Source organism: Pseudomonas sp. DWRC2-2, from assembly GCF_049897885.1.
Lineage (GTDB): Bacteria > Pseudomonadota > Gammaproteobacteria > Pseudomonadales > Pseudomonadaceae > Aquipseudomonas > Aquipseudomonas azotoformans_A.
The window spans coordinates 57,672-114,604 of record NZ_JAFCXD010000003.1; the positions used below are offsets into that span (position 1 = coordinate 57,672).

54 protein-coding genes and 1 pseudogene (2 of these 55 cut by a window edge) are annotated in these 56,933 nt (G+C 61.5%); 27 read left to right on the plus strand and 28 right to left on the minus strand.

What is annotated here, in order from left to right:
• The 8 genes from ACP7EW_RS15525 to pqqE form a co-directional block, all read left to right on the plus strand.
• Positions 1-331 carry the end of a flavin monoamine oxidase family protein gene (locus ACP7EW_RS15525; RefSeq protein WP_426218845.1) on the plus strand. The gene continues 1,352 nt to the left of window position 1, outside the view, so the window shows 331 of its 1,683 coding nt (coding positions 1,353-1,683); its start codon lies off the left edge, out of view; its stop codon occupies positions 329-331.
• A gap of 10 nt (positions 332-341) precedes the next feature.
• Complete coding sequence (locus tag ACP7EW_RS15530; protein ID WP_426218168.1) at positions 342-1,136, plus strand: carbon-nitrogen hydrolase family protein; 795 nt, start codon at positions 342-344, stop codon at positions 1,134-1,136.
• A 48-nt stretch (positions 1,137-1,184) separates the two neighbouring features.
• On the plus strand, positions 1,185-3,527 hold the full coding sequence (gene pqqF, locus ACP7EW_RS15535) for a pyrroloquinoline quinone biosynthesis protein PqqF (RefSeq protein WP_426218170.1): 2,343 nt from the start codon (positions 1,185-1,187) through the stop codon (positions 3,525-3,527).
• Positions 3,528-3,686: 159 nt separating this feature from the next.
• Positions 3,687-3,761, plus strand: coding sequence for a pyrroloquinoline quinone precursor peptide PqqA (gene pqqA / locus ACP7EW_RS15540; protein ID WP_003194766.1), 75 nt, complete (start codon positions 3,687-3,689; stop codon positions 3,759-3,761).
• Between the two features lie 66 nt (positions 3,762-3,827).
• Entirely contained in the window at positions 3,828-4,739 is a 912-nt protein-coding gene (gene pqqB, locus ACP7EW_RS15545) for a pyrroloquinoline quinone biosynthesis protein PqqB (RefSeq protein WP_426218173.1), read from the plus strand.
• Between the two features lie 11 nt (positions 4,740-4,750).
• The gene (gene pqqC / locus ACP7EW_RS15550) at positions 4,751-5,503 is read left to right on the plus strand and encodes a pyrroloquinoline-quinone synthase PqqC (RefSeq protein ID WP_038843048.1); all 753 of its coding nucleotides are present in this window, start codon (positions 4,751-4,753) and stop codon (positions 5,501-5,503) included.
• Positions 5,500-5,775 (plus strand): pyrroloquinoline quinone biosynthesis peptide chaperone PqqD, encoded by a 276-nt coding sequence (gene pqqD, locus ACP7EW_RS15555; protein WP_426218175.1) that lies wholly within the window; start codon positions 5,500-5,502, stop codon positions 5,773-5,775. The genes pqqC and pqqD overlap by 4 nt, the downstream gene beginning before the upstream one ends.
• Positions 5,768-6,898, plus strand: coding sequence for a pyrroloquinoline quinone biosynthesis protein PqqE (gene pqqE, locus ACP7EW_RS15560; protein ID WP_426218177.1), 1,131 nt, complete (start codon positions 5,768-5,770; stop codon positions 6,896-6,898). Before pqqD ends, pqqE begins: the two co-directional genes overlap by 8 nt.
• Positions 6,899-6,903: 5 nt before the next feature.
• Here the strand turns inward: pqqE and ACP7EW_RS15565 are convergent, their stop codons facing one another.
• The 3 genes from ACP7EW_RS15565 to ACP7EW_RS15575 all read right to left on the minus strand — a co-directional run bounded on the left by ACP7EW_RS15565 (position 6,904) and on the right by ACP7EW_RS15575 (position 8,985).
• Positions 6,904-7,062, minus strand: coding sequence for a YqaE/Pmp3 family membrane protein (locus ACP7EW_RS15565; protein ID WP_007904205.1), 159 nt, complete (start codon positions 7,060-7,062; stop codon positions 6,904-6,906).
• Between the two features lie 95 nt (positions 7,063-7,157).
• Entirely contained in the window at positions 7,158-7,478 is a 321-nt protein-coding gene (locus tag ACP7EW_RS15570; protein ID WP_426218179.1) for a helix-turn-helix domain-containing protein, read from the minus strand.
• 244 nt (positions 7,479-7,722) lie between these two features.
• Positions 7,723-8,985 (minus strand): aspartate aminotransferase family protein, encoded by a 1,263-nt coding sequence (locus ACP7EW_RS15575; RefSeq protein ID WP_426218181.1) that lies wholly within the window; start codon positions 8,983-8,985, stop codon positions 7,723-7,725.
• A 209-nt stretch (positions 8,986-9,194) separates the two neighbouring features.
• Between ACP7EW_RS15575 and ACP7EW_RS15580 the strand changes: the two genes are divergently transcribed.
• Positions 9,195-10,094 carry a LysR family transcriptional regulator gene (locus ACP7EW_RS15580; protein WP_016977852.1) on the plus strand — a complete coding sequence of 300 codons (900 nt, stop codon included), beginning with the start codon at positions 9,195-9,197 and terminating at the stop codon, positions 10,092-10,094.
• A gap of 240 nt (positions 10,095-10,334) precedes the next feature.
• Here ACP7EW_RS15580 and ACP7EW_RS15585 read toward each other — a convergent pair whose 3' ends face one another.
• From ACP7EW_RS15585 to bioB, 10 genes are all read right to left on the minus strand, one after another.
• Positions 10,335-12,113: an acyl-CoA dehydrogenase C-terminal domain-containing protein gene (locus tag ACP7EW_RS15585; RefSeq protein ID WP_426218183.1), complete on the minus strand. Its 1,779-nt coding sequence runs from the start codon at positions 12,111-12,113 to the stop codon at positions 10,335-10,337.
• Between the two features lie 123 nt (positions 12,114-12,236).
• Positions 12,237-14,006 carry an acyl-CoA dehydrogenase C-terminal domain-containing protein gene (locus ACP7EW_RS15590; RefSeq protein WP_426218185.1) on the minus strand — a complete coding sequence of 590 codons (1,770 nt, stop codon included), beginning with the start codon at positions 14,004-14,006 and terminating at the stop codon, positions 12,237-12,239.
• 90 nt (positions 14,007-14,096) lie between these two features.
• The gene (locus tag ACP7EW_RS15595) at positions 14,097-15,386 is read right to left on the minus strand and encodes a diguanylate cyclase (RefSeq protein ID WP_133075376.1); all 1,290 of its coding nucleotides are present in this window, start codon (positions 15,384-15,386) and stop codon (positions 14,097-14,099) included.
• A 208-nt stretch (positions 15,387-15,594) separates the two neighbouring features.
• Positions 15,595-17,400, minus strand: coding sequence for a phenylacyl-CoA dehydrogenase (locus ACP7EW_RS15600; protein WP_016977848.1), 1,806 nt, complete (start codon positions 17,398-17,400; stop codon positions 15,595-15,597).
• A 252-nt stretch (positions 17,401-17,652) separates the two neighbouring features.
• Positions 17,653-17,934, minus strand: coding sequence for a hypothetical protein (locus ACP7EW_RS15605; protein ID WP_016977847.1), 282 nt, complete (start codon positions 17,932-17,934; stop codon positions 17,653-17,655).
• Positions 17,935-18,040: 106 nt separating this feature from the next.
• Entirely contained in the window at positions 18,041-18,721 is a 681-nt protein-coding gene (bioD, locus tag ACP7EW_RS15610; RefSeq protein WP_016977846.1) for a dethiobiotin synthase, read from the minus strand.
• On the minus strand, positions 18,718-19,530 hold the full coding sequence (gene bioC / locus ACP7EW_RS15615; RefSeq protein WP_426218188.1) for a malonyl-ACP O-methyltransferase BioC: 813 nt from the start codon (positions 19,528-19,530) through the stop codon (positions 18,718-18,720). The genes bioD and bioC overlap by 4 nt, the downstream gene beginning before the upstream one ends.
• Positions 19,523-20,254: an alpha/beta fold hydrolase gene (locus ACP7EW_RS15620; protein ID WP_426218190.1), complete on the minus strand. Its 732-nt coding sequence runs from the start codon at positions 20,252-20,254 to the stop codon at positions 19,523-19,525. Before ACP7EW_RS15620 ends, bioC begins: the two co-directional genes overlap by 8 nt.
• Positions 20,247-21,428 carry an 8-amino-7-oxononanoate synthase gene (gene bioF / locus ACP7EW_RS15625; protein ID WP_426218192.1) on the minus strand — a complete coding sequence of 394 codons (1,182 nt, stop codon included), beginning with the start codon at positions 21,426-21,428 and terminating at the stop codon, positions 20,247-20,249. The genes ACP7EW_RS15620 and bioF overlap by 8 nt, the downstream gene beginning before the upstream one ends.
• A gap of 3 nt (positions 21,429-21,431) precedes the next feature.
• On the minus strand, positions 21,432-22,487 hold the full coding sequence (bioB, locus tag ACP7EW_RS15630; protein ID WP_426218193.1) for a biotin synthase BioB: 1,056 nt from the start codon (positions 22,485-22,487) through the stop codon (positions 21,432-21,434).
• Positions 22,488-22,579: 92 nt separating this feature from the next.
• Here bioB and ACP7EW_RS15635 point away from each other — a divergent pair, with 92 nt between their 5' ends.
• From ACP7EW_RS15635 to rarD, 5 genes are all read left to right on the plus strand, one after another.
• Entirely contained in the window at positions 22,580-23,317 is a 738-nt protein-coding gene (locus ACP7EW_RS15635; protein ID WP_061434385.1) for a ComF family protein, read from the plus strand.
• Between the two features lie 58 nt (positions 23,318-23,375).
• Positions 23,376-24,140: a TOBE domain-containing protein gene (locus ACP7EW_RS15640; protein WP_426218196.1), complete on the plus strand. Its 765-nt coding sequence runs from the start codon at positions 23,376-23,378 to the stop codon at positions 24,138-24,140.
• 78 nt (positions 24,141-24,218) lie between these two features.
• Positions 24,219-26,117: a PhoX family protein gene (locus ACP7EW_RS15645; RefSeq protein ID WP_426218198.1), complete on the plus strand. Its 1,899-nt coding sequence runs from the start codon at positions 24,219-24,221 to the stop codon at positions 26,115-26,117.
• Between the two features lie 168 nt (positions 26,118-26,285).
• Positions 26,286-27,260: a serine/threonine protein kinase gene (locus tag ACP7EW_RS15650; protein ID WP_016977838.1), complete on the plus strand. Its 975-nt coding sequence runs from the start codon at positions 26,286-26,288 to the stop codon at positions 27,258-27,260.
• Between the two features lie 55 nt (positions 27,261-27,315).
• On the plus strand, positions 27,316-28,200 hold the full coding sequence (gene rarD / locus ACP7EW_RS15655; RefSeq protein ID WP_010207032.1) for an EamA family transporter RarD: 885 nt from the start codon (positions 27,316-27,318) through the stop codon (positions 28,198-28,200).
• A 223-nt stretch (positions 28,201-28,423) separates the two neighbouring features.
• Here the strand turns inward: rarD and ACP7EW_RS15660 are convergent, their stop codons facing one another.
• Entirely contained in the window at positions 28,424-28,936 is a 513-nt protein-coding gene (locus ACP7EW_RS15660; RefSeq protein WP_426218200.1) for a glycine cleavage system protein R, read from the minus strand.
• A gap of 266 nt (positions 28,937-29,202) precedes the next feature.
• Between ACP7EW_RS15660 and ACP7EW_RS15665 the strand changes: the two genes are divergently transcribed.
• Positions 29,203-31,380 carry a malate synthase G gene (locus tag ACP7EW_RS15665; protein ID WP_426218202.1) on the plus strand — a complete coding sequence of 726 codons (2,178 nt, stop codon included), beginning with the start codon at positions 29,203-29,205 and terminating at the stop codon, positions 31,378-31,380.
• A 50-nt stretch (positions 31,381-31,430) separates the two neighbouring features.
• Here ACP7EW_RS15665 and ACP7EW_RS15670 read toward each other — a convergent pair whose 3' ends face one another.
• Complete coding sequence (locus tag ACP7EW_RS15670; protein WP_025857000.1) at positions 31,431-31,877, minus strand: response regulator; 447 nt, start codon at positions 31,875-31,877, stop codon at positions 31,431-31,433.
• A 246-nt stretch (positions 31,878-32,123) separates the two neighbouring features.
• Between ACP7EW_RS15670 and ACP7EW_RS15675 the strand changes: the two genes are divergently transcribed.
• The 8 genes from ACP7EW_RS15675 (at position 32,124) to ACP7EW_RS15710 (ending at position 40,866) form a co-directional block, all read left to right on the plus strand.
• A complete protein-coding gene (locus tag ACP7EW_RS15675) occupies positions 32,124-34,046 on the plus strand; it encodes a putative nucleotidyltransferase substrate binding domain-containing protein (RefSeq protein ID WP_426218204.1) in 1,923 nt (640 codons plus the stop codon).
• Positions 34,043-34,750 carry a 3'-5' exonuclease gene (locus tag ACP7EW_RS15680; RefSeq protein ID WP_426218206.1) on the plus strand — a complete coding sequence of 236 codons (708 nt, stop codon included), beginning with the start codon at positions 34,043-34,045 and terminating at the stop codon, positions 34,748-34,750. The genes ACP7EW_RS15675 and ACP7EW_RS15680 overlap by 4 nt, the downstream gene beginning before the upstream one ends.
• A gap of 100 nt (positions 34,751-34,850) precedes the next feature.
• Positions 34,851-35,369 carry an RNA polymerase sigma factor gene (locus tag ACP7EW_RS15685; RefSeq protein WP_426218208.1) on the plus strand — a complete coding sequence of 173 codons (519 nt, stop codon included), beginning with the start codon at positions 34,851-34,853 and terminating at the stop codon, positions 35,367-35,369.
• A complete protein-coding gene (locus tag ACP7EW_RS15690) occupies positions 35,366-36,346 on the plus strand; it encodes a FecR domain-containing protein (protein WP_426218209.1) in 981 nt (326 codons plus the stop codon). Before ACP7EW_RS15685 ends, ACP7EW_RS15690 begins: the two co-directional genes overlap by 4 nt.
• A gap of 86 nt (positions 36,347-36,432) precedes the next feature.
• On the plus strand, positions 36,433-38,862 hold the full coding sequence (locus ACP7EW_RS15695) for a TonB-dependent siderophore receptor (RefSeq protein ID WP_426218212.1): 2,430 nt from the start codon (positions 36,433-36,435) through the stop codon (positions 38,860-38,862).
• 62 nt (positions 38,863-38,924) lie between these two features.
• Entirely contained in the window at positions 38,925-40,028 is a 1,104-nt protein-coding gene (locus tag ACP7EW_RS15700) for a PepSY-associated TM helix domain-containing protein (RefSeq protein ID WP_426218214.1), read from the plus strand.
• Positions 40,025-40,201: a hypothetical protein gene (locus tag ACP7EW_RS15705; protein WP_426218216.1), complete on the plus strand. Its 177-nt coding sequence runs from the start codon at positions 40,025-40,027 to the stop codon at positions 40,199-40,201. The genes ACP7EW_RS15700 and ACP7EW_RS15705 overlap by 4 nt, the downstream gene beginning before the upstream one ends.
• A 35-nt stretch (positions 40,202-40,236) precedes the next feature.
• Positions 40,237-40,866 (plus strand): glutathione S-transferase, encoded by a 630-nt coding sequence (locus ACP7EW_RS15710; protein WP_426218218.1) that lies wholly within the window; start codon positions 40,237-40,239, stop codon positions 40,864-40,866.
• On the opposite strand, the pseudogene ACP7EW_RS15715 reads toward ACP7EW_RS15710, so the two are convergent.
• The 5 genes and pseudogenes from ACP7EW_RS15715 to ACP7EW_RS15735 form a co-directional block, all read right to left on the minus strand.
• Positions 40,861-40,968 (minus strand): annotated as a pseudogene (locus ACP7EW_RS15715) (N-acetyltransferase); the annotation flags it as partial. The gene ACP7EW_RS15710 and the pseudogene ACP7EW_RS15715 sit on opposite strands and share 6 nt — an antisense overlap.
• 63 nt (positions 40,969-41,031) lie before the next feature.
• Complete coding sequence (gene creD, locus ACP7EW_RS15720) at positions 41,032-42,405, minus strand: cell envelope integrity protein CreD (protein WP_426218220.1); 1,374 nt, start codon at positions 42,403-42,405, stop codon at positions 41,032-41,034.
• Positions 42,406-42,456: 51 nt separating this feature from the next.
• Positions 42,457-43,896 carry a two-component system sensor histidine kinase CreC gene (gene creC, locus ACP7EW_RS15725; protein ID WP_426218222.1) on the minus strand — a complete coding sequence of 480 codons (1,440 nt, stop codon included), beginning with the start codon at positions 43,894-43,896 and terminating at the stop codon, positions 42,457-42,459.
• A complete protein-coding gene (creB, locus tag ACP7EW_RS15730; protein WP_033898064.1) occupies positions 43,896-44,564 on the minus strand; it encodes a two-component system response regulator CreB in 669 nt (222 codons plus the stop codon). Before creB ends, creC begins: the two co-directional genes overlap by 1 nt.
• Before the next feature lie 9 nt (positions 44,565-44,573).
• Positions 44,574-45,074: an ATP-dependent zinc protease gene (locus ACP7EW_RS15735; protein WP_426218225.1), complete on the minus strand. Its 501-nt coding sequence runs from the start codon at positions 45,072-45,074 to the stop codon at positions 44,574-44,576.
• Between the two features lie 173 nt (positions 45,075-45,247).
• Here ACP7EW_RS15735 and ACP7EW_RS15740 point away from each other — a divergent pair, with 173 nt between their 5' ends.
• Positions 45,248-46,135: an acyltransferase gene (locus ACP7EW_RS15740; protein WP_426218227.1), complete on the plus strand. Its 888-nt coding sequence runs from the start codon at positions 45,248-45,250 to the stop codon at positions 46,133-46,135.
• Here the strand turns inward: ACP7EW_RS15740 and ACP7EW_RS15745 are convergent.
• Positions 46,132-46,704 (minus strand): DUF2780 domain-containing protein, encoded by a 573-nt coding sequence (locus ACP7EW_RS15745; RefSeq protein WP_426218229.1) that lies wholly within the window; start codon positions 46,702-46,704, stop codon positions 46,132-46,134. The genes ACP7EW_RS15740 and ACP7EW_RS15745 overlap by 4 nt on opposite strands.
• A 136-nt stretch (positions 46,705-46,840) precedes the next feature.
• Between ACP7EW_RS15745 and ACP7EW_RS15750 the strand changes: the two genes are divergently transcribed.
• The 3 genes from ACP7EW_RS15750 to ACP7EW_RS15760 all read left to right on the plus strand — a co-directional run bounded on the left by ACP7EW_RS15750 (position 46,841) and on the right by ACP7EW_RS15760 (position 48,383).
• Positions 46,841-47,299, plus strand: coding sequence for an anti-sigma factor domain-containing protein (locus ACP7EW_RS15750; RefSeq protein ID WP_426218231.1), 459 nt, complete (start codon positions 46,841-46,843; stop codon positions 47,297-47,299).
• A gap of 135 nt (positions 47,300-47,434) precedes the next feature.
• Positions 47,435-47,836: a hypothetical protein gene (locus tag ACP7EW_RS15755; RefSeq protein ID WP_426218233.1), complete on the plus strand. Its 402-nt coding sequence runs from the start codon at positions 47,435-47,437 to the stop codon at positions 47,834-47,836.
• Positions 47,837-47,996: 160 nt separating this feature from the next.
• On the plus strand, positions 47,997-48,383 hold the full coding sequence (locus ACP7EW_RS15760; protein WP_426218235.1) for a hypothetical protein: 387 nt from the start codon (positions 47,997-47,999) through the stop codon (positions 48,381-48,383).
• A 51-nt stretch (positions 48,384-48,434) separates the two neighbouring features.
• Here the strand turns inward: ACP7EW_RS15760 and fdhA are convergent, their stop codons facing one another.
• From fdhA to glyA, 7 genes are all read right to left on the minus strand, one after another.
• Positions 48,435-49,634, minus strand: a complete 1,200-nt coding sequence (gene fdhA, locus ACP7EW_RS15765; RefSeq protein WP_016977809.1) for a formaldehyde dehydrogenase, glutathione-independent — start codon at positions 49,632-49,634, stop codon at positions 48,435-48,437.
• A gap of 98 nt (positions 49,635-49,732) precedes the next feature.
• The gene (gene purU, locus ACP7EW_RS15770; protein WP_426218237.1) at positions 49,733-50,590 is read right to left on the minus strand and encodes a formyltetrahydrofolate deformylase; all 858 of its coding nucleotides are present in this window, start codon (positions 50,588-50,590) and stop codon (positions 49,733-49,735) included.
• 10 nt (positions 50,591-50,600) lie between these two features.
• Positions 50,601-51,233, minus strand: a complete 633-nt coding sequence (locus ACP7EW_RS15775) for a sarcosine oxidase subunit gamma (RefSeq protein WP_038848850.1) — start codon at positions 51,231-51,233, stop codon at positions 50,601-50,603.
• Positions 51,234-51,290: 57 nt separating this feature from the next.
• On the minus strand, positions 51,291-54,308 hold the full coding sequence (locus tag ACP7EW_RS15780; RefSeq protein ID WP_426218240.1) for a sarcosine oxidase subunit alpha: 3,018 nt from the start codon (positions 54,306-54,308) through the stop codon (positions 51,291-51,293).
• Positions 54,305-54,607: a sarcosine oxidase subunit delta gene (locus ACP7EW_RS15785; RefSeq protein ID WP_010207083.1), complete on the minus strand. Its 303-nt coding sequence runs from the start codon at positions 54,605-54,607 to the stop codon at positions 54,305-54,307. Before ACP7EW_RS15785 ends, ACP7EW_RS15780 begins: the two co-directional genes overlap by 4 nt.
• Before the next feature lie 15 nt (positions 54,608-54,622).
• The gene (locus tag ACP7EW_RS15790) at positions 54,623-55,873 is read right to left on the minus strand and encodes a sarcosine oxidase subunit beta (RefSeq protein WP_010207084.1); all 1,251 of its coding nucleotides are present in this window, start codon (positions 55,871-55,873) and stop codon (positions 54,623-54,625) included.
• A gap of 22 nt (positions 55,874-55,895) precedes the next feature.
• Positions 55,896-56,933 carry the 3' portion of a serine hydroxymethyltransferase gene (gene glyA / locus ACP7EW_RS15795; RefSeq protein WP_016977805.1) on the minus strand. 216 nt of this gene lie beyond the right edge of the window, so 1,038 of the gene's 1,254 nt are visible here — the last part of the coding sequence; the start codon falls outside the window, past its right edge — the gene reads right to left on this strand; it ends in the stop codon at positions 55,896-55,898.

Genomic DNA, 56,933 nt, shown 5'->3' on the forward strand with positions numbered 1-56,933 from the left:
GGCGCGCATCATCGGAGACCCGATCACCGTGTCGTGGGAAGCCGACCCGCATTTCCTCGGGGCCTTCAAAGGCGCGCTGCCGGGCCACTATCGCTACAACCAGCGCATGTATGCGCACTTCATGCAGAAGGACATGCCCGCCGAACAACGTGGGATTTTTATCGCCGGTGATGATGTGTCGTGGACCCCAGCCTGGGTCGAGGGCGCAGTGCAGACTTCGCTGAATGCGGTGTGGGGCATCATGACCCACTTCGGTGGCAGCACTCACCCGCAGAACCCAGGGCCGGGTGACGTATTCGATGAAATCGGGCCGATCGCCCTGGCCGATTAAGGAGTTGAACATGCGCGTCGCCCTGTACCAATGCCCACCATTGCCGCTGGATGTGGCCGGCAACCTCAAGCGCCTGCACGCTTTGGCGCATGAGGCGACCGGCGCCGATGTGCTGGTGCTGCCGGAGATGTTCCTCACCGGCTACAACATCGGTGCCGAGGCGGTTGGCGCCTTGGCCGAGGCGCAGGATGGGCCGTCGGCACAGGCGATCGCCGAACTGGCCAAACGTGTAGGGCTGGCGATCCTGTACGGTTACCCGGAGCGGGCCGAGGACGGCCAGATCTACAACGCCGTGCAGTTGATCGACGCCCACGGCCAGCGCTTGTGCAACTACCGCAAGACCCATCTGTTTGGCGACCTGGACCACTCGATGTTCAGTGCCGGCGGCGATGATTTCCCGCTGGTGGAGCTCAACGGCTGGAAGCTGGGTTTCCTGATTTGCTATGACCTCGAGTTTCCGGAAAACACCCGACGCCTGGCCCTCGCCGGTGCCGAACTGATCCTGGTGCCCACCGCCAATATGGTGCCGTTCGACTTTGTAGCCGACGTCACCGTGCGGGCGCGGGCCTTCGAGAACCAATGTTATGTGGCCTACGCCAACTATTGCGGGCACGAAGGCGAGATCCAGTATTGCGGGCAAAGCAGCATCGCCGCGCCGAATGGCCAGCGCATTGCCCAGGCGGGCCTGGATGAAGCCTTGATCGTCGGGGCGCTGGATCGTCAGTCGATCCTGGAGGCCCGTGCCGCCAATCACTACTTGCAGGACCGTCGCCCCGAGTTATACGGCGTGCTGCACAAGCCCTGATCCAGCCGGTTTGTTAGCATAGGCACATCCCACGTTTCGGAAGTGCCCATGCCTGCGCCGGCCCACCCTCATCACCTTCACCTGACCCTCGCCAATGGCTTGCGGGTTTCCTTGCAACATGCGCCACGTCTCAAACGTTGCGCCGCCGTTTTGCGCGTAGCCGCGGGCAGCCATGACGTGCCGCTGGCGTGGCCGGGGTTGGCGCATTTCCTCGAACATCTGCTGTTCCTGGGCACCGAGCGTTTTCCCACGAACGAAGGGTTGATGGCCTACGTGCAACGTCATGGGGGTCAGATCAATGCCAGCACCCGTGAGCGCACCACGGAGTTTTTCTTTGAGCTGCCCGTTGCACTGTTTGCCGGTGGATTGGAGCGTTTGGCTGACATGCTGAGCCACCCGCGCCTGGCGCTGGAGGACCAGTTGCGTGAGCGCGAGGTGCTGCACGCCGAGTTTGTCGCCTGGTCCCAGGATGCCAAGGCGCAGCAGCAGGTCGCGTTGCTGGAAGGGCTGGCGGCGGATCATCCGCTGCGGGGTTTCCATGTAGGCAACCGCGACAGCCTGCCGGTGGAGCGTGAGGCATTTCAGCAGGCGTTGCAGGAATTCCACACGCAGTTCTATCAGAGCGGGCAGATGACCTTGAGCCTGGCGGGTCCGCAATCACTGGAAGCGCTGGAAGCCTTGGCACAGCCGTTCAGCGAGCAACTCATCTCAGGACCGCTACGCCCACAATCCGCTCCACCGGCATTGATGCAGGGCGATGCGCGGAGCTATCAGCACACCACCCACCATCACCTGCACCACGTCATCGCCTGCAATGCGCCACGGGAAGCACTGGCGTTTCTCTGCACCTGGCTTAACGCCTCGGCACCCGGCGGATTGCTGGCTGAATTGAAGACGCGGCAACTGGCGGCTGCCCTGCAGGCGTCTGTGATTTATGACTTCGCCGGGCAGGCTGTGTTGGATATCGGCTTCACCACCCAAAGCGAATCGGCTACGCAAATCGAGGCGTTGCTGCACGACTGGTTGAGCTTTTTCGCACACAGCGACTGGACCTCACTGCGGGAAGAGTTTGCGCTGCTGGCCGCGCGTCAACAGCAGGTCCAAGGCGCCCTGGCCTTGGCCCGAAACGACAGTCAAGACCTATCGGAACAGGACGTTGTCGCCCTCAAGGCCCTGCTTGGTTCGCTGCACCTGCCGCCCTCCGAGCACTCATGGCAACTGCCACCGAACAACCCATTCCTACGCCCATCGGTCAAGGAAGAACGCGCCGGCCTGATTCGCGGCCAGACCAGCGCTCACCGGGGCTTGCGCACCTTTGCGCAGGATCGCTCCCGCGGACGTAAGGAAGTGTCGGCGCTGGCATTCAGCCAGGCATTGGCAGGCGACGGTGATGAGGGTGCGCTGTATCTGCAATGGCGATCAGCCCCCTCCGGCCTGGAAAACGCTTTGCAGCCGTTGCGCGAGCATGCCCGTCAGGCGGGCGTCGAATTGTCGTTCGAAAGCCTGGGCCAAGACTGGCAGGTGAAAATGATTGGGCTGCAGGAGCCCATGCCGGCCGTGCTGGACGCGTTGGCGCAAAGCCTGAATCAACCGCAAGAAGCCCCACCCGCCTTACCGCCGATGATCGCCATCCGTGAATTGCTCAAGGCGCTCCCCGCGTGCTGCAACGGTCACAATCCCGAATCGGCATCCTGGCCTACTTCGCGCTGGCACGGCCTGGGACTGGGTTTCTCGGCAACGCATGAAGCCGCGATCAAGACCGCAGCGGTCCGTCTGCCAGGGCAGCCTGCACACCTTGATCATGTTCTGCCCTCTCTCAGCGGCCAGCGTATCTGGCATGAGATTAAAACCGACGCTAATGAAGCCGCACTGCTGCTGTTTTGCCCAACGCCAAGTCAGTCCCTGGCGGATGAAGCCGCCTGGCGACTGCTTGGCCATCTGCTCCAAGGCCCGCTCTACCAGCGCCTGCGCGTCGAGTTGCAAATCGGCTACGCCGTGTTCAGCGGCATCCGACAGATCAATGGCCAGACCGGCCTGCTATTCGGCGTGCAATCCCCCAGCGTGTCGTTGGAAGGCATCGTTGATCACCTGCACGTATTCCTGAAACAACTGCCAGCGCTGATCGATAGCAGCGCCGACTTGGGCAACATGGCTTTGGCACAGCAATTCTCAGCGCAGGAACTGCCCAGCGCCCAAGCCGCCGAATTGTTGTGGCACGCCCATCTGGCGGGCCACTCGTCGGGCCACCTGGCTGACCTTCAATCCCACATCCAAACCTATACCCGCGAAGCGTTACAGCTAGCCGCCCAGCAATTGAACGACGCCGCAGGCGGCTGGCGCTGCGTGGCCAACGGCCCGCGTATCTCGAAAATCTGGCAAGCGGCAGACTGATCATTGCCGCCCCTGCAAAAGGCTTTTTCCACCAAGACAGCGCTAACTTGAAAAGAATTGCGTAACATTCCTACGCACACATCTGAACATCTCCGACTGGAGGTGGACTATATGTATTACTTGGTAGTAAACGTCCCATCCCTTCGTAGGAGTAAGAATATGACCTGGTCCAAACCTGCTTACACTGATCTGCGCATCGGTTTCGAAGTCACCATGTACTTCGCCAGCCGTTAATCCGCTGGGTAATACAACGCCTCGGTTCGCCCGGGGCGTTTTTGTTTTGAGCTTGATGGAGCTGCCATGTTTGTCCAGATTCTAGGTTCCGCCGCCGGCGGTGGGTTCCCGCAGTGGAACTGCAACTGCGTGAACTGCGCGGGTTTTCGTGATGGCAGCCTGCGGGCCCAAGCGCGTACCCAGTCGTCCATCGCGATCTCCGACGATGGTGTGAACTGGGTCCTGTGCAACGCCTCGCCGGATACCCGTGCGCAACTCCAGGGCTTTGCACCGATGCAACCCGGCCGCGCCCTGCGCGACACCGGCATCAGCGCAATCATCCTGATGGACAGCCAGATCGACCACACCACCGGCCTGTTGAGCCTGCGCGAAGGCTGCCCGCACCAAGTGTGGTGCACCGACATGGTCCATGAAGACCTGAGCACCGGCTTCCCGCTGTTCACCATGCTCACCCACTGGAACGGCGGCCTGGCCTGGAACCGCATTGAGCTGGACGCCAGCTTCACCATCCCGGCCTGCCCCAACCTGCGCTTCACCCCACTGCCACTGCGCAGCGCCGCACCGCCCTACTCGCCGCACCGCTTTGACCCGCACCCTGGCGACAACATCGGCCTGATCGTCGAAGACTTGCGCACCGGCGGCAAACTGTTCTACGCGCCGGGGCTGGGCAAGGTCGACGCGCCATTGCTGGAGATCATGGCCGGCAGCGACTGCCTGCTGGTGGACGGCACGATGTGGGACGACGACGAAATGCAACGCCGTGGCGTGGGCACCCGCACTGGCCGCGAAATGGGCCACCTGGCGCAAAACGGCCCCGGCGGCATGCTGGAAGTGCTGGAGCAATTGCCCGAGCAGCGCAAAGTGCTTATCCACATCAACAACACCAACCCGATCCTCGATGAAGACTCCCCCGAGCGAGCGGAACTGGTGCGACGCAATGTCGAAGTGGCTTACGACGGCATGAGCATTGAATTGTAGGAGCGACCGACATGACTGACACGCCATTGACCACCACCGAATTCGAAGCCGCCCTGCGTGCCAAGGGCGCCTTCTACCATATCCATCACCCGTACCACGTGGCGATGTACGAAGGCCGCGCGACCCGCGAGCAGATCCAGGGCTGGGTCGCCAACCGTTTCTACTATCAGGTGAACATCCCCCTGAAAGACGCCGCGATCCTGGCCAACTGCCCGGACCGCGAGATACGCCGCGAGTGGATCCAGCGCTTGCTCGACCATGATGGCGCCCCCGGTGAAGACGGTGGTATCGAAGCCTGGCTGCGCCTGGGCCAGGCTGTGGGCCTCGACCCGGACCAACTGCGTTCGCAGGAATTGGTACTGCCCGGCGTACGATTCGCGGTAGACGCCTATGTCAACTTCGCCCGCCGCGCCAGTTGGCAGGAAGCCGCCAGTAGCTCGCTGACCGAATTGTTCGCGCCGCAAATCCACCAATCGCGCCTCGACAGCTGGCCGCAGCATTACCCGTGGATCGACCCGGCCGGTTATGAATATTTCCGCACCCGCTTGGGCCAGGCCCGTCGTGATGTGGAGCACGGCTTGGCGATCACGTTGCAGCACTACACCACCCGTGAAGGCCAGGAACGCATGCTGGAAATTCTCCAGTTCAAACTGGATATTTTGTGGAGCATGCTGGACGCCATGAGCATGGCCTACGAACTCAAACGCCCGCCGTATCACAGCGTGACCGACCAACGGGTGTGGCATAAAGGGATCCCCCTATGAGCTTTGATCGCAGCAAGAAACCCACCTGGCGCCAGGGCTATCGCTACCAGTACGAGCCCGCGCAAAAAGGCCATGTACTGCTTTATCCCGAGGGCATGATCAAGCTCAACGACAGCGCTGCGCTGATCGGTGGTTTGATCGACGGCGAGCGCGACGTGGCGGCGATCATCGCTGAGCTGGATAAACAGTTCCCCGGCGTGCCAGAACTCGGTAAAGACATCGAGGATTTCATGGAGGTCGCCCGTGCAGAGCACTGGATTACCCTTGTCTGAAAAACCGCCGGTTGGCTTGCCGCTGTGGCTACTGGCCGAGCTGACCTACCGCTGCCCGTTGCAATGCCCGTACTGCTCCAACCCGTTGGACTTTGCCGAGCAGGGCAAGGAGCTGAGTACCGAGCAATGGTTCAAGGTGTTTCGCGAAGCCCGCGAGATGGGGGCCGCACAATTGGGGTTTTCCGGCGGTGAGCCGTTGGTGCGTCAAGACTTGGCCGAGCTGATCGCCGAAGCGCGCAGGCTGGGGTTCTACACCAACCTGATCACCTCCGGCATCGGCCTGACCGAACAGAAAATCAGCGACTTCAAGAAAGCCGGCCTCGACCATATCCAAATCAGCTTCCAGGCCAGCGACGAACAGGTGAACAACCTGCTGGCCGGCTCGAAAAAAGCCTTCGCGCAAAAGCTGGAAATGGCCCGCGCAGTGAAGGCTCACGGTTACCCGATGGTGCTGAATTTCGTCACTCATCGGCACAATATCGACAAGATCGACCGCATCATCGAGCTGTGTATTGCGCTGGAAGCGGACTTCGTCGAACTCGCCACCTGCCAGTTCTACGGTTGGGCCCAGCTCAATCGTGTCGGGCTGTTGCCGACTCAGGCACAACTGGTGCGCGCCGAACGCATCACCAACGAATACCGCGCCAAACTGGAAGCCGAAGGTCACCCGTGCAAGTTGATTTTCGTCACCCCGGATTACTACGAGGAACGCCCGAAAGCCTGCATGAACGGCTGGGGCAGTATCTTTCTGACAGTGACCCCGGACGGTACCGCCCTGCCCTGTCACGGCGCCCGACAGATGCCGGTGCAATTTCCCAACGTGCGCGACCACAGCATGCAGCACATCTGGTACGACTCGTTCGGCTTCAACCGCTTTCGCGGCTACGACTGGATGCCCGAGCCATGCCGGTCATGCGATGAAAAGGAAAAGGACTTCGGCGGCTGCCGATGCCAGGCCTTCATGCTCACGGGGGACGCGAGCAATGCCGACCCGGTGTGCAGCAAGTCCGAGCAGCACGGCATCATCCTGCAAGCGCGGGAAGAAGCCGAACACGCCACCCAGACCATCGAGCAGTTGGCCTTTCGCAACGAGCGCAACTCACGGCTCATCGCAAAAGGCTGACGGCCTCAGCGCTTGGCGATGATGTACACCGCATGCACGATGCCAGGGATGTAGCCGCACAGGGTCAGCAGGATATTCAGCCAGAACGCGCCAGCGAAACCCACTTGCAGGAACACACCCAGTGGCGGCAACAGAATGGCGATGATGATACGAATGAAATCCATGGGGTCAGCTCCAGAAAATCGGCTCGTGTGAGCCGTGTAGCTAATCGACCTTGGGCGTTCGTGAGGGTTCAGTGGGATCTGGCGTTGGGCCACTGTCAGGCGAGAATCTCCAAGCCGTGCTTCTTCACGATGCTCAGCAACTTGAGCGCCATGCCGCTGGGTTGCTTCTCGCCGGACTCCCACTTTTTCACGGTGGATGCGCTGGTGTTCAGGTAGCGGGCGAACACAGGTCTGTTCACATGGCATCGCTCGCGCAGTTCCTTGATTCGCTCGGCAGACATCTGCAACGGGATGGGCGTGAGACACGCTTCATCGAACTCACGAAGCATGTTTTTATTGATGGCGCCAATTGCGTAAAGCGCCAAGGCGGACTGGTGGATGGACTCCATTGCTTCACTTACATATTTGTTGGTCATGATGCACTCCCTCAATATGCCGTCTTAGACCCGTGACAGCTGTGGTATGCACTAGGTAAAGAGTACAAAAGCGTGCTCCACTCGCTGCGACCACTCCCTAAAGAGTCAGCAAAAAAACATCTTTTTCAGCGACGTTCAAGCGCCCTTTTCAATCCAAAGGTTTCACGCCCAAAAAAACGCCCCCAGCCAAAAGAATCAGGCCGGAGGCGCCGCGTAGACCGCGAGACGGTTCAGAAATAGGGGGTTAAACGGCGATGCCCTTACGGCATTGCAGTTGGGCGGTGCGCACGCGGGAGAAGGCGCGGGCCAGACGCAGGAGCATTTCGTCGATGTTGCTTTTGCTCACGGTCAGAGCCGGGGTGAAGCGCAGGCAGTTGGGTTGCGGGGCATTGAGGATCAGGCCTTCGTGCAACGCTGCCTTTACGACAGCCTCCGCAGAATCTTCCGACAACGTCAGGCCCCACATCAGGCCGTGGCCACGCAGTTGACCGTGGTCGTAGCGGTAGGCCAGGCGGGCAAGACCTTCGCCCAGGTACACGCCGGACTCACCCACGTGATCCATAAAGCCGTGCTCCAGCACGGCATCGAGCACCGCCAGCCCGGCCGATGCCATCAGTGCGTTACCGTGGTGAGTACCGTCCAACTCGCCCACGTCGAAACAACAGGCTTTGCCCCGCGCCATTAGCGCTGCAAGGGGCACCCCTCCGCCCAGGCCTTTGCCGAGGGTGATGATGTCGGCACGTACGCCGTATTGCTGCTCGGCGAGCAAGGTGCCGCAGCGGCCCATGCCGGTTTGCACTTCGTCGAGGATCAGCAGGATCCCCAGTTCATGGCACAAGCGCTCAACGCCTTTGAGGTAATGCTCGGTCGCAGGGATGACGCCCGCTTCGCCCTGGATCGGTTCGAGCAGGATGGCGACGGTTTGCGCATCGACGGCCGCATGCAGCGCCGGCAGGTCGTTGAAGGGCACATGGCTGAAACCGGGCAATTGCGGTTCGAAACGGTTTTCTGGACCACCCGCCGACGCCGACATCGCTGCAAAACTGCGGCCATGGCAACCGGCGCTGGCACTGATGATGCGATAGGCCCCCCCGCGATGCAGCTGGCCCCATTTGCGCGCCAACTTGATCGCGGCTTCAACGGCTTCAGCGCCGCTGTTGAGCAGGTATGCCTGATCGCTGCCGGTGCGATGGCACAGGCGCTCAGCGAGGTTGAGTTGAGCGCGGTTATGCAGGCCGTTGCCGGGGTTGATCAGCGCCTGGGTCTGGTCCGTCAGCGCCTTGATCAGCACCTGAGGGCTGTGGCCGAGGCTGTTGGCCGCGTTGCCCTGGCTGAAATCCAGGTAGGCACGGTCCTCGCTGTCCCACAGCCAGGAGCCTTGTCCGCGTACGAAAACTTGCGCAGGGCGGGCAACGGAGGGCATCAGGGAGTCGCTGGAAGAAGTATCGCCGGGCGCTTCGAAAATCAAATCGTCCAGGCTCGGTGCGGGGCGACGAAACAGATTCATAGCTGGCCCCCAATAGCAACCGGACCTTGGTCGGTGCGATATGCCTGTGCTGCCTTGAGGTTTTTTGCCTTGCCTATGTAAACGCTATCAACATAAACGCTGTTCATTGCCTGATCCGGCCCTGTAAGCCCTGCGAATAGGCGCTAGACTAGGCGCCTCAAGGGCCAACAGCCATTTCGTTTTTCCAGCTTTTTCGATAAGTAAGTCTTATGGATTTCAAGCAACTGCGTTATTTCGTCGCGGTGTATGAGGAAGGCCACGTAGGCCGTGCCGCCGAGCGTCTGTCTATCTCCCAACCTGCGCTGTCCCAGCAGATTCGCCAACTGGAACAGAACCTGGATGTGAGCCTGTTCGAACGCAGCAGCAAGCGCCTGCTGCCGACACTGGCGGCGCACACGCTGTACAACCACGCGCTGCCATTGATCGACGGCATGCAACAAGCGGTTGAAGCCTTGCGCAACTTCAAGGGCCAGGCGATGCGCACCTTGGCCATCGGCGTGCTGCAAACCGTGCACACCAGCCTGGTGCCGCAGATGCTTGAGCGCGTGCGCAAGGCCCAGCCACATCTGGTGGTGCAGATCTACGAATTGACCGGGCTTGAGATCGAGCGCCGACTGCTCAACGGCTCGCTGGATATCGGCATCAGCTACTTGCCGCCGCGCCAGCCGGGACTGCATGGCGTGTTGCTGTATGAAGATGAACTGAAAGTCGTCATCCCCGAGGATCACCCCTTGCGGGAATTCAAGAAAGTCTCGCTGAAGCAGGCGGCCGAATTGCCGATGTTGCTGCTAGGGGAAGAGTTCCAGGTCCGGCAGATCTGGCAAGGACAGCTGTCCAACCTCGGAAGGCGCCCACAAGTACAGGCGGAACTGAACACCATGGTGGGGATTCTCGACAGCCTGCCCCACACAAAACTGGCGACGGTGCTGCCGGGCCGCTCTCAGGACGAACACAACAGCCAGTCGCTGCTGTGGAAACCCTTGAGTGAACCCAGGGTGCCGCTGAAAGTCGGCCTGGTGTGCCGCGATGTGCAGCGCCAGCAAGCGACGGTGGCGTTGCTGCGCACCCTGCTGGAAGACGTGATGAACGCCCCGCAGGCACAGCCTTGAACTCAAGGGGCTGACTTTTTCGCGGGCAAAAGAAAACCCCGCCGAAGCGGGGCTTTGCAGACTGTTTCCCTGACATCCATTTCACTCCGCCTTCCTGGCAGAATCCTACGTGTCCGTGTTGTTGCTTTGCGCTTCCTGCGCGACGTCCATGTGAAGTAGATTATCCGTGGATCCAATCTGGCGATAGAGGACGATTAGCAGCACGTCATGTAAGAGAATGCTTACACGCCCTCCAAGCCCTTAGAATTGGGCCTCGTCCAGCAGGAACAGCGATTCGCTACCGGCTTTTACCGACGCACTCAGCGAATGGATACGTGGCAACAGGCGCGCAAAGTAGAAGCGCGCAGTGCCCAATTTGCTGGCGTAGAAGTCTTCTTCAGACTCCTTGCCCAGCGCAGCCTTGGCCATGCGCGCCCACATGTAGGCGTAGGCCATGTAGCCAAAGGCGTGCAAATACTCCACCGACGCCGCGCCGATTTCATTCGGGTTGGTCTTGGCGCGGTCCAGCACCCAGGCGGTCAACTCATCCAGGTTATCCACTGCTGCGCCCAGCGGCTTGGTGAACTCCGTCAACTCGGCACCCGCCGAGGCAATGAACGCGCGGATCTCATCGGCAAACAGGGTGTAGAACGCCCCGCCGCTGCCGACAATCTTGCGCCCCATCAAGTCCAGTGCCTGGATGCCGTTGGTGCCTTCGTAGATCTGAGTGATGCGCACATCACGCACCAGTTGCTCCTGGCCCCACTCGCGAATGTAGCCATGGCCGCCGAACACCTGTTGGCCGAGCACAGTGGTTTCCAGGCCCAGGTCGCTCAAGAACGCCTTGGCTACCGGGGTCAACAGCGCGACGAGGTTATCGGCACGCTCACGCGCAGCAGCGTCGTCGCTGAACTTGGCGATGTCCAGCTGCGTCGCCACATAGGTGGAGAACGCCCGGCCACCTTCGTTCGCGGCCTTCATGGTCAGCAACATGCGGCGTACGTCGGGGTGCACGATGATCGGGTCGGCCACTTTGTCTTTGTGCTGAGCCCCGGTTGGCGCACGGCTTTGCACGCGGTCGCGCGCATAGTCGATGGCGTTCTGGTAGGAACGCTCGCCGGATGCCAGGCCCTGGATGCCTACACCCAGGCGCTCGTAGTTCATCATGGTGAACATCGCCGCCAAGCCCCGGTTCGGTTCGCCCACCAGGTAACCCACGGCCTCGTCGAAGTTCATCACGCAGGTCGCCGACGCCTGGATCCCCATCTTGTGCTCGATGGAACCACAACTCACGGTGTTACGTGTGCCCAGGCTGCCGTCGGCATTGACCATGAACTTCGGCACCAGGAACAGTGAGATGCCCTTGGGACCGGCCGGTGCGTCCGGCAGCTTGGCCAGCACCAAGTGGATGATGTTGTCGGTGAGGTCGTGTTCACCGCCGGTGATAAAGATCTTGGTGCCGCTGACTTTGTAGGAGCCGTCCGCCTGTGGCTCGGCCTTGGTGCGGATAATCCCCAGGTCAGTACCGGCATGGGCCTCGGTCAGGCACATGGAGCCAGCCCATTCGCCGGAATACATCTTCGGCAGATAAGCGGCTTTCAGTGCTTCGCTGGCGTGGGTGTTGATCGACACGCAGGCGCCGGAAGTCAGCATCGGGTACAAACCGAACGCCAGGCTCGACGAGTTGATCATCTCTTCAACCTGAGCCGACACCGCCTTGGGCATGCCCATGCCGCCAAACATCGGGTCACCACCTACACCCACCCAGCCGCCTTCGGCATAGGTTTTGTAGGCCTGTGGAAAACCATCCGGCGTAAACACTGCGGTATTGTCCCAGCGGCAACCCTGTTCATCGCCACCGCGGCTGAGCGGGGCGATGGATTTGGCGGTGACTTTGCCGGCTTCTTCGAGGATGGCCTCTACGGTTTCGGCGTCAACGGTGTCTGCCAATGCCGGCAATTGGGCCCAGGTGGTGGCGACCTCAAAGACTTCGTTGAGGACGAAGCGCATATCACGCAGCGGCGCTTTGTAATCAGCCATGGCAAACCTCGTGAGAACGTGGAAAGTAATTCGGTAAGAGTCGGTTTTACAGGCTCAGAGTGTACCCGAACAACTTTTCAGACACATAGGGTCCACTTGTGACTGATCGGTATTTTTAAGTCACTACAGCGCAAATGCCTCCGCAGGCAGACTCATCAGGCATTCGCTGCCCGCTTCCACCGCAGCGCGGTGGGTGGCGGTACGTGGCAGCAGGCGCTTGAAATAGAAGTCGCAGGTCGCGAGCTTGGCCTTGGAGAAATCCGAGTCCGGTTGCTCAAGGGCAGCCATCGCCATGCGCAACCACAGATACGCGAGGATCACGTAGCCGCTGTACATCAAGTAATCCACGGCCGCCGCCCCCACTTCATCGGGGTTCTTCATCGCGGCCATGCCGACTTTGGTGGTCAGTTCGCCCCATTCACCGTTCAGTTGGTTGAGTTGCGCCACATAGGCCCTGAGTTGCGGGTGCTCGGCATTCGCCGCGCAGAACTTATGCACGATCTTGGTAAAGCCACGCAGCAACTTGCCCTGGCTGCCCAATACCTTGCGCCCCAGCAGGTCGAGGGCCTGGATGCCGTTGGTGCCTTCATAGATCGGCGCAATCCGTGCGTCGCGGGCCAGTTGCTCCATGCCCCACTCGCGGATGTAGCCGTGACCGCCGAAGACCTGCATGCCGTGGTTGGTCACCTCAAGGCCGGTGTCGGTCATGAAGGCTTTGCAGATGGGTGTGAGGAACGCCAGCAGGTCTTCAGCGTCCTGGCGCTGGGTGGCGTCGTTGCTCAGGTGCGCGGTGTCGAGCAACTGTGCGGTGAAGTAGGTCAGTGCGCGATTGCCTTCGTTGAAGGCCTTCATGGTCAGCAGCATGCGGCGCACATCGGGATGCACGATGATTGGGTCGGCGGCTTTATCCGGGGACTTGGCACCGGTCAGCGAGCGCATCTGCAGGCGGTCGTTGGCGTATTTGATCGCGCCCTGGAAGCTCGCCTCACCATTGCACAGGCCCTGCATCCCCGTGCCCAGGCGCGCGTGGTTCATCATGGTGAACATGCAGTTGAGGCCTTTGTTCGCCTCACCAATCAAAAAGCCCTTGGCGCCGTCGAAGTTCAACACGCAGGTGGCCGAGCCCTTGATGCCCATCTTGTGCTCGATGGAGCCGCAGTGCACCGCGTTACGCTCACCCGAGTCCGCATGGAACTTGGGCACGATAAACAGCGAGATGCCCTTGGTGCCCGCCGGTGCGTCCGGCAGTTTGGCCAAGACCAAGTGGATAATGTTGGCGCTCATGTCGTGCTCGCCGGCCGAGATGAAGATCTTGCTGCCGGTGACCGCATAGCTGCCGTCCGCCTGGGGCACGGCGCGGGTCTTGATCAGGCCCAGGTCGGTGCCGCAATGGGCTTCGGTGAGGCACATGGTGCCGGTCCATTCGCCGGCGGTGAGTTTGCTGAGGAACGTGTCTTTCTGCTCGGCGGTGCCGTGGGCGTGGATCGCCGACATCGCGCCGTGGGTCAGCCCTGGGTACATGCCCCAGGAGGTGTTGCTGGAGCCGATCATCTCGCTGAGCACCAGGCCCAGCGACGACGGCAAGCCCTGGCCGCCGTAGGCCGGGTCTGCCGCCACGCCGTGCCAGCCACCCTCCACGTACTGGGCGAAGGCTTCCTTGAAACCCTTGGGCGTAGTGACGACGCCATTGTCGAAATGGCAGCCTTCTTCGTCGCCGCTGCGGTTGAGCGGCGCGAGTACGTTTTCGCAGAATTTGGCGCCTTCTTCGAGAATCGCGCTGACCATGTCCGGGCTGGCATCGGTCGCGCCCAAGGCGGCGTAATGGCCGTGGAAATCAAACACGTTGTCGATCAGAAAACGCATGTCACGAAGGGGGGCTTTGTAGTCAGGCATGGCAATGTCTCCGTCAGCAGATGGTTTCAACCTACTGCCGGGCATTGCCTCGGACAATCACTGTAGCGCTGCTGAATACAGCGCCATCACTCAACCGGCAGCGCCCTCTGTGCGCACCGCGCCACGACGGGTTTGCCCGGCGGCGACCACACAGTTGCGTCCGGCGCCCTTGGCGGCGTACAGCGCCTGGTCGGCGGATTTGAGCACCTCTTCGGGCGTGCGCTGCTCGGCCTGGCGCTCGGCCACGCCGATGCTGATGGTCACCGAAACGCTCGATGCACCGCTGCCCGCACGGCGCTGACGGCCTTGGTGGTCGTCCTGAGGGCGGTCCGAATTGCGCAGCTTGATATCATAGTCCGCGATGATCTCGCGGATCTCCTCCAAGTGCGGCATGCATTCCTCCACCGTCTTGCCGGCGAACACTACGGCAAACTCCTCACCACCATAGCGATAAGCGCGCCCGCCACCGTTGACCTTGGACAGCTTGCTCGCCACCAGGCGCAGCACCTGGTCGCCGACATCATGGCCATGGGTGTCGTTGAAGCGCTTGAAGTGGTCGACGTCGCTCATCGCCAGCACATAGTTGCGCCCCAACCGCTGCATGCGCTCGTTCAGCGCGCGACGCCCCGGCAAGCCAGTGAGTTCATCGCGGAAAGCCATTTGATAAGCCTCATGGGCCACACCGGCGGCGATCATCAGCATCACCTGGCTGCACATGATGTTCAGGGTGAACGGCAGGATGAATGTCTGCGGCAACATCCAGAACAGCCCCAGCAAACCCACCAGTTGCGCCGCGTGCAGAGGGCGCGGCTGATACCAGTACTGCGCCGCCAGGGTCAGGAAGCCGATCAGGAACATCGGGTATGACAGCTGGATCAGGCTCATCCAGCTGCCATGCAGCGCCGGCCAGCGAATCTCCGCCAGCCAATTGAGCACCGCCTGGGGATAACTCTGCTCCAGCGCCAAGGCCACGCTGCCGATCGCCAGCAACACCGCGCCACGGGCGACGAAGTCGCGGAACAGGTGGGTCTTCTCCTGCCATAGCGCGTAGATGCTGAACAACAACGGCAGCAACAAACAACACAGATGAAACACCACCGCCGCGTCTTCGCGCACGCGGCCGTTGTCGCGGTAAAAATCGGTCTGTGTATCCAGCAGGAAGTAGGCGATGTACACCGTGATCATCAGGAACAGTTCACGCTGACGGCGATACACCGCGCAGTACGAGCCACCGAGCAACAGCACCAGGGTCGGCAACACATTGAACAGCGACGTGAAGAAGACGTTGAGGTCCTTGACGTACGCAGCCGAGAGCCCGGCCAGCAGAAGCAGCAACGAAGGTAAAAAGTGACTGAAACGTACAGCGGACACGCGCGACAAGGGTAAAACTCCGACCCGCAAAAAAATGATGGCACTGTGCCTTTATGCCGACAGTTAAGCACAACCTGGCACGCATGTATCACATTGCCATCACTGTAACGGCAGCCAGCGGTAATCCCTGAGCGCTTTACTGTGGTTTTTTATCGCCCACAAAAAAGCCGCCGCTCCCGTGAAGGAGCGGCGGCTCTTGAAGTGAACCCGGTAAGGCTTAGTAAGCCAGGCCGAAGTCTTCTTCTTTCATGTCCATCAGGTTGTTTGCGCCCGACAGCATGGTGGCTTTATGGGCCAGGGTACGCGGCAGGATGCGCTGGAAGTAGAAGCGCGCAGTCTGCAGCTTGGCGGTGTAGAACGCCTCTTCGGTGGTACCGGCAGCCAGTTTTTCGGCCGCCAGGCGCGCCATGTCGGCCCAGAAGTAAGCCAGGCACGCGTAACCGGAGTACATCAGGTAGTCCACCGAAGCGGCACCCACTTCTTCGCGGTCTTTCATCGCGGCCATGCCGACCTTCATGGTCAACTCGCCCCACTCTTTGTTCAGTGCCGCCAGCGGTGCAACGAACTCTTTGACGGCTTCGTTGCCTTCGTTGGCCTGGCAGAACTTGTGCACGATCTTGGTGAAACCCTTGAGCGCTTCGCCCTGAGTCATCAGCACTTTACGGCCCAGCAGGTCCAGGGCCTGGATGCCGGTGGTGCCTTCGTACAGCATCGAGATGCGGCTGTCGCGAACGTTCTGCTCCATGCCCCACTCGGCGATAAAGCCGTGGCCGCCGTAGATCTGCACGCCGTGGTTGGCGGATTCAAAACCGACTTCGGTCATGAACGCTTTGGCGATCGGGGTCATGAACGCCAGCAGGCCGTCGGCTTGCTTCTTGGCTTCGTCGTCGGTGCCGTACTTGACGATGTCCACTTGCTTGGCGGTGAAGTACACCATCGCACGGTTGCCTTCGGCGAAGGCTTTCATGGTCAGCAGCATGCGGCGCACGTCAGGGTGCACGATGATTGGGTCGGCAGCTTTGTCCGGCGCTTTGGGGCCAGTCAGGGAGCGCATTTGCAGGCGGTCGCGAGCGTACTTCAGGCCGCCTTGGAAGCCGATCTCGGCGTGGGACAGGCCTTGCAGCGCGGTACCCAGGCGAGCGGTGTTCATAAAGGTGAACATGCAGTTCAGGCCTTTGTTCGCCGGGCCGATCAGGAAACCGGTGGCCGCGTCGAAGTTCATCACGCAGGTGGCGTTGCCGTGGATGCCCATCTTGTGTTCAAGGGATCCACAGGTCACGGCGTTGCGCGCACCAATCGAACCGTCGGCGTTCGGCAGGAACTTAGGCACGATGAACAGCGAGATACCTTTGGTGCCGGCCGGTGCATCCGGCAGGCGGGCCAGTACGATGTGGACGATGTTGTCGGCCATGTCGTGTTCACCGGCCGAGATGAAGATCTTGGTGCCGGAGACTTTGTAGGAACCGTCGGCCTGAGGCTCGGCCTTGGTGCGCAGCATGCCCAGGTCGGTGCCGCAGTGTGGCTCGGTCAGGCACATGGTGCCGGTCCATTCACCCGACACCAGCTTGGTCAGGTAAGCCTCTTGCTGCTCGGGAGTACCGTGCTCGGAGATGGTGTTCATCGCACCGTGGGACAGGCCAGGGTACATGCCCCACGACCAGTTGGCGGCGCCCACCATTTCGCTCACGGCCAGGCCCAGGGATTCCGGCAGGCCTTGGCCGCCGTGCTCCACGTCGTGGGCCAGGCTTGGCCAGCCGCCTTCGACGAATTGTTTGTAGGCTTCTTTGAAACCGGTTGGGGTTTTAACGCCCGACTCACTCCAGGTGCAGCCTTCGATGTCGCCCACGCGGTTCAGCGGTGCCAGTACTTGCTCGCAAAACTTGGCGCCTTCTTCAAGGATGGCGTCAACCATGTCCGGGGTAGCGTCCTGGCAAGCCGGCAGGCTCTGATAGTGCGCTTCATAGCCAAGCAGTTCGTCACGAACGAAGCGAATATCACGCAAGGGGGCCTTGTAGTCAGGCATAGCGATAAACCTCTGCTGATGTATCTGGAATGAACAACCGCGTGGAATTGTTGTGGCGGTCAAACAGGTGTTTGAAACATACGTTTACCACCTGGGGATGTCAAGCGTCGTCCGGATGCCGTTTGTCATGACGTGAATCAAAGGCGCGCACGGCGACGCCTGCGGCGGGTTGCCACAAGGAGTTCAGAAGGGAATCAAGAATTGTGCAAGCACAACCGACCTCAGTAAGAGGCCGGTGGGAGTCAGAGGGGATTAAGCGTAGGTGTCGATCAGGGTGCCGAGCATTTCATCCGAAGCCTTGGCGACTTTGGCGCCGAGCTCCACTTGGAATTTGCCTTGGGCCATTTCGACCATGTTGCTGGCCGAGTTGGACGGCTGGGCGCGGTCGTTGGCTTGCAGACGGTCGCTTTGCGCATCCGAGGGCTGGGTCGTCGCAGCGCTGGCGATTTTGCCGGCCGCCTGGTCGACACGGTTCTGCCCGGTCTGAATGCTGCTCAGGCCCGAATAAAACGCGCTGCTTCCAGAGATTTCCATGGCGTAAGCCTGCCTTTAGAGAATCGTGAATCGTGATTGAAGCAGAGTTGCCCGCAAAACGCCCGTCAAAAACACTAATGGCATAATGCCTTAGCGATAGCCAAAATCAGTCAAGCAAGTCCAGCTGCAAGTATTCCGCCACCGCTTCAGCCCCCGCCTGCTTGAGTTTCGGCACACGGCCCAGACAGGGTGCAGGCAGCCGCTCGGCCAGGGTGGCAAGGTTTTCTTCCAGACGGGAGGTCTTGGGGTCGATGATATTCGCCACCCACCCGGCCAGCTGTAAACCGTCACGGGCGATGGCTTCGGCGGTGAGCAAGGCATGACTGATGCAACCCAGGCGCACGCCCACCACCAGGATCACCGGCAGCTTGAGCGCCATGGCCAAATCCGACAGGTTCGCCTGATCGGCCAGAGGCACCCGCCAACCGCCTGCGCCTTCGATCAAGGTGAAATCTGCTTCGCGCGCCAGAATCTGCTGCATGGGCTTGAGCAAGGATTGCACGGTCAGAGAGACGCCCGCCTCCCGCGCCGCCAAATGCGGCGCGATGGCCGGTTCGAACGCCACCGGGTTGACCTCGGCATACGTCAGGGGCAACGAACATTCGGCCAGCAACGCCAGTGCATCGGCGTTGCGCAAGCCTTTGGGCGTGACCTGGCAGCCGGAAGCCACGGGTTTGCCGGCGGCAGTGCTTCTGCCGGCTTGTCGCGCTGCGTGCAGCAGGCCGGCGGCGACGGTGGTTTTGCCGACATCGGTGTCGGTGCCAGTGATGAAGTAAGCGGCGCTCATAGAGGTTTCTCCAGTACGGCGTACACCACTTGATAAGTCGCCGGCAGACCTTGGGCCTGACGGAACTGCTCGTAAGCGTTTACCAGTGCAACAATCCGCGCGCGCCCCGTCAACCCTCCCGGCCGGCCGGGGTTGAGGTTATGCGCACCGAGGGCTTTCAATTCATGGGTCAGGCTGCGTACATCCGGGTAATGCAGCACATGGGGACGGCGCTCCAGGCTCACCACCCGCAGGCCGCTGGCTGCGCACAGTTGCTGATAACCCTCAAACGTACGGAAGCGGTTGACGTGAACCAGGCCATCCGCCGCACGCCAGCTTTCGCGCAACTCTTCCAGCGTGCCCACGCACAGGCTGGCAAAAGCGAGCGTGCCACCCGGTTGCAGCACGCGGTAGGCCTCGCTGAGCACCGCCTCAAAGTTTGCGCACCACTGCACCGCGAGGGAGGAGAAAATCAGCGCCACGCTGCCAGCGTTAAGCGGCAAGCGCTCGGCATCGCCAGCGACGAAGTGCTGCGCCCCCCCCAGCGGACGCGCGTGATTGAGCATGCCTTCGGCGATGTCCAGTGCAATGCCTTGGCTGGCGGGCAAACGTTCGGCCAGCACGCGGCTGAAATAACCGGTGCCGCAGCCCATGTCCAGCCAGCGTTGCGGCGCAATGTCAGCCGGCAAGCGTGCCAGCAATTGGCTGCCCACTGCGCGCTGCAACTCGGCAACGCTGTCGTAACTGGCGGCTGCACGGGAAAAGGACGCCGCCACCTGGCGCTTGTCCGGCAAGGCGCCTGGCAGCGGGGCGTGGGATAAATCAGTCATCGACGCACTCATGCAAAAAAGCCTGGATGGCCCCCGCGACACCGTGGGGGTCCTCCAGAAGAAAAGCGTGGCCGGCCTGTTCAATCAGGCCGACTTCAACATCGGGCAGCAGTGCCAGCAGATCGCTGGCGGCTTCGGCGGGCACCAATCCGTCCAGCCCGGCGAACAGGTGCAACTGCGGACCCCGATACGCCAGCAAGGCTTCGCGGGTGTCGAGTTGGGCGAGCAGTTCGAGGCCGGGCATCAGCACACTGGAAGGGGTATTCGGCGCGCCACTGACCAGCAAGCGCGATAACCCACGCGGGTCTTCGGCGCCTTTGGCACACAACAAACCGAAGCGCTTGAGGGTCACTTGGGAGTCGGCGTGGCAACCGGCGAGAAACGCATCGAAGGTCTCGGCGGGCATCCCACTCGGCCAACCTTCATGGGCGACAAAACACGGGTTGCTCGCCAGCGTGAGCAGGCCGCAGCAACGTTCTCCACGGCGCGCCGCCAGCTCCGAAGCCAGCATGCCACCCAGCGACCAACCGCCCAGCCAGGCGTTGTCCGGCAGCGTGGCGTCGAGTTCGTCGAGCCATTCATTCAGGTCGCTGGAATCCAGTGCGGGCAACGGCTCGATCTGCACCTGCAGGTGTTCGTCCAAGCCTTGCAATGCAGCGGCCAACGGCTCCAGCGGCGATACACCGAGGCCCCAACCCGGCAGCAATATCAGTCGATCACGCATGGTCGGGCTCCGTGGCGCCTAACAAGCGGAAACATTCTTCCAATGCGTTTAACAATAGCTGCACCTGCGCCTCGGTGTGGGCCGCCGTCAAGGTCACGCGCAAACGCGCGCTACCGGCCGGCACGGTGGGTGGGCGAATGGCGGTGACCATCAGGCCGCGCTCGCGCAGCATCTGCGACAGGTGCATGGCCTTGGCGCTGTCGCCGATCAGAATCGGCTGGATCGGCGTGAAGCTGTCCATCAGGTCCAGCCCGAGCTTCTCGGCGCCGTGACGGAACTGGCGGATCAGGTCGTTGAGGTGCTCGCGTCGCCAATGTTCGGTGCGCAAAAGCTCCAGGCTTTTCAAGGTGGCACAGGCCAGTGCCGGCGGTTGGCTGGTGGTGTAGATGTACGGACGCGCGAATTGGATCAGGCTTTCGATCAGTTCTTCACTGCCCGCCACAAAAGCGCCGGCTGTGCCGAACGCCTTGCCGAGGGTGCCGACCAGTACTGGCACGTCGTCCTGGCTCAGGCCGAAGTGCTCGACGATACCGCCGCCGTTGGCACCCAATGGGCCGAAACCATGGGCATCATCCACCATCATCCAGGCGCCCTTGGCCTTGGTTTCACGGGCCAGCGCGGGCAGGTCGGCCAGGTCGCCGTCCATGCTGAACACGCCATCGGTGACCACCAGGGTATTGCCGGTGGCTTTCTCCAGGCGCTTGGCCAGGCTTGCAGGGTCGTTATGCAGGTAGCGGTTGAAACGCGCCCCCGACAGCAGGCCCGCATCCAGCAACGAGGCATGGTTGAGCCGGTCTTCCAGCACCGTATCGCCCTGCCCCACCAACGCCGTGACCGCACCGAGATTGGCCATGTAGCCGGTGGTAAACAGCAGCGCACGCGGGCGGCCGGTAAGGTCGGCCAGCGCTTCTTCCAGCTCATGGTGCGGCGTCGCATGCCCGACCACCAAGTGCGACGCACCGCCACCCACGCCCCAGCGGGACGCACCGGCGCGCCAGGCTTCAATCACTTGTGGGTGATTGGCCAGGCCCAGGTAATCGTTATTGCAGAACGCCAGCAGCGGCTTGCCGTCCACCACCACTTCCGGGCCTTGGGGGCTGTCGAGCAGCGGGCGCTGGCGATAAAGGTGTTCGGCACGGCGGGCAGCGAGGCGCGCGGAGAGATCGAAAGACATCCCTCACACCACAGCGTTATAGAACTGCTCGCTGCTCTTCTGCTCCACCAACGCCTGCTCGATCGCCGCCTGATGCACTTCATCCGCGTGTTCTTCACGGGCTTCCGGCAGGATGCCCAGGCGCGAGAACAGTTGCATGTCCTTGTCAGCCTGCGGGTTGGCGGTGGTCAGCAGTTTGTCACCGTAGAAAACCGAGTTGGCGCCGGCGAAGAACGCCAGGGCCTGCATCTGCTCGTTCATTGCTTCGCGACCGGCCGACAGGCGTACATGGGACTGCGGCATCAGGATGCGCGCCACGGCGAGCATACGGATGAAGTCGAATGGGTCGATGTCTTCGGCGTTTTCCAGCGGCGTACCGGCCACTTTCACCAACATGTTGATCGGCACCGATTCCGGATGCTCCGGCAGGTTGGCCAGTTGGATCAGCAAATTGGCGCGGTCGTCGAGGGACTCGCCCATGCCGAGGATGCCACCGGAGCAGATCTTCATCCCCGAATCCCGCACGTAGGCCAGGGTTTGCAGGCGCTCGCTGTAGGTGCGGGTGGTGATGATGCTGCCGTAGAACTCGGGCGATGTATCCAGGTTGTGGTTGTAATAGTCCAGGCCCGCCTGGGCCAGGGCTTCGGTCTGGTCCTGATCGAGGCGACCGAGGGTCATGCAGGTTTCCAGGCCCATGGCCTTCACGCCTTTGACCATCTGCAGCACGTAGGGCATGTCTTTGGCCGACGGGTGCTTCCAGGCGGCACCCATGCAGAAGCGGGTCGAGCCGATGGCTTTGGCGCGGGCAGCCTCTTCGAGGACCTTCTGCACTTCCATCAGCTTCTCTTTTTCCAGGCCAGTGTTGTAGTGGCCAGACTGCGGACAATATTTGCAATCTTCCGGGCAGGCGCCGGTCTTGATCGACAGCAGCGTCGACACCTGGACACGGTTGGCGTCGAAATGCGCGCGGTGCACGGTCTGCGCCTGGAACAGCAGGTCATTGAACGGCTGTACGAACAGTGCCTTGACTTCGGCGAGGGACCAATCGTGACGCAAAGTGGCGGTGGTGCTGGCGCTCATGGGCGATTCCTTGATTATGCTTTGGCAAGCGCTGCGGGAAGGGCAATACCCACAGGCACGACACGGATGCTCGGCATATTTAAGGAAGATTCATGCACTGTCAACCAGCCTACAAACACCAGGTTTACATCTGGTTAAAAAACACTCAAACCTGTTTAATCTGCGATGAGGCCACGCAATCAGCCGACTCTGTGTGCAACGTCTGCGAAACCGAGCTGCCGTGGCTGATAGAACACTGCAACCTGTGCGCCCTGCCCTTGCCGATGGAGGGGTTGATCTGCGGCCAATGCCAGAAACATCCGCCGGCCTTTAAACAGGTGATCGCGCCCTGGACCTACAGCTTTCCGGTCGACAGCCTGATCAGCCGCTTCAAGCACCAAGCGCGCTGGCCCCTGGGGCAGATGCTGGCGCGGCTGTTGGCGCAGCATATGCAACATCGCTTCGACAACACCGGACTCACACGCCCCGACTGCCTGCTGCCGGTACCCATGGCCCGCAAGCGCCTGCGTGAACGCGGCTATAACCAGGCCTTGATGCTGGCGCGCTGGCTCAGCCACGACTTGCACATTCCCTACGATGAACACCTGTTGTTACGCCCCCATGAAACCGTGGCGCAACAAGCCCTCGATGCCAAGACCCGACAACGCAACCTGCTCGGCGCTTTCGCCCTGGCGCCCGACGCACGGGTGCAAGGCCGTCACTTCGCGCTGGTGGACGACGTACTCACCACTGGCGCGACCGCCCACAGCCTGGCGCGGTTGTTGATGAATGCCGGCGCACGACAAGTCGATGTGTACTGCGTGGCCCGCACGCCCAAACCGGGCAGTTGACTTGACTCCGGCCACCCTTGCCCGCAACGTTCGGCTTATCCCATCGAAGCGTATGCCCATGTCTCTGCCAACGTCCCTCAGTCAACACATCATCCGCCGTCCCCAGCGCATTGCCTTGCTGGCGCACATCGCTGAGCAGGGCTCCATCACCCGCGCGGCAAAGAGCGCGGGCTTGAGCTACAAGGCGGCGTGGGATGCCATCGACGAGTTGAACAACTTGGCGCAAAAACCGCTGGTGGAACGTAGCGTCGGCGGCAAAGGCGGCGGCGGCGCCAAGCTGACGGCAGAAGGTGAGCGGGTGTTACGCCTTTATCAGCGCCTGCAAGTGTTGCAGGCCGAAGTACTGGGCTCGGACGAAGCCGCCAGTGATTTCAACCTGCTCGGCCGTTTGATGCTGCGCACCAGCGCGCGTAATCAACTGCATGGTCAGGTCGTCGCCATCGAGCAACAGGGTCGCAATGATCTGATCCGCCTGCAACTGGCCGGTGGGCTGACCCTGGCTGCGCAGATCACCCACGACAGCACGCAGCGACTGGAACTGGAAACCGGCGTGGAAGTGGTCGCACTGATCAAGGCCGGCTGGCTGGAGTTACTGGCACCCGAGGCCTTCGCAACAACTGGACACAATTGCATGAGCGGCATCGTCGACGCCATTCTCGACGCCGAGGACGGCCCCAGCGAAGTGCGCGTCACCCTGCCCAACGGTCAGGTTTTATGCGCCCTGGCGCAGCCCGCCACGCTCAAGGCGCTGCGCGTGACCGAAGGCAAAGCGATCCAGGTTCAATTTGCGCCGAGCAATGTGCTGCTCGGCACGCCGGTGTAAGCGGCCCGCTATTTAAACTGCAACAATTTCGTCACGCCCGCTCCTTATGGTGTCTGCAAAAACCGCAGGGAGCCTGAGATGAGCCTATTAGAAGAAAACCAAGCCACCGACCTTGAGCAGATGGTCGGCCTCACTCGCCGCCGTTTCATCGGCGCCGGTGCCCTGTGTGGCGCCGCGATGTTCCTGGGTGGCAACCTGCTGACCCGCAGCGCCCTCGCCGTCAACGCCGCCAGCGCCAGCCCGTTGCTGGGGTTCACCAGCATCGCCGCCGCCACCAGCGACGCCATCACCTTGCCGCCGGGCTACAGCGCGTCGGTGTTGATCAGTTGGGGCCAGCCGCTGAGCAAGAGCGCGCCGGCCTTCGACCCGTCCGGCAACGGCACGGCCAAGGCCCAGGAACAGCAGTTCGGCGACAACAACGACGGCATGAGCCTGTTTGCCTTCCCCGGTGATGACAACCGCGCACTGATGGCGATCAACAACGAATACACCAACTACCGCTACCTCTTCGCCCACGGCGGCGCGCCGCAATCGGCCGAAGACGTGCACAAGGCCCAGGCCAGCGAAGGCGTGTCGGTCATCGAAGTGCGGCGCAAGGGCGACACCTGGCAGTTCGTGCAGGACTCGCGTTACAACCGCCGCATCCACGGCAACTCGCCGATCCGCCTCAGTGGCCCCGCCGCCGGCCACGACTGGCTGAAAACCAGCGCCGACAAATCCGGCAAAAAAGCCCTGGGCACCTTCCAGAACTGCGCCAACGGCAAGACGCCATGGGGCACTTATCTGACGTGTGAAGAGAACTTCACCGACTGCTTCGGCAGCAGCAACCCACAACAAACCTTCGATGCCGGGCAGAAACGTTATGGCGTGGTCGCCGCCAGCAAAGACATCAACTGGCATCAGCACGACCCGCGTTTCGATATGGCCAAGAACCCCAACGAACTCAACCGCCACGGTTGGGTGGTGGAAATCGACCCGTTCGACCCGCAATCCACCCCAGCCAAACGCACCGCCCTGGGCCGCTTCAAGCACGAAAACGCTGCCCTCGCGGAAACCCGCGACGGCCGCGCCGTGGTGTACATGGGCGACGATGAGCGCGGCGAATTCATCTACAAGTTCGTCAGCCGCGACAAGATCAACCACAAGAACCCCAAGGCCAACAAAGACCTGCTCGACCACGGCACCTTGTATGTGGCGATTTTCGACGCAGGCGACGGCAACGCCGACCACCCCAAGGGCAAGGGCCAATGGGTCGAGCTGACCCACGGCAAAAACGGCATCGACGCCAGCACCGGCTTCGCCAGCCAGGCCGAAGTGCTGATCCACGCGCGCCTGGCCGCCAGTGTGGTGAAAGCCACGCGCATGGACCGCCCGGAATGGATCGTGGTCAGCCCCACCGACGGCCAGGTCTATTGCACCCTGACCAACAACGCCAAGCGCGGTGAAGAGGGCCAGCCGGTGGGCGGCCCCAACCCGCGCGAGAAAAACGTCTACGGCCAGATCCTGCGCTGGAAGGCCGACGCCGATAACCACGGCAGTATGGAATTCACTTGGGACCTGTTTGTGGTGGCCGGCAACCCAGGCGTTCACGCCGGAACACCGAAGGGCGGGTCGTCGAATATCAACCCGCAGAACATGTTCAACAGCCCCGATGGCCTGGGGTTCGACAAGGCCGGGCGCTTGTGGATCCTCACCGACGGGGACTACAGCAACGCGGGGGATTTCGCGGGAATGGGTAACAACCAGATGCTCTGCGCCGACCCTTCCACCGGGGAAATCCGCCGCTTCATGGTCGGACCGGTGGCCTGTGAAGTGACGGGCATCAGCTTCTCGCCGGATCAGAAGACGCTGTTTGTGGGGATCCAGCACCCCGGCGAAACCGGTGGTTCGACCTGGCCGGAGCATCTGCCGAATGGCAAGCCGCGCTCGTCGGTGATGGCGATTCGGCGGGATGACGGTGGGATAGTCGGCGCCTGATAAGCCCTCTTCGCGAGCAAGCCCGCTCCCACACTTGACCGAGTTCCAGCATGAGAATGCGGTCGAATGTGGGAGCGGGCTTGCTCGCGAAGGCGTCCGCACAGTCACCACCTATCACTGTTACCATACCCGGCCGGACGCGGCGCCCTGCTGCGCGCAGGAGTTCGCATGGCCCACCCGTTTGAAACACTCACGCCCGACCTGGTGCTCGACGCTGTCGAAAGCATCGGTTTCCTCAGCGATGCTCGCGTTCTGGCGCTCAACAGCTACGAAAACCGCGTCTATCAAGTGGGCATCGAAGACTCGGAACCGCTGATCGCCAAGTTCTATCGGCCGCAGCGTTGGACCAACGAGGCAATCCTCGAAGAACACCGCTTCACTTTCGAACTGGCCGAATGCGAAGTGCCGGTGGTCGCGCCACTGATCCACAACGGCGAAAGCCTGTTCGAACACGCCGGTTTCCGCTTCACCCTGTTCCCTCGCCGTGGCGGCCGTGCGCCGGAGCCGGGCAATCTCGATCAACTGTATCGCCTTGGGCAATTGCTCGGACGTTTGCATGCGGTGGGCTCCACCCGCCCGTTCGAACACCGCGAAGCCTTGGGCGTGAAGAACTTCGGTCACGACTCACTCACCACCTTGCTTGAAGGCAATTTCATCCCCAAGAGTCTGCTACCGGCCTACGAGTCCGTGGCCCGCGACCTGCTCAAGCGCGTGGAAGAGGTGTACAAAGCCACCCCGCACAAGAACATCCGCATGCACGGCGATTGCCACCCGGGAAACATGATGTGCCGTGACGAGATGTTCCATATCGTCGACCTGGACGACTGCCGCATGGGCCCGGCGGTACAGGACCTGTGGATGATGCTCGCCGGAGATCGTCAGGAATGTCTGGGACAGTTGTCGGAACTGATGGACGGCTACCAGGAATTCCATGACTTCGACCCGCGTGAACTGGCGCTGATCGAACCGTTGCGCGCCTTGCGCCTGATGCACTACAGCGCCTGGCTGGCACGGCGCTGGGACGACCCGGCGTTCCCCCACAGCTTCCCGTGGTTTGGCAGCGAGCGTTATTGGGGCGATCAGGTGTTGGCGTTGCGTGAGCAATTGGCCGCCTTGAATGAAGAGCCATTGAAGCTGTTTTGACGGACAAATATCCTTACAATCGCGCTTTGTTAGCTGCCTAAGCAAGGATTCTGCAATGCAAGCCGCCAACCCCCGCAAGGGATACATCCTGGGCCTGAGCGCCTACGTCATCTGGGGTCTGTTCCCGCTCTACTTCAAAGCCATCGCCAGCGTACCCGCCGCCGAGATCATCGTGCACCGCGTGTTGTGGTCGGCGTTGTTCGGCGGTTTGCTGTTGATGGTGTGGAAGCATCCCGGCTGGTTCCGCGAGTTGCGCGACAACCCCAAGCGCCTGGCGATCCTGGCCCTCAGTGGTTCGCTTATCGCGGGTAACTGGCTGACGTATGTGTGGTCGGTGAACACCGGACGCATGCTGGAAGCGAGCCTGGGTTACTACATCAACCCATTGGTGAATGTGGTGCTGGGGATGCTGATCCTGGGTGAACGCCTGCGCCGCTTGCAGTGGGTTGCCGTCGGGCTGGCTGCCGTGGGTGTGGCGCAACAGGTGTGGCAGGTCGGCAGCTTGCCATGGGTGTCGCTGGTGCTGGCGTTGACCTTTGGTTTCTACGGGCTGATCCGCAAGCAGGCGCCGGTCAAGGCGCTGCCGGGGCTGGTGGTGGAAACCTGGATGCTGGTGCCGATTGCAGTTGCCTGGTTGCTGTTCAACCCGACCGCCCATAGCGCGCAGATGGCGTTCTGGAGTACGTCCGAAGCCTGGTGGCTGGTGGCGGCCGGCCCGGTGACGCTGATCCCGCTGGTGTGTTTCAACGCCGCCGCACGGCATTTGCCCTACACCGCATTGGGGTTTTTGCAGTACGTCGCACCGACCCTGGTATTGCTCGAAGCCGTGCTGCTGTTCGGCGAACACTTGGCACCGAGCACGCTGACGGCCTTTGCCTTCATCTGGGCGGGCCTGGTGGTGTACAGCGTGGATATCTGGCTCAGCGCGCGCAAACGCTGATCAAATAACGTACAAACCTCTGCAAGCCACAGCGGGCGTGACTTGCAGACATCCACCCCAAGGTTATCCACAACCTGATCCCCGCCATTTGTGCACAAGCTTTTGAAATTGCTCGTTTTTTGCTCAATCAGCGAAGAGCCCCGGCCGGCGTGGCCTGGCGAGGGGTCTCTACAGGTTATCCACAGGCCCATGCAAGATTTCCATGCATAACCCTGTGGGCAGATTATTCCTCGTGATGCAGTTCCACCATCAAGTCATCGGCCAGGGTTTCCAGGGACAGCTGCAAGGTGTCCAGGGATAACGCGGTCGGCACCTGCAACAGCGCCTCGGCAGTGAACAACGGATCGCCGCTCATGGGAGCCGGGCGCACATCGGTGCTCAGGCTCTCCAGGTTCACGCCCTGCTGGCTGAGCAGCGCGGTGATCTCGCGCACAATGCCCGCACGGTCATTGCCTACCAGCGTCATCATGATCGACTTGGACGCCGAGGCCTGCCCGCTGCTGCCCTCGCCCACCAGCACGCGAATGCCATGGGTGGATAAATCCTCCAGCGCCCCGACCAATGCCTGACGGTGCTCTGCCGGCACGCTGACCCGCAGGATCCCGGCAAACTGCCCGGCCATGTGCGCCATGCGGCTTTCCAGCCAGTTGCCACCGTGGGCGGCGATATTCTGCGCGATGCGCTCGACCAGGCCGGGTTTGTCGGCAGCGATAATTGTGAGTACAAGATGGTCCATGGCAACGCCCTCTGGAATTCAATCTACAAGGTGGACCCGAAGGCCCTCGATAACAAATCGTGTACCATTTTTATATTTATCTGGAACAATCCAATAGTTTTTTGAGAACATCCGGTTCTCCGCTGTGACCGTACGACCAAAGTGGGTCGCTAAACGACGTATTTAGTCTAATTTTCACAACCGCAAGTCATCATGTAGTATGCGCAACCTGGCACTACATAATGAAAATCTAAAAAGCGCTTAAGCTGTGCAGAGTGAGGCAAGCAATGACTGAACACGTTCAAGTCGGTGGCCTGCAGGTCGCCAAAGTCCTGTTCGACTTCGTGAACAACGAAGCCATTCCCGGCACCGGCATTACTGCCGACCAGTTCTGGGCCGGTGCCGACAAGGTCATCCACGACCTGGCACCGAAGAACAAAGCCCTACTCGCCAAACGCGACGATTTCCAAGCGCGGATCGATACCTGGCACCAGACTCACGCAGGCCAGGCGCACGACCCGGTGGCCTACAAAGCCTTCCTGCAAGACATTGGATACCTGCTGCCAGAAGCCGCGGATTTCCAGGCCACGACCCAAAACGTCGATGACGAGATCGCCCGCATGGCCGGCCCGCAGCTGGTAGTGCCGGTGATGAACGCCCGCTTCGCCCTCAACGCCTCGAATGCGCGCTGGGGCTCGCTGTATGACGCGCTGTATGGCACCGACGCCATCAGCGAAGCCGACGGCGCCGAAAAGGGCCAGGGCTACAACAAAGTGCGTGGCGACAAGGTCATCGCCTTTGCCCGCGCCTTCCTCGACGAGGCCGCACCGCTCAGCGCCGGCAGCCATGTCGATTCGACCGGCTACAAGATTGTCGACGGCACGCTGATCGTCAGCCTCAAGGGCGGCAGCAACAGCGGCCTGCGCGACGACGCACAGTTGATCGGTTTCCAGGGCCCTGCGGCCGAGCCGATTGCGATCCTGCTGAAACACAACGGCCTGCACTTCGAAATCCAGATCGACGCCAGCACCCCGGTCGGCCAGACCGACGCCGCCGGCGTCAAAGACGTGCTGATGGAAGCCGCGCTGACCACCATCATGGACTGCGAAGACTCCGTCGCCGCCGTCGATGCCGATGACAAAGTGGTGATCTACCGAAACTGGCTCGGCCTGATGAAGGGCGACTTGGCCGAAGAAGTGGCCAAGGGCGGTAAGACCTTCACCCGCACCATGAACGCCGACCGCGTTTATACTGGCGTGGATGGCCAGGACGTGACGCTGCACGGTCGCTCGCTGTTGTTCGTGCGCAACGTGGGTCACCTGATGACCATCGATGCGATCCTCGACAAAGACGGCAACGAAGTGCCGGAGGGTATTCTCGACGGCCTCGTCACCAGCCTCGCCGCGACCCACAGCCTCAACGGCAATAACAGCCGCAAGAACAGCCGCACTGGCTCCGTGTACATCGTTAAGCCGAAGATGCACGGCCCGGAAGAAGCCGCGTTCACCAACGAGCTGTTCGGCCGCATCGAAGACGTGCTGAACCTGCCACGTAACACGCTGAAAGTCGGGATCATGGACGAGGAGCGCCGTACCACGGTCAACCTCAAGGCATGCATCAAGGCCGCCAGCGAGCGCGTGGTGTTCATCAACACTGGCTTCCTCGACCGTACCGGCGACGAGATCCACACCTCCATGGAAGCCGGCGCGATGGTGCGCAAGGCGGCAATGAAGGCGGAAAAATGGATCGGCGCCTACGAAAACTGGAACGTCGATATCGGTTTGAGCACCGGCCTGCAAGGTCGCGCGCAGATCGGTAAAGGCATGTGGGCCATGCCCGACCTGATGGCGGCGATGCTCGAACAGAAAATCGCCCACCCACTGGCCGGCGCCAACACCGCCTGGGTGCCGTCGCCAACGGCGGCTGCGCTGCACGCGTTGCACTACCACAAGGTGGACGTATTTGCCCGCCAGGCCGAGTTGGCCAAGCGCGAGCGTGCGTCGGTGGACGACATCCTGACCATTCCTCTGGCCAGCAACACCGATTGGTCCGACGAAGAAATCCGCAACGAACTGGACAACAACGCCCAAGGCATCCTGGGCTATGTGGTCCGTTGGATCGACCAGGGCGTCGGTTGCTCGAAAGTGCCGGACATCAATGACGTGGGCTTAATGGAAGACCGCGCCACCCTGCGCATCTCCAGCCAGCACATCGCCAACTGGCTGCGCCACGGCATCGTCAACGAAGCCCAGGTGATGGAAAGCCTCAAGCGCATGGCGCCGGTGGTGGACCGTCAAAATGCCGGGGATGCGTTGTACCGCCCACTGGCACCGGATTTCGACAGCAACATCGCGTTCCAGGCCGCGGTGGAGTTGGTGATTGAAGGGACGAAGCAGCCTAACGGCTACACCGAGCCGGTGTTGCACCGCCGGCGCCGGGAGTTCAAGGCCAAGAACGGCCTGTAAATGAAAAAGCCCTGATCACACGATCAGGGCTTTTTTTATGCACCGGAGTTTTACTGCGCCATCCCCAACTCCCGCTTCACCATTTTCGCCAACTTCACGCTATCGATCGGCTTGAGCAAAAAATCCACCACGCTCAAATGCATCGCATCGATCACGTCCGGCGCTTCGGCATCTCCCGACATGATGATGATCGGCAGCGCCGCACGGGTGGACTCACGCACTTGTCGGATCAGTTCCAGGCCGTTGCTGGGCGCCATGCGCAGGTCGGTGATCAGCAAACCGATGGAGCTGCTCGACTTCAACAAATCCCACGCCGCCTCACCACTGTCGGCGGTCATGCAGCGAATACCGTCCAGCCCCAGGATTTCCGCCAGCAGTTCGCGTGCGTCCTTGTCGTCGTCGACGATCAACACGCGTTGTGGCGGTAAATCAGGCTCCAGCATCACGGCGCTCAGCGCCTCGCGCTCGGCATCACTCAAAATATCGTGGTCGGACATACGGTTCTCAGCAGTTCTCATCAATCTCCCAGCACACTCGTCAGACATCTGCGGAAGGGCGATCAATGTGCACTTCGTCGGAAAGTTTGCCTAGTGGGCGTTCTACGGGTTTTGGACGATAGTCATGTAAGGTTTTTCCCTAGGTGTGTGCCGTTTGTATCGACCTAGACTTACGTCCAATGGGCACCCGCTGCGCAGGAGTCGACCATGAGGGACGATAACGACAAAAAAACTGCGGTCATTGTTATGAGTAAAGCTGATGCCTTCGCCCAGGCGGGGAAAACTGCTGTGTTGCAAAATATCCACGGCACCCTGCAATTCCTGCAACGCTTCCCGCCGTTCAACCAGATGGAAAACGCTCACCTGGCGTTTTTGGTGGAACAGTGCCAGTTACGCTTCTATGGCCCCGGCGACAGCATCCTCAAACCCTCGGGCGGGCCGGTGGAGCACTTTTATATCGTCAAGCAGGGCCGGGTGGTCGGTGAACGACCGGACAGCGCCGAAACCACGTTTGAAATCACCACCGGCGAGTGCTTCCCCCTGGCCGCGTTGCTGGGCGAACGGGCGACGCGCACCGAGCACAAGGCCGCCGAAGACACCTTCTGCCTGCAACTGAACAAACCGGCGTTCATCAAGCTGTTTGCACTCTCCAGCCCGTTTCGCGATTTTGCCCTGCGCGGCGTCAGCAGCCTGTTGGACCAGGTCAATCAGCAAGTGCAGCAAAAAGCCGTGGAAACCCTCGGCACTCAGTACTCCCTGAACACGCGGCTCGGTGAATTGGCCATGCGCCACCCCGTCACGTGCAGCCCCGCCACGCCGCTGCGCGAAGCCGTCACGCTGATGCATGAGCAACAGGTTGGCAGCATCGTGATCGTCGATGAACACAAGGCGCCCCTGGGGATTTTCACCCTGCGCGACCTGCGTCAGGTGGTGGCCGATGGCACCAGCGATTTCAGCCAGGCCATCGAAGGGCATATGACCCAGGCGCCCTTCTTCCTGACCCCGGACCACAGCGCCTTCGACGCCGCGATCGCCATGACCGAGCGGCATATTGCCCACGTCTGCCTGGTCAAGGACCAGCGCCTGTGCGGCGTGGTGTCCGAGCGCGATCTGTTTTCCCTGCAACGGGTGGACCTGGTGCACCTGGCGCGCACCATCCGCAATGCGCCGAGGGTGGACAACCTGGTGGCGATTCGCGGCGAGATCGGCCAGTTGGTCGAACGCATGCTGGCCCATGGTGCCTCGTCCACCCAGATCACCCACATCATTACGCTGCTCAACGATCACACCGTGTGCCGGGTGATCGAGCTGACCCTGGCCGAAAAAGGCGACCCCGGCGTGCCCTTCAGTTGGTTGTGCTTTGGCAGCGAAGGCCGCCGCGAGCAGACGCTGTACACCGACCAGGACAACGGCATCCTGTTTGATGCCAAGGACGCGGCCGAAGCCGCGGCGATCCGAGGCCGGTTGTTGCCGCTGGCGCAGCAGATCAACCAGAGCCTGGCGCTGTGCGGGTTCAGCCTGTGCAAAGGCAACATCATGGCCGGCAACCCGGAGCTGTGCCTGTCGCGGGCGGAATGGGCGCGGCGGTTTGCGGCGTTTATCCGCGAGGCCACGCCAGAGAATCTGCTGGGCTCCAGCATCTATTTCGATCTTCGGGTGGTGTGGGGCGATGAACGTGGCTGCGAGCAATTGCGCCAAGGCATTCTCGACCATGTGGCAGACAACCGGTTGTTCCAACGCATGCTGGCCGAAAACGCGTTGCGTCAGCGGCCGCCCGTAGGACGTTTCCGCGAATTTGTACTCACGCGTAAAGGCGGCGAAAAAGCCACGCTCGACCTCAAGGTGCAGGGCCTGACCCCTTTTGTCGACGGCGCGCGCCTGTTGGCGCTGGCCAATGGCATCCACGCCAACAATACTCTGGAGCGCCTGCGCCAACTGGTGGTCAAGGAGGTGATCGAGCCCCTGGACGGCGCGGCCTATGAAGAGGCCTACCACTTTATTCAGCAGACCCGCATGCAGCAGCACCAACTGCAAACCCGCGAGAATCAGCCGTATTCCAACCGTGTCGACCCGGACAGCCTCAATCATCTGGACCGGCGCATCCTGCGTGAATCCCTGCGCCAGGCCCAGCGCCTGCAAAGCAGCCTGACATTGCGGTATCAGCTGTGAGCTTGTTCAACTGGCTGCGTAAGAAAACGCCCGGGCTCGACAGCGCGCAACAACAGCGCCTGGCACAACTGCGCAAACCCACGCCGCTGGGCGACGTCCCCTTGCGCAACCAGCGCTGGGTGGTGGTGGACCTGGAAACCAGCGGCCTCAACCTTAACCGTGACCAGGTGCTGTCGATTGGCGCGGTGGTGATCGAAGATGGCGCGGTGGATTTCTCGCAACTGTTCGAACGCACGCTGCAACGGACCGAAACCAAACTCAGCCCCAGCGTGTTGATCCACGGCCTCGGCCCCAGTGCGATTGCCGCCGGCAGCGATCCGGTCGACGCGTTACTGGACTTCATGGACTTTGTGGGCGACAGCCCATTGCTGGCCTTCCATGCGCCGTTCGATCAACACATGCTGTGCCGGGCGCTCAAGGACAGCCTGGGTTATCGCCTGGCCCATCCATTTCTCGATGTTGCAGACATCGCCCCGCTGCTGTGCCCGGATGCGCATATTCGCGAAGCCGGGTTGGACGATTGGATCAACCACTTCCACCTGCATGTGGGAGAGCGCCACCACGCCAGCGCCGACGCGCTGGCCACGGCGGAGCTGATGCTGATCCTGTTCAGCCGCGCGCGCCAGCAACACATCGACACGCCACAGGCGCTGCAAGAGCGTTTGAGCCAATGGAGACGGCGTCAACACGCGCCATCGTTTTAGTGTCATCTCCCGACAGACGCCAATTGCGCCCACTCCACGGCTCTGACACAATCGCGAATAATTCTCGTTAGTTTAAACATCGCGTTTACCAGGTGATGCCTTGTCGTCGATCCAGAACCCACACAGTGAGCTTGTTGGCGCGTTGTATCGCGACCATCGTGGCTGGCTGTTGGCCTGGCTTCGACGCAACGTGGCCTGCCCAAGCCGCGCCGAAGACCTGAGCCAGGACACCTTCATGCGCCTGCTCGGCCGTGATGAGTTGCGTGAACCCCGCGAACCAAGGGCGTTCCTGGTGGCAATCGCCAAGGGCTTGTTGTTCGACTACTTCCGTCGCGCGGCCCTGGAACAGGCCTACCTCACCGAACTGATGCTGATCCCGGAAAGCGAACACCCGTCGCCGGAAGAACAGCAACTGATCCTCGAAGACCTCAAGGCCATCGACCGCCTGCTCGGCAAGCTGTCGAGCAAGGCCCGCGCCGCCTTCCTCTATAACCGCCTCGACGGCATGGGCCACACCGAAATCGCCCAGCGCCTCGGCGTGTCGGTGCCCCGCGTGCGCCAGTACCTGGCCCAGGGCATTCGCCAGTGCTACATCGCGCTGTATGGCGAGCCGCTGTGACGGTGATCAGCTCCAAACCCGTCTCGGCCCGCGTGCTGGATGCGGCGATTGCGTGGCAGTTGTCTCTCGATTCGGGCGACGGCAGCGTAATTGAGCGTGAAGAATTCGATAAATGGCTGGCCAGCGATGAAGAACACGCCCGCGCCTGGCGCCAGTTGGGCATGCTCGACCAGCGTTTCAGCGTAGCCTCGGGCCCGGCGCGGGCGGCGTTGCTGCAATCGCGTGAAGGCATTCGCCAGCGCGTGCGCAAGCTGGGCAGTGGCCTTGCAAGCATCGCGCTGGTGATTGGCCTGGCGCTGTTTGCCGGTGAACGCTATGTGCCGATCCATTATTGGTTGGCCGACCAACGCACCGCCACCGGCGAGCAGCGCACGTTGAAGCTGGCGGACGGCACGTTGATCAACCTCAACACCCACAGCGCTATCGACGTACGTTTTGATGAAAAACGCCGGCTGATCGTGTTGCAGGAAGGCGAAATCCTGGTCGAGACCGGCCACAACGACGCGCGGCCATTCTATGTGCAAACCCGCGACGGCAGCCTGCGGGCGCTGGGTACGCGGTTTATCGTCAGGCGCGAAGACGACGCTACGCGCCTGAGCGTGTTGCAATCGGCCGTGGCCGCCCAGCCCGAAGCGCTGAATCAGGAACAGATCTTCAAGGAAGGCCAGCAAGTGCTGATGCGCAGCGATGGCCTCGGCCCGGCACTTACCGTCACACCCGCCACCGACGCCTGGACCCGCGGCATGCTGGTGGTCGATAACGCGCGCCTGGGCGATGTGGTTGCGGAGCTCAGCCGTTACCGCACCGGTTACCTGGGGGTGGATAAAAACGTCGCTGACCTGCGCATCACTGGCAGCTTCCCGCTGCACGACACCACACTGGCGCTCAACGCGCTGTTGCCGACGCTGCCGGTGCAGATCGAGCAGCACACGCCGTGGTGGGTGACCGTGACCGGCAAGGCACCCACGGCCAAATAAAAAATATTTTCATCCTGCCCTATCACTTTTCGATTCTCGTTCGGCACCTAGGCAATTGCGAAATATTTCCATTCAGGAGCCGCCCTATGTCCCGCACGCTAGACACCTTGTTGCGCCCCAGCCTGTTAGCCGTGGCGATTGCCCTCAGCGCCCCGCTGGCCAGCACTTCGCTGATTGCTGCGGAACAGGCGTCCAGCGTGCGCACCTACAATCTGCCGGCGGCCCCCCTGGCCACCACCCTGAACCAGATCGCCAGCCAGGGCGGCCTGGCGCTGACCCTCAGCCCGGCCTTGGCGTCGGGCAAGACCTCGGCGCCGGTCAAGGGCCAGTTCGATGCGCCGGGTGCGCTGCGTGAAGCGTTGCGTGGTACCGGGTTGCAGTTGGAACAGAGCAGTGCGGGGACCTACACCCTGGTGGCGATTCCAGAAGGCCTCGTGGCGTTGCCGACCACCAACATCACCGGCCAGGACAGCTATGAAAGCGCCTGGGGCCCGGTCGACGGCTACCTGGCCAAACGCACCGCCGCAGGCACCAAGACCGACACCGCACTGGTCGAGGCGCCGCGTTCGATCTCGGTGGCCACCCGCGAGCAGATGCAAGACCGCAACGTGCAGAACCTGGATGACGCGGTGAAATACATGCCGGGCATCGTGTCCGCCAGCTACGGCAGCGACACCCGCTACGACTGGATGCGTGTACGTGGCTTCGAACCCACCCAGTTCCTCGACGGCCTGCCGCTGCCACGTGGCGTCTACGCCAACCCGAAAGCCGAGACCTGGAACCTCGACCGCCTCGCCCTGCTGCGCGGCCCGGCCTCGTCGGTGTACGGCCAGACCCCGCCGGGCGGCCTGTTGGACATGGTCAGCCGCCGTCCCAGCGAGGAGTCGAGCCACGCCATCCAGGTGCAATACGGCAGCGATAACTACCGTCAGATCAACTTCGCCAGCACCGGCAAGATCGACGATGACGGCCAGTTCCTCTACGGCCTCAGCGGCGTGGTGCGCGATGCCGGCACCCAGGTCGACCACATCGACAACAAGCGCTACAACCTTGCGCCAAGCCTGACGTGGAACATCGATCCGGATACCAAGCTGACCTTCCTGTCGCAGTTCACGCGGGACGATACGGGCACGACCAGCCAGTTCATGCCGATCCAGGGCACCAAGATCAAGTCGCCGCTGGGTGACGTTTCCCACCACAAGAACCTGGGCGACCCGGACTACGAGTTCTACGATCGCACCTACTATGCGCTGGGCTATGCGTTCGAACACCGTTTCAACGACACCTGGCAGTTCAAGCAGAACCTGCGCTACACCAAGTCGGAACTGGACTTCCGGCAGTTGACCGTGGGCTCTTATGCATTTTCCCCGGCAAATGCGGCGGGCGATATCAGCCGCTCGACCACCAACGTCAACGAAAGCATTGGCCAGTTCGCGGTGGATAATAATTTCCAGGCGGACTTCGCCACGGGCGACGTTATCCACACCCTGCTGCTGGGCCTGGATCACCAACGCACCGACACGTCCTACCGTGCGATTTACGGGACCGCGTCAAACATCAACATCTTCAACCCGATCAACACCACGCCGACGCTGCGCCCAACCGGCGTGCGGCCTTTCTACGACTACAACCAGAAAACCGTGCAGACCGGCCTCTACGTGCAGGACCAGATGGCCTTGGACAAATGGCGCCTGACCCTGGGTGGGCGTGAAGACTGGGTGCATCAGGGCACCACGTACTTCAACGATAACGACGCGACCAACACTGACCGCATCAAGCATTTCAGCGGCAACGCGGCGCTGAGCTACGTGTTCGACTCGGGCTTCGTACCGTACTTGTCCTACGCCGAGTCCTTCCAGCCGGCGAGCAACGCCGATACCAATGCCACCAAGACCTTCAAACCGACGGAAGGCAAGCAGTGGGAAATGGGCGTCAAGTATCAGCCGCCCGGCTCCAACACTTTGCTGAGCGCAGCGGTGTACGACCTGACCCAGAAAAACGTGCAGGTCACGACGCTCGGCGCAGGGGGCCAGCAAATCAACAGCCAGACCGGCGAAGTGAAGGTCAAGGGCCTGGAACTGGAAGCTGTGTCTGACGTGACCGAAAACCTCAAGGTCATCGCCGCCTACACCTTGGCCAAATCCGAGGTGCAAAAGGGCATCTACAAAGGCAACCGCCTGACGTTGATGCCTAACCAGCAAGCCTCGCTGTGGACTGACTACACGTGGCACACTGGCCCGCTCGATGGCTTCGGCATCGGCTTCGGCGCGCGCTACACCGGCAACACCTACGGCGACCAGGCCAACACCTGGCTCGGCAAGGCCAACGCCTATACCGTGTTCGACGGTTCGGTGCATTACGACCTGGGCCGCCTGGACAACAGCCTCAAAGGCGCATCGGTCAAGTTGAATGCCACCAACCTGTTCAACAAGGACTACCTGTCGACCTGCGATGGCAACTACTGCTACTTCGGCGACCAACGCAGCGTCGTCGCCAGCGCCACCTACCAGTGGTAATCGGCTGAGTTAACCCCAGGCCGCCCCCGTGGGCGGCTTTGGTGTGTCTGAAGGTTGAAAAAATGAAAAGCAAAACCATCCGCCGCTGGTCCTTCATCCACACTTGGACCAGCCTGATCTGCACGGTATTCCTGCTGCTGCTCGCCCTCACCGGCCTGCCGTTGGTGTTTCACCATGAGATCGATCATCTACTGGGCAACGAGCCGGAACTGGCGCAAATGCCTGCTGATACGCCGCAGCTCAACCTCGAACAACTCGTCAGCGCCGCCCAGGCCCATCGCCCCGGCGATGCCCTGCAATACCTGGCCTGGGACGAGGATGACAAGAACGGTGTGATCGCGATCATGGCCGCCACCGCTGGCACCGAGCCCAACGCGTCCCACACCTTCATGCTTGATGCGCGCACCGGTGAAGCCTTGGAAACCCCGGCGGCCAACGGTGGATTCACCTTGTTTCTGCTGCGCCTGCACGTCGACATGTTCGCCGGCTTGCCGGGCAAGTTGTTGCTGGCGTTCATGGGCATTCTGTTTGTGCTGGCGATTATCTCGGGCACGGTGCTGTACCTGCCGTTCATGCGTCGCCTGAAGTTCGCCACGGTGCGCCAGGACAAATCCACGCGCCTGCGCTGGCTCGACCTGCATAACCTGATCGGCGTGGTCACCCTGACCTGGGCCCTGGTGGTGGGCGTGACCGGCGTGATCAGCGCCTGCGCCGACCTGATCATCGCCGCCTGGCGCCAAGACAGTCTCAGCGCCATGATCGAGCCCTACAGAAACGCCCCGCCGCTGACCCAGCGCGCACCGGCTACCGAACTGCTGACCATCGCCGCCAAGGCCGCCCCCGGCATGGAGCCGGACTTCATCGCCTTCCCCGGCACGCGCTTTTCCAGCGAGCACCACTACGCTGTTTTCATGAAAGGCAGCACCCACCTGACCTCGCACCTGCTCACGCCGGTGCTGATCGACGCCAGCACCCTCGCCGTCACCGCCATCGCCGAACGACCGTGGTACATGGACGCCATGGGCATGTCCCAGCCGCTGCACTTCGGTGACTACGGCGGCATGCCGATGAAAGTCCTATGGGCAGCGCTGGATGTGCTGACCATCATCGTGCTGGTCAGTGGGATTTACTTGTGGCTGGTGCGGCGCAAGGCGGGCAAGGCATGAAGCCGCGTCAATCGAGTTTCTGGAAGGTGTTTGGTATTCCGCTGGGGATTGGCCTGCTCAGCGCGGCCGGGTTGTTTGCGGCATTGCTAGGCGATGGGCTGTGGGATTCGCTCAGTTGGGTCGGTTTGGGCATTCCCGCTGCAATTGGCACTTGGGCCTTGCTCAAGCGGTGAGATAGATTAGCCCGGCCCTTTCTTGAGGAATGCCCATGTCCGCTCCCAGCATGACCTTGTTCCACAACCCCGCTTCACCCTTCGTGCGTAAGGTGCGCGTGCTGCTGGCTGAAACCGGCCAGCAGGATCGCGTCGCGCTGCACGGCTGCATGCCGACCCCGGTCAACCCGGATGCGCAGGTGGTGCAAGGCAACCCCGTGGGCAAGATCCCGGCCCTGCGCCTGGCCGATGGCACGGTATTGCACGACAGCCGGGTGATCCTCGATTACTTCGACCACCAGCACGTCGGCAACCCACTGATTCCCCGCGACGGCTCGGCCCGCTGGCGCCGCCTGACCCTGGCCTCGATGGCCGACGGCATCATGGATGCCGCCGTGTTGGTGCGCTACGAAACGGCCCTGCGTCCAGCCGAAAAGCACTGGGACCAGTGGCTCGATGAGCAGCGCAACAAGATCCGTCGCAGCCTCTCTGAGTTGGAAGCGGATGCGATTGCCGAACTGACCAGCCACTTCGACATCGCCGCGATCAGCGTGGCCTGCGCTTTGGGTTACCTCGACTTCCGTCATCCGGACATGCAATGGCGGTCGGATAACCCGCAGCTTGCCGCCTGGTACGCCGAGGTCAGCCAGCGGCCTTCGATGCAGCAGACCCAACCCCCGGTGTAAGGTTTTACTGTGGCGAGGGAGCTTGCTCCCGTTGGACTGCGTAGCAGGCCCATTCTTTGGGGCCGCTTCGCGCCCCAGCGGGAGCAAGCTCCCTCGCCACAGAAAACAGCTGATTAATCCGTAGCACCAATTTTGCCCGCTCCAGCCTATCCTCCCGTAACCCGATCATTGCACCGCCTCCAGGTCAAATTCCAAAGGCTCAACCGCCTTGCGCTTGCCCACCCCATACCAATCCAACTTACGTGTCAGCACCATCACCGTGCCCAGCAGGCCGAACAGCAGCAGCGAGCCCATCAGCAACGCGTAATCCTCGGCACTCAACAGCCCGTACAACAAGCCATACAACGCCGCCAACCCCGCTGAAAACCCCAGCCCATGAGCGACGCTACGCAGCACATGGCACACATAGAAGCCAATCAACAACACGCAGGCACTCGCAGAGATGAGGTAAGCCAGGGCGAACCCTATGTGCTCGGACAACGACAGCAACAGCAGGTAGAAAAACGCCAGCGCAAACCCCACCAACGCGTACTGCACCGGATGCACCGCCAGGCTCTTGAGCACTTCAAACAGGAAGAAGCCGGCGAAGGTCAGGGCGATGAACAGCAGCGCGTATTTGATCGCACGGTCGCTCTTGAGGTACTGGTCCACCGGGTCGATGAAGTTCACGCCGAAGCTGCGGTTGTTGAAGTCTTCACAGCCCTGCTTGTCCAGGCAGGTTTGCAGGGCTTGTTCAAGGTTGGTGGAGAAGAAGGAGGTCTGCCAGTTGGCGGTAAAGCCCTGGTCGGTAATCTCGCGTTGTGCCGGCAGGAAGTTGCCGATGAAGCTGGGGTGTGGCCAGTTGGAAGCGAGTGAGACCTGGCTGGTCTTGCCCACCGGCACCACTTGCAGTTGCTCGGTGCCTTGCAGGCGCAGGTCGAAAGCAAAGTCCACGACGTTGGGCTTTTTGCTGTCGTGCTCCGGCAGTGTCACGTGCACGCCCTCACCCAACCAGTCCACTTGGGAGCCGGGCTCGAACTCCAGTTGCTGGCTGCCCAGCTCCAGTTTCAGCGCGTTCTCGATGCCGCGAATATCGCTGATGCCCACCGCCAGAAACGCAGGCTCAAAACGGTAATCGGCAAAATTCTCCGTAATGCCCAATTGCGCAGGCAGCTCGAAACGCCCGCTGATGCGGTTGTCGGCATGGAACAACCGCGCCTGGTAGATGCCCCGTGCGCGCAGTTCGGTTTGCACCTTGCCGTCGAGTTCAAATCGATCCGGCAGGAAATACAGACGACCGCGCTCTTCACGGGTGACTTCGTAGCGTTTGTTGAGCTTTTCATTGAGTTTCCACTCGCGGACGGTCTTGCGATACGGCACCACCATCACCGGGCCGGTGAGGCGCTGGGCGTAGCTGGAGCTGCGGGCGATGTCCTGCAATACGGTGTCACGCGTGTACTGGCGGTCACCGATGATGCCGTTGATCATCAGCAATGGAATCAGCAATACCAGCATCAGCAGCGCAATCGCGCCAAGTTTGAAAAGCAGGCTGCGGTTCATGGGTCTCTCCCTGTTTTGATGGGGAGAGTCTGGGCAGCCCGTGTGGGCGATTTATGTGGGCAATGTGGAGACTGTGTGGAGATGCAGTACCACCTGCACGCCGCCGTCGACATTGCCGATCTGCAACGCGCCGCCGTGCAATTTCATCACTTCCTCGACAAAGTTGAGGCCCAGCCCCGTGCTTTTGCGCCCACTGGCCGGGCGTGGCAGCGAGTAGAAACGCTCGCTCAGGCGCGGCAGGGCGTAGTCGGGAATCGGTGCGGCCTGGTTGAACAGGCTGACTTGCACGTCGTTGTGTCGCGTCTGCGCGCTGAACTTCAACAGCCCGCCGGGCGGCGTGAAGTCCAGGGCATTGTCCAGCAGATTGCCCAGGGCCTGACGCAGCAGGAAGGGTTCACCGTACACCTTCACATCCGCCGCAATCGACTGCTCGACCTGCAACCCGGCGCCTTCAATCCGCGCGCATTGGGCCTTGAGTACCTCATCAACCATCGTCGCCAATGGGATACTCGCCTGTTCTTCCAGACCCTGGCGCTGTTCGACCTGCGCCAGGTTCAGCAGGCGCTCGATCAACTGCTGCAGACGCGCGCTTTCGCTGTCGATGTTGCTGACGAAGCGCTGCTGTTGCTCGCGGGTCATCTCACCCTGCAACAGCTCCGCCGCACCGCGGATCGCGGCCAATGGGCTCTTCAATTCGTGGGTCAGGGTGTGGACGTAATGTTCGACGTAGGCCTTGCCTTCCAACTGCGTGCGCATGTGCTCGACGGCGGTGGACAACTGCTTGAGTTCACCGCCACGGTAATGGGGCAGCTCGGCACGCCGCCCCTCGCTGACGGCTTCGGCGTAGGCGGTCAGACGGCGCAGCGCCACGCTCAGCCACCAAGACAGCAGTGCGCCCAGCAGCAGGCCCAGAATCACCAGGCCCGCGCCGTACCACAGCAGGCGGCGCTCGGTGCGGTCGACATAAGGCTGCAATGAACTGTTCGGCTTGGCCACGGTGACCACGCCGATGATCGGGCCATTGTCACGGATCGGCGCGCCCACGTGCATCACCGACGAGGCGGGGTTATCCAGTTCGCTACGGGTAGAGCGCGCGCCATACTCGCCACGCAGGGTCAGGTAGACGTCGTTCCACTTCGAATAGTCTTGCCCCACCGCTTCGCCCGTGGAGTCGAGCAACACGGTGCCCTTGGCATCGGTTACGTAGATACGGTGGTTGACCTGGTTCTTCGGCAAACCCCAGATGGTCGCGCCCGGCTGGCGGTTGCCGTAGGCCTTGAGCAGTTCCGGCCAGTGGCTCTGGCCGAGGGTGCCGTTCTTCACGTCATTGCGCACGATCTCGGCCAACAGGTTGGCGGTGTCCACCAGGGTTTCTTCGGTGGACTGGCGCACGCCAGGGCGGATTTCCTTCATCACGGTGCTGAGCACGAAGTAGCCGGTCAGGCCGATAAACAGCGCATACACCAGGAAGATCCGCAGCCCCAGGCGCATCAGCTGTTGCTCGGGCTGTAGCTGTAGCCGAGGCCACGATGGGTCTGGATCGGCTCGGCATCGGCAGCCACGCTGCGCAATTTGCTGCGCAGGCTTTTGATATGGCTGTCGATATTGCGCTCGTAGCCGGCATCTGCCGCGACGCCCACCGCGTCCAACAGTTGCTCGCGACTGAACACACGCTCGGGTTGTTCCAGCAGGCTTTGCAGCAGGCGAAATTCATGGCGTGTAAGGCTCAACGGCTGGCCGCGATAGCTGATCTGCATGCGCTCCAGATCCACCTGGAACACGGCCGGCGCAGCACCTGGGCCAATGCGTTTCAGGATCGCCCGGACCCGCGCCGTCACCTCCCGTGGGCTAAAGGGCTTGACCACATAATCGTCGGCGCCGATCTCCAGCCCCACCACGCGGTCGATCTCGCCATCCCGCGCGCTGAGAAACATGACAGGCACTTCGCTGAACCGTCGCAGTTGCTTGCAGGTTTCAAAACCTGTGATATCCGGCAGGCCGATGTCGAGGATGATCAGGTCGGCGGGGGTCTGGCGCTGATGCTCCAGCGCCGCCTGGCCGAGGGTCAGCCAGGTGGTGGTGAAGCCCTCGCCTTGCAGAGCGAAGATCAGCGTGTCGGCAATCGCCGCTTCGTCTTCGACAATCAGGATATGCGGCATGTAGTTCCGTCAGCAGTCCGGTTTGTCGGCAGTGTAACGACGGGCCGGGTTTACCGCAGCGCCAAATTCACGCAGGGCCTTGGCGCCGATCAGCAACGGGTAGTTGAAACTGCTGCGGTCGGTGAGGTTGACCTCGACGGTGCGCTTGACGTCGCCCAGGCACATTTCCAGGTCGATCACCGGGCGCTTGGCCACGGTGGCTTCGTCTTTGTCGTCGTCTTCATCGGCGCGGCTCTTGATCTTGCTGATGCGCGACACCTTGTGTTCGTAGACTTTGTTGGAGGCGTCTTTGCCGCCGAGGCGGAAGCGCACCCAATCGTCGCCGTCACGGGTGAAGGTCTCGATGTCGCGGGCCGACAGCGAAGCCGTCAGCGCGCCGGTGTCCATCTTGGCCTTGAAGGTTTCGCCGATCTCCGGCAACTGGATGTATTCGTAGCGACCGTAGAGGGTCGGTTCGGCGGCCATGGCCGGCAGGGCAGCCAGGGCGAGAGAGGCAAGGAGCAGTTTCACGAAGTGATTTCCTCGGAAAGAAGTAGGCGGATTCTAGACCGCAAAGGCAGCATTTAGTTAGCTCAGCCCAGCATAACCGGCACATTGTGAAACATTCGTCCGGCGAATTGGCATTTGGCCTCTAGACTCAAGCTGCTTATCATGGCCCGCCCACAGGATTTCAAGAGTTACTTATGCGCCGCCTGCTCACCGGCTGTTTTGTCTCATTGCTACTGCTGCTCAACACCCTGGTACTTATCGGGCCGTTGATGGTGTTTGCCCTGCTCAAGCTGGTGGCCCCTGGGCGCTCGCGTGACTACATGTCCTGGGCCGTGATGTGGATCGCCGAGACCTGGGCCGAGATCGACAAGTTGATCTTCGCCCTGTGCATCCCGACCCAATGGGATATTCGCGGCGGCGAAGACCTGCGCAGCGATACGTCCTACCTGGTGATCAGCAACCACCAATCCTGGGTGGATATCCCGGCGCTGATCCAGGCGCTGAACCGCCGCACGCCGTTCTTCAAATTCTTCCTGAAAAAAGAGCTGATCTGGGTGCCCTTCCTCGGCCTGGCCTGGTGGGCATTGGATTACCCCTTCATGAAGCGCTACAGCAAGGCCTTCCTGGCCAAGCACCCGGAACTCGCGGGGCAGGATTTGAAAATCACCAAGGAGGCCTGCGAGCTGTTCAAGCGCCAGCCGGTGACGGTGGTCAATTATCTGGAAGGCACGCGTTTCAACGAAACCAAGCGCAAGCAGCAGGATTCACCCTTCACTCGCTTGCTCAAGCCCAAGGCGGGCGGCGTGGCGTTTGTATTAGCGGCGATGGGTGAACAACTGGATGCCGTGCTCGACGTGACCGTGGTCTATCCACAGCAGAAGATTCCGGGGTTCTGGGATTTGATCAGTGGCGCGGTGCCGAAAGTGATCATTGATATCCGCACCCGCGAATTGGATCCGGCGTTGTGGCAAGGGGATTACGAGAATGATCCGGCGTTTCGCCAGACCGTCCAGAACTGGGTCAACCAGCTCTGGACGGAGAAGGACGCGCGTATCGAGCAACTGCGCGCGGAGCGGATTTAACTGCCGGTGCCCCAGGCCTGGGCCAACTTGCCCAGCACGGAGCTGCTGGCACCCTGGCCGCCCAGGTATTGCAGGATGACCGGGGCAAACTGGCCGACCATGCCGCTGTCCATGCCCAAGGCGCTGAAGGCGGTGTTCAGGTCGTTGGTGCTTTTCACATTACCCAACAGGCCATCCAGGCCGCTGGTCTTGCTGCCACCGGTCTGGCCGAGCATCCCGCTCAAGGCCCCGAGGCTGCCCAATGCGTTGTTGCCCGACAACTGGTCGAGGCCCGGCACGCTGTTGCCCAGTTGCGAATAATCGTTGCCGCTCAGTTTGTTCTTGGCCAGGCCGAGCATGGCGCCCGTACCGCCGACCGCTTGTTCGGGAGTGATGTTCAGTTGCGAGGTCAGTGCGCTCAACAGGCCGGCCGTCTCGGACGACGGTGCGGCAGCGGCTGCCTTGTTGTTGCCACCCTGCATGCCGGAAATCGCATTGGCCGCGTCGCCAAGGCTGAAGCCTGCGGCGAACACCGGGCCGGCTGCCAGGGTCATCAGGCAGGAAAGGGCGAAACCGCGTGAAATCTTCATCGAAACAACCTCTGGGTGTAGGGGTGAAAGCAGGCGTTTGACTGGGTATCCGACGCATTGTTCCGGCCTGCTCCAGGAACCCGATGGCAGGATCAGAGTCCATGCAATGACTTTAAAACTTGCCAGGAACAGCCCTATGAGTGCCACCCGTCCCCAAGTGATCGAGCAAAAGCCCCCATTCTGGAGCCGCCCACGTGTGTTTATCGGCGTCTGCATGGCCATCGTCGCCGGCCTCGGCGGCGCGCTCTACACCCAGGACAACGTCAAGTCCGCCGCCACGCTGGTGACCACTGCCCAGCAGCCGGCCGCGCAAATCAGGGCGCACAAGGATTACCTCGAAGTCGAACCGATCGCCACGGCGGCGCCTGAGCCGGATCGCAGCCTGGAACTGTGGGCAATGCCCGAGGGTGGCGCGCCGGTGTCACTGGGGCTGTTGCCGGAGGATGGCAAAGGCATTATTGGACTCAACCCACGCCAGCAGAAAAGCATTCGCGAGCCAGTGGAGCTGATGGTGAGTTCGGAGACCAAGGGTGGGTCGCTGAGCAAGCAGCCGACGGGGCCAACGGTTTATCAGGGGGCGCTGGCTGCTCGCTGAGTCGACGCGCTGCATCTCGGAATAAAAAACCGGTGTTGATCACGAATCCGTCTTAAAAACTGTCACTTCTGACAGTAGTCAACACCGGATAATCACCTGCAGCATGACGCCTCCCACGCGCCACAGGAGGTCGTTATGAAAAGCGCAATGCTTGCAGGTGTAATCGCCGCCCTGGCGCTGGTGAATACGGCGTATGCAGCGACCTCTACCTGTCCGACACCCCAGGAAATCAAACAGTACGCCATGGGCAGCGGAGGTTATCGCTACGAGATGCGACAGCCTGATGGGCGCACTTGGTCCGGTGAAAACCCGCAGGCTACCGCGCCGTACCTGATTGACTCAACGTTCCACGACGCCCGTTACAAAGCACAAGACCACTCCGTCACCTGCACCTATAAAGGGCCGATGAATAGCGATGCGAGCTTTTCGGTCACGCTCAAACCGGTCTTGAAGTGGAACCTTATCCCTAAAGGCGACTGGAGAGGCACGTATTGCGAAGCAATGGAAATTGCGACGTGCTTATTTACGCATCAGTGAGAATTGCCAGCGAAGCATTCCTACAGTGACCGTCCACACATCCACGACCCGCGGTTCAGGTTATGGCGGAACTCATCCATCGACACAGCCCACCCAAGCTGGCCTTCCCATTCATACTCAACCGGGAGGCTCAGCCACAAAACAAGGAGCTGTAACGATCATGATCGGATTGATACCCAATTTTTATGCTGCCTTCAACGCATACAACCATTTGCCATCTCGCAGCCAAGCCCAGTCTTCACGGCCCCAAGCCACCGGCATCGACCAATGCCCCGCCCCCCGTGACATCCAATCCAAACCCTACACAGACCCTGACCTTCCAGCGCCCTATGGCGAGGGCTATCAATACACCGCCACCACCAACGGCAAGGCGTGGACAGGCCAAACGGCAGCCACCCAGGATGACTACCTAGCCCCGGAGTACGAGCTGAAGGCCGAGGCCGTCAATGAACGCAACGGCAAGATCCATTGCGACTACGGCGGCAAACGCCTGATCAAGAACGGTGAGGTGGCCGATCCCTATCTGCGACTCACGACCCTCAAATAACCCATAAAAAATGGCGACCTCCAGGGTCGCCATTTTTTTCAGCCTTGAACCTTACGCCGCACTGAACAGCTTGTGCGGGTCGATCACAAACTTCTTCGGCACGCCCGCATCGAACTCGCCGTAGCCACGTGGCGCGTCATCCAGGCTGATCACCTGCACACCAACGATTTCGGCAATGTTGATACGGTCCCACATGATCGCCTGCATCAGCGCGCGATTGTACTTCATCACCGGGGTCTGGCCGGTGTGGAAGCTGTGGGATTTGGCCCAGCCGAGGCCGAAGCGGATGCTCAGGCTGCCCATTTTGGCGGCGGCATCCACAGCCCCTGGATCTTCGGTGACGTACAGGCCCGGAATACCGATCTTGCCGGCCACGCGCACCACGCCCATCAGCGAGTTGAGCACCGTGGCCGGGGCTTCTGCTTTCACGCCTTCATGGCCGTGGCCACGGGCTTCGAAACCAACGGCGTCAACGGCGCAGTCCACTTCCGGCTCGCCCAGCAGCGCGGCGATCTGTTCGTGCAGTGGGGTGTCGGTGGACAGGTCGGCCACTTCAAAACCCTGGGCCTTGGCGTGGGCCAGGCGGATCGGGTTGACGTCGCCAATGATCACCACCGCCGCGCCCAGCAGGCGTGCAGAAGCGGCAGCAGCCAGGCCGACCGGGCCAGCGCCCGCGATGTAGACGGTGCTACCTGGGCCAACGCCCGCAGTCACGGCGCCGTGGTAACCCGTCGGGAGAATGTCGGAGAGGCACGTCAGGTCGCGGATTTTCTCCATGGCCTTGTCGCGATCCGGCAGTTTCAGCAGGTTGAAGTCGGCATACGGCACCAGCACGTATTCGGCTTGGCCGCCGGTCCAGTCGCCCATGTCGACATAGCCATAGGCGCCACCGGCACGGGCCGGGTTGACGGTCAGGCAGACGCCGGTGTGTTGCTCTTTGCAGGAACGGCAGCGGCCGCAAGCCACGTTGAACGGCACCGAAACCAGGTCGCCGATCTTCAGGTTCTCGACGTCGCTGCCCTTCTCGATCACTTCTCCGGTAATTTCATGACCGAGCACCAGGCCGGTCTGGGCAGTGGTGCGGCCGCGCACCATGTGTTGGTCAGAGCCGCAGATGTTGGTGGAAACCACGCGCAGGATGACGCCGTGCTCAATCTTCCTGCCACGGGGGTCCTGCATTTTGGGATAGTCGATTTTCTGTACTTCGACCTTGCCGTTGCCGAGATACACGACACCACGATTACCAGACATGCTTTCACCTCGCTGTTGTTTTTATGGAACCGCGTTGCCCTTTGGGTGGGCAGCGCGTTTAAGTGCTCGGGTACAGATGCTGTTTGTTGTCTTTGCAATCAGAGCACCACAGTCCGATTGGCGTTTAGAAACACCCGCCGCTCAATGTGATACCCAACCGCCCGGGCCAATGTCAGTCCTTCAATATCCCGCCCCTTGGCAATCAAATCCTCGGGATAGTGGCTGTGATCCACCACCTCCACGCCCTGGGCAATGATCGGGCCTTCATCCAGGTCGTTGTTGATGTAATGCGCCGTGGCGCCGACCAACTTCACGCCCTTGTTGTACGCCTGGTGATACGGCTTGGCGCCCTTGAAACCCGGCAACAATGAGTGGTGAATGTTGATGGCCTTGCCATCCAGCTTGCGACACAGCTCCGGCGAGAGCACTTGCATGTAGCGCGCAAGGATCACCAGTTCCGCGCCGGTGTCTTCCACCACTTGCCACACCTGACGCTCCTGGGACGGTTTGTCGTTGGGGTCGAGGGGGAAATGGTAGTAGGGAATCTGGTGCCAGTCGGCCAAGGGCTTCAAATCAGGGTGGTTGGACACCACCGCGACCACGTCCATCGACAGTTGGCCGATGCGCTGGCGATACAGTAGATCGTTCAGGCAATGGTCGGCCTTGGAGACCATAATCACCACTTTTGGCCGGTAATTCGGCGCCGTCAGCTCGAAGATCATGCCGAAGGCTTCGCCGCGCGTGACCAGGCCATCGCGGAAACCTTGTTCGTCAAACCCGTCGGGCTGGCGGAACTCCACACGAATAAAGAACCGGCCCGAAAGCCGGTCATCGAACGAGTGGTGCTCAGTCACGTAGCAACCCTGTTCGAACAGATAGCGGGTGACCGCGTCCACCGTGCCGAGCACGCTGGGGCAGTCGGCGGTCAAAATCCATGTATCAGGTGCGCGGCTCATGGGGCATTCCTCAGGCTTGGACGCTCAGGCCGAATTCGGCAGACGCATCCTGCAACCACAACCACCAGTAATCCGAGAAGCTGCGACGGATCAGCAATTCCCAGGTGTCTTCGGCCGTGTGGCGGATTACCAGTTGCGACTTGGCGAACACCGTGCCCACCGCCTTGCCCACCGGGAAGTTGTTGGGGTGCACGTCGTAGCTGGTGGACTTCATCAGCACATCGCGCACGTTCGGGCCGCTCAGTTCAAGGATCTGCTGGCCGCCGCTGACGTTGACGATCTGGATATGCAGCTCACCCAGGGCCTCACGCAGGCTTTTCTCGGCGGCGAATTCTTCGCCGCTTGGCACGATGAGCAACCACTCATCCGGGCCGAGCCACTGCAAGCTGGTTTCGCCTTTGACGATCACGGTCAAGGCGCTCGGCAGTTCGATGCCCAGGGCCTTGTGTACGCCAGCGGCGAAGGCGGCATCATGGCCGTCGCCACGGATGGTCAGGTGGCCCAGGAGTTTCTTTTCGCGCACGGTCACGCCGGCGTTCTTGCGGCCCTTGCCGACCAGGCTGGCGAGGTCGGCATGATGCAGCGACGACTCGGCCTTGGCGCCGGTGGTTGGGCGTTGTTGGTACACATTGGCTGCTGTCATAAAGCACCTTTGAATGCTGCTTGGAATGCGGCCCCTATGGGGCCGCAACTCGGTCCATCAGATGTTCTGGCGATCGCCTTTCGGATCAAAGAACACCGAGGAAACAATCTCCGCCTCAATCACGCTGCCATCCGCCTGCGGCGAGAACACCCGCTCACCAATACGCTTCAAGCCGCCCTTCACCACGCCCATGGCGAACGAATAGCCCAGGGAGTTGTGCGCATAGCTTGAGGTGACGTGGCCGACCATCTTCATCGGAATCGTCTGCTTCGGATCGAACACCAACTGCGCGCCTTCCGGCAGCCACACATTCGGATCGATCGGTTTCAAGCCCACCAGTTGCTTACGCTCTTCGCGCACGCAGTCTTCACGGTTCATGCCGCGCCAGCCGATCCACGAGAACGGTTTGGTACGGCCGACGCACCAACCCATGTTCAGGTCGTCGGGGGTCATCGAGCCGTCGGTGTCCTGGCCGACGATGATGAAGCCCTTCTCCGCCCGCAGTACGTGCATGGTTTCGGTGCCGTACGGGGTCAGGTTGTACTTCTTGCCGGCGTCGACGATTTTTTCCAGCACGCCCATGGCGTAGTCGGCCTGCACGTTGACTTCGTACGACAGCTCACCGGTAAACGAGATCCGGAACACCCGAGCCGGTACGCCGCCGACCAAGCCTTCCTTCCAGGTCATGAACGGGAAGCCGTCCTTGTCCAGGTCGATATCAGTCACTTCCGCCAACAGCTTGCGGCTGTTGGGGCCGGACAGGGTCATGGTGGCCCAGTGGTCGGTGACCGAGGTGAAGTACACCTTGAAGTCTGGCCACTCGGTCTGTTGGTAGATTTCCAGCCACTGCAGCACGCGGGCCGCGCCGCCGGTGGTGGTGGTCATCAGGAAGTGGTTGTCGGCGAGGCAGGCGGTCACGCCGTCATCGAAGACCATGCCGTCTTCCTTGCACATCAGGCCGTAGCGCGCCTTGCCCACGTCGAGCTTGGTCCAGGCGTTGGAGTAGATGCGGTTGAGGAATTCGCGCGCGTCCGGGCCCTGGATGTCGATCTTGCCGAGGGTCGACGCATCCAGCAGGCCGACGCTGTCGCGCACGGCCAGGCATTCGCGTTTCACCGCGGCATGCAGGTCTTCACCGTTGCGTGGGAAGTACCACGGACGTTTCCACTGGCCGACGTCTTCAAACTCGGCGCCGTTCTTCACGTGCCAGGCTTGCAGCGCGGTGTAGCGCACCGGCTCGAAGATGTGCCCACAGTGACGACCGGCGACGGCGCCGAACGTGACCGGCGTGTAGTTCGGGCGGAACATGGTGGTGCCCATCTGCGGGATGGTCACGTTCAGTGAACGAGCGGCAATGGCCAGGCCGTTGACGTTACCCAACTTGCCTTGGTCGGTGCCGAAACCCAACGCGGTGTAGCGCTTGACGTGCTCCACCGACTCGAACCCTTCACGGGTCGCCAGTTCGATGGCGGCAGCGGTCACGTCGTTTTGCAGGTCGACGAATTGCTTCGGCGCCCGTGCGGTTGGCTTGTCATGCGGGACTTGGTACACGGCCAGCGTCGGCTCTTCCAAGCGGCTCAAGGCTTTTGGCAGGGTGCCTTCGACTGGCGCAAAACCGGCTTCGCTGGCTGCACGCACGCCGCCCTCAAAACCGTCCGCCAGAGAATCACCAAGACCGTAGACGCCATTGATGCCACCGACGCACACGCGTTTTTGCGGTGCTTCGCCCGGTACAAAACCGAGGATGTCTTCACGCCAGGTCGGCTTGCCGCCCAGGTGCGAAGCCAAGTGGACCACCGGGCTGTAGCCACCGGAGCTGGCCACCAGGTCGCAATCCAGCCATTCGCCTGGGCTGGTGACTTTATGCGCTTTGACGTCAATTGCAGCCACGCGGGCGGCAGTGACGTGCTTGCTGCCACGGGCTTCGATCACGGCGCTGCCGGTGAGGATACGAATACCCTTGGCGCGGGCTTCTTCCACCAGCGCGCCGCGTGGGTTGTGGCGCACATCGGCCACGGCGACCACTTGCAGGCCGGCGTCGAGCCAGTCCAGTGCAACGCGATAGGCGTGATCGTTGTTGGTCGACAGCACCAGTTTCTTGCCTGGTGCCACGCCGTAGCGACGCACGTAGGTCGAAACCGCACCGGCCAGCATATTGCCCGGCACGTCGTTGTTGCCGTAGACCAGTGGACGCTCGCACGCACCGGTCGCCAGCACCACACGCTTGGCGCGCACACGGTGGATGCGTTGGCGCACCACACCAATCGGCGCACGGTCACCCAGGTGGTCGGTGAGGCGTTCGTGAATGGTCAGGAAGTTATGGTCGTGATAACCGTTGACGGTGGCGCGAGGCAGCAACACCACGTCTGGCAGGGCCCTCAATTCAGCAATGACACTGGCAACCCATTCCGCCGCCGGCTTGCCGTCGAGGCTTTCGCGCGAATCGAGCAGCGAACCGCCGAACTCTTCCTGCTCATCGGCGATGATCACGCGGGCACCGCTGCGTGCGGCGGCCAGTGCGGCGGCCAGACCCGCAGGGCCCGCGCCGACCACCAGCACGTCGCAGTGACGGTTGAAGTTGTCATAGGTGTCCGGATCGTTTTCGGTCGGCGAGCGACCAAGGCCAGCGGCCTTACGGATGTACTTCTCGTACGTCATCCAGAACGATTGCGGGTACATGAAGGTTTTGTAGTAGAAACCCGGCGGCATCAGCTTGCCGCCAACCTTGCCGAGAATGCCCATCACGTCATTGTTGACGTTCGGCCAGCCGTTGGTGCTGGTGGCGACCAGGCCTTGGTACAGCGCCTGTTGCGTGGCGCGCACGTTAGGAATCTGGGTGGCTTCGGTGGCACCGATCTGCAGCACCGCGTTCGGCTCTTCGGCACCGGCGGCGAAGATGCCGCGAGGCCGCGAGTACTTGAAGCTGCGGCCGATGATGTCGACGCCGTTGGCCAGCAGCGCTGCGGCCAATGTGTCGCCTTCAAAGCCTTTGTAGGTCTGGCCGTTGAAGCTGAAGGTCAGGACTTTATTACGGTCGATCCGGCCACCGTTGGACAGGCGATTGGTCTGGCTCATACCTTCTCTCCAGAGGCCTTGGCGGTGAATTGTGGCTTCTCACCGATCTTGTAGGTTTCAAGAATTTCGTAGGTCAGGGTGTCGCGGGTCGCGTTGAAGTACTGGCGGCAACCGGCGGCGTGGATCCACAGTTCGTGGTGCAGACCACGGGGGTTGTCGCGGAAGAACATGTAGTCGCCCCACTCTTCATCGGTGCAGGCATTCGGGTCCAGCGGGCGCGGGATGTGCGCTTGGCCGGACGCATGGAATTCCTCTTCGGAGCGCAGTTCGCCACAGTGAGGACAGAAGATATGCAACATAGGAAATTTCTCCTGTTAGTGGGCGACGGCCGCAGCGCCGTGTTCGTCGATCAACGCACCGTTGTGGAAACGGTCGATGGAGAAAGGTGCGGCCAACGGGTGCATTTCACCCTTGGCGAGGCTGGCGGCAAACACGTTGCCTGAGCCCGGAGTCGCTTTAAAACCACCGGTGCCCCAACCGCAGTTGAAGAACATGTTCGGCACTGGAGTCTTGGAGATGATCGGGCAGGCATCCGGCGTGGTGTCGACGATGCCGCCCCACTGACGGTTCATGCGCACGCGCGACAGCACCGGGAACATCTCGACGATGGCCTGGATGGTGTGTTCGATCACCGGGTAAGAGCCGCGCTGGCCGTAGCCGTTGTAGCCGTCGATACCGGCGCCGATCACCAGGTCGCCCTTGTCGGATTGGCTGATGTAACCGTGTACGGCGTTGGACATGATCACGCTGTCGATAATCGGCTTGATCGGCTCCGACACCAACGCTTGCAGCGGGTGGGATTCGATCGGCAGGCGAAAGCCCGCCAGCGAGGCCATGTGCCCGGAGTTACCGGCGGTGACCACACCGACGCGTTTGGCGCCGATAAAGCCTTTGTTGGTTTCCACACCGATGCACACACCGTTTTCCTTGCGAAAGCCGATCACTTCGGTCTGCTGGATCAAATCCACGCCCAGTGCGTCGGCGGCGCGGGCAAAGCCCCAGGCCACGGCATCGTGACGGGCCACGCCGCCGCGCCGTTGCACGGTGGCGCCGAGCACCGGATAGCGGGTGTTCTTGGAGCAGTCGAGGTACGGGATCTCGTCGGCCACTTGCTTGGCGTTGAGCAGTTCGCCGTCCACGCCATTGAGGCGGTTGGCACTCACGCGGCGCTCGGAATCACGGATGTCTTGCAGGGTGTGGCACAGGTTGTAGACGCCACGCTGAGAGAACATCACGTTGTAGTTCAGGTCCTGGGACAGGCCTTCCCACAGTTTCATCGCGTGTTCGTACAGGTGCGCCGACTCGTCCCACAGGTAGTTGGAACGCACGATGGTGGTGTTGCGCGCAGTGTTGCCGCCGCCCAGCCAGCCTTTCTCGACCACGGCCACGTTGGTGATGCCGTGTTCCTTGGCCAGGTAATAGGCGGTCGCCAGACCATGCCCGCCGCCGCCGACGATGACCACGTCGTACACCTTTTTAGGGGTCGGCGTGCGCCACATTTTCTGCCAGTTTTCGTGGTGGCTGAGTGAGTGCTTGAAGAGGCCGAAGCCCGAGTAGCGTTGCATAGTCATTACTCCAAAACCGCGCTCAGCGATAAACCGGGAAATCAGCGCACAGGGCAGACACGTGCTTGGCCACGTTGGCCTCGACATCGGCGTCGCCGAGGTTGTCGAGGATGTCGCAGATCCAGCCGGCCAGTTCGATGCACTGCGGCACTTTGAAACCACGCGTGGTCACCGCCGGGGTGCCGATGCGCAGGCCCGAGGTCACGAAGGGCGACTGCGGGTCATTCGGCACGGCGTTCTTGTTGACGGTAATGTGGGCGCGACCCAGGGCAGCATCCGCCTCTTTGCCGGTGAGGCCCTGACGGATCAGGCTGACCAGGAACAGGTGGTTATCGGTACCGCCGGACACGACATCGTAGCCGCGCTTGATAAACACCTCGGCCATGGCCTGGGCGTTGTCGATCACTTGTTGCTGATAGGCCTTGAAGCCTGGCTCCAGCGCTTCCTTGAAGCACACAGCCTTGCCGGCGATGACGTGCATCAGCGGGCCGCCCTGGGCGCCAGGGAATACGGCGGCGTTGAGTTTCTTTTCAATCTCTTCGTTGGACTTGGCCAGGATCAGACCGCCCCGTGGACCACGCAGGGTCTTGTGGGTGGTGGTGGTGACCACGTCGGCGTACGGCAGCGGGTTCGGGTACAGGCCAGCGGCTACCAGGCCAGCGACGTGGGCCATGTCGACGAACAGCAGCGCACCCACTTTGTCGGCGATCTGACGGAAACGCGGGAAATCCAGAGTCTTGGAGTAGGCGGAAAAACCAGCCACGACCATTTTCGGCTTGTGCTCCACGGCCAAGCGCTCGACTTCGTCGTAGTCGATCAGGCCGGTGTCAGTGTTGATGCCGTATTGCACCGCGTTGTACAGCTTGCCCGAGGAAGACACTTTGGCGCCGTGGGTCAAGTGACCGCCGTGGGCCAGGCTCATGCCCAGGATAGTGTCGCCGGCTTGCAGCAGGGCCAGGTACACGGCGCTGTTGGCGGACGAACCGGAGTGCGGCTGCACGTTGGCGTAATCGGCACCGAACAGTTGCTTGGCGCGCTCGATGGCCAGGGCCTCGACTTT

Coding starts and splice junctions, on each gene's coding strand:
- ACP7EW_RS15530 (WP_426218168.1), top strand. CDS start 342: ATGCGCGTCGCCCTGTACCAATGCCCACCATTGCCGCTGGATGTGGCC.
- pqqF (WP_426218170.1), top strand. CDS start 1,185: ATGCCTGCGCCGGCCCACCCTCATCACCTTCACCTGACCCTCGCCAAT.
- pqqB (WP_426218173.1), top strand. CDS start 3,828: ATGTTTGTCCAGATTCTAGGTTCCGCCGCCGGCGGTGGGTTCCCGCAG.
- pqqC (WP_038843048.1), top strand. CDS start 4,751: ATGACTGACACGCCATTGACCACCACCGAATTCGAAGCCGCCCTGCGT.
- pqqD (WP_426218175.1), top strand. CDS start 5,500: ATGAGCTTTGATCGCAGCAAGAAACCCACCTGGCGCCAGGGCTATCGC.
- ACP7EW_RS15565 (WP_007904205.1), bottom strand. CDS start 7,062: ATGGATTTCATTCGTATCATCATCGCCATTCTGTTGCCGCCACTGGGT.
- ACP7EW_RS15570 (WP_426218179.1), bottom strand. CDS start 7,478: ATGACCAACAAATATGTAAGTGAAGCAATGGAGTCCATCCACCAGTCC.
- ACP7EW_RS15575 (WP_426218181.1), bottom strand. CDS start 8,985: ATGAATCTGTTTCGTCGCCCCGCACCGAGCCTGGACGATTTGATTTTC.
- ACP7EW_RS15580 (WP_016977852.1), top strand. CDS start 9,195: ATGGATTTCAAGCAACTGCGTTATTTCGTCGCGGTGTATGAGGAAGGC.
- ACP7EW_RS15585 (WP_426218183.1), bottom strand. CDS start 12,113: ATGGCTGATTACAAAGCGCCGCTGCGTGATATGCGCTTCGTCCTCAAC.
- ACP7EW_RS15590 (WP_426218185.1), bottom strand. CDS start 14,006: ATGCCTGACTACAAAGCCCCCCTTCGTGACATGCGTTTTCTGATCGAC.
- ACP7EW_RS15600 (WP_016977848.1), bottom strand. CDS start 17,400: ATGCCTGACTACAAGGCCCCCTTGCGTGATATTCGCTTCGTTCGTGAC.
- ACP7EW_RS15605 (WP_016977847.1), bottom strand. CDS start 17,934: ATGGAAATCTCTGGAAGCAGCGCGTTTTATTCGGGCCTGAGCAGCATT.
- bioD (WP_016977846.1), bottom strand. CDS start 18,721: ATGAGCGCCGCTTACTTCATCACTGGCACCGACACCGATGTCGGCAAA.
- bioC (WP_426218188.1), bottom strand. CDS start 19,530: ATGACTGATTTATCCCACGCCCCGCTGCCAGGCGCCTTGCCGGACAAG.
- ACP7EW_RS15620 (WP_426218190.1), bottom strand. CDS start 20,254: ATGCGTGATCGACTGATATTGCTGCCGGGTTGGGGCCTCGGTGTATCG.
- bioF (WP_426218192.1), bottom strand. CDS start 21,428: ATGTCTTTCGATCTCTCCGCGCGCCTCGCTGCCCGCCGTGCCGAACAC.
- bioB (WP_426218193.1), bottom strand. CDS start 22,487: ATGAGCGCCAGCACCACCGCCACTTTGCGTCACGATTGGTCCCTCGCC.
- ACP7EW_RS15635 (WP_061434385.1), top strand. CDS start 22,580: ATGCACTGTCAACCAGCCTACAAACACCAGGTTTACATCTGGTTAAAA.
- ACP7EW_RS15640 (WP_426218196.1), top strand. CDS start 23,376: ATGTCTCTGCCAACGTCCCTCAGTCAACACATCATCCGCCGTCCCCAG.
- ACP7EW_RS15645 (WP_426218198.1), top strand. CDS start 24,219: ATGAGCCTATTAGAAGAAAACCAAGCCACCGACCTTGAGCAGATGGTC.
- ACP7EW_RS15650 (WP_016977838.1), top strand. CDS start 26,286: ATGGCCCACCCGTTTGAAACACTCACGCCCGACCTGGTGCTCGACGCT.
- rarD (WP_010207032.1), top strand. CDS start 27,316: ATGCAAGCCGCCAACCCCCGCAAGGGATACATCCTGGGCCTGAGCGCC.
- ACP7EW_RS15660 (WP_426218200.1), bottom strand. CDS start 28,936: ATGGACCATCTTGTACTCACAATTATCGCTGCCGACAAACCCGGCCTG.
- ACP7EW_RS15665 (WP_426218202.1), top strand. CDS start 29,203: ATGACTGAACACGTTCAAGTCGGTGGCCTGCAGGTCGCCAAAGTCCTG.
- ACP7EW_RS15670 (WP_025857000.1), bottom strand. CDS start 31,877: ATGTCCGACCACGATATTTTGAGTGATGCCGAGCGCGAGGCGCTGAGC.
- ACP7EW_RS15675 (WP_426218204.1), top strand. CDS start 32,124: ATGAGTAAAGCTGATGCCTTCGCCCAGGCGGGGAAAACTGCTGTGTTG.
- ACP7EW_RS15695 (WP_426218212.1), top strand. CDS start 36,433: ATGTCCCGCACGCTAGACACCTTGTTGCGCCCCAGCCTGTTAGCCGTG.
- ACP7EW_RS15700 (WP_426218214.1), top strand. CDS start 38,925: ATGAAAAGCAAAACCATCCGCCGCTGGTCCTTCATCCACACTTGGACC.
- ACP7EW_RS15705 (WP_426218216.1), top strand. CDS start 40,025: ATGAAGCCGCGTCAATCGAGTTTCTGGAAGGTGTTTGGTATTCCGCTG.
- ACP7EW_RS15710 (WP_426218218.1), top strand. CDS start 40,237: ATGTCCGCTCCCAGCATGACCTTGTTCCACAACCCCGCTTCACCCTTC.
- creD (WP_426218220.1), bottom strand. CDS start 42,405: ATGAACCGCAGCCTGCTTTTCAAACTTGGCGCGATTGCGCTGCTGATG.
- creC (WP_426218222.1), bottom strand. CDS start 43,896: ATGCGCCTGGGGCTGCGGATCTTCCTGGTGTATGCGCTGTTTATCGGC.
- creB (WP_033898064.1), bottom strand. CDS start 44,564: ATGCCGCATATCCTGATTGTCGAAGACGAAGCGGCGATTGCCGACACG.
- ACP7EW_RS15740 (WP_426218227.1), top strand. CDS start 45,248: ATGCGCCGCCTGCTCACCGGCTGTTTTGTCTCATTGCTACTGCTGCTC.
- ACP7EW_RS15745 (WP_426218229.1), bottom strand. CDS start 46,704: ATGAAGATTTCACGCGGTTTCGCCCTTTCCTGCCTGATGACCCTGGCA.
- ACP7EW_RS15750 (WP_426218231.1), top strand. CDS start 46,841: ATGAGTGCCACCCGTCCCCAAGTGATCGAGCAAAAGCCCCCATTCTGG.
- ACP7EW_RS15755 (WP_426218233.1), top strand. CDS start 47,435: ATGAAAAGCGCAATGCTTGCAGGTGTAATCGCCGCCCTGGCGCTGGTG.
- ACP7EW_RS15760 (WP_426218235.1), top strand. CDS start 47,997: ATGATCGGATTGATACCCAATTTTTATGCTGCCTTCAACGCATACAAC.
- fdhA (WP_016977809.1), bottom strand. CDS start 49,634: ATGTCTGGTAATCGTGGTGTCGTGTATCTCGGCAACGGCAAGGTCGAA.
- purU (WP_426218237.1), bottom strand. CDS start 50,590: ATGAGCCGCGCACCTGATACATGGATTTTGACCGCCGACTGCCCCAGC.
- ACP7EW_RS15775 (WP_038848850.1), bottom strand. CDS start 51,233: ATGACAGCAGCCAATGTGTACCAACAACGCCCAACCACCGGCGCCAAG.
- ACP7EW_RS15780 (WP_426218240.1), bottom strand. CDS start 54,308: ATGAGCCAGACCAATCGCCTGTCCAACGGTGGCCGGATCGACCGTAAT.
- ACP7EW_RS15785 (WP_010207083.1), bottom strand. CDS start 54,607: ATGTTGCATATCTTCTGTCCTCACTGTGGCGAACTGCGCTCCGAAGAG.
- ACP7EW_RS15790 (WP_010207084.1), bottom strand. CDS start 55,873: ATGCAACGCTACTCGGGCTTCGGCCTCTTCAAGCACTCACTCAGCCAC.